Origin of the sequence: Microbulbifer aggregans (assembly GCF_020524005.1) — a bacterium.
GTDB lineage: Bacteria > Pseudomonadota > Gammaproteobacteria > Pseudomonadales > Cellvibrionaceae > Microbulbifer > Microbulbifer aggregans_A.
Window position 1 is genome coordinate 57,672 of the sequence record NZ_JAIVKK010000009.1, and the last position, 57,671, is coordinate 115,342.

Sequence of the window (57,671 nt, forward strand, 5' to 3'; positions counted from 1 at the left end):
GAGACCGGCCCTTGGTTGAACTCGTTCATGCTCGGATTACAGACCTTTCAGGACAACGGCTTCCGCGTTTTCTTCGGCGGTTTCAATGCTGCCGATGACGAAGGCATTCTCGCCAAAGCCATTCAGAACTTCGATGGCACGTTCGGCATCGGCACCTGGAACGCAGATCACCATGCCCACGCCGCAGTTGAAGGTGCGGTACATTTCGCGACCTTCAATGTTGCCGGCCTCTTGCAGCCAGCGGAATACCGGCGGCAGCTGCCAGCTGGTGGTATCAATGACCGCGCTTGCATTCTCCGGCAGTACGCGGGGCAGGTTTTCCAGCAGGCCGCCACCGGTAATGTGGCTCAGTGCGTTTACCTGTACAGATTTCATCAGCTCCAGCAGAGACTTGACGTAAATGCGGGTCGGGGCCATCAGTGATTCGGCCAGGGTTTTGCCTTCCAGGTCTTTCTGCAGGTCCGCGCCGCTGATTTCCAGTACCTTGCGGATCAGGGAGTAGCCGTTGGAATGGGGGCCGGAAGCTGCGAGGCCAATCAGGGCGTCGCCAGCCTGTACTTTGGAGCCGTCGATGATCTCGGATTTTTCCACCACGCCGACGCAGAAGCCAGCCAGATCGTAATCATCGCCTTCGTACATGCCGGGCATTTCAGCGGTTTCACCACCTACCAGGGCGCAGCCGGCCAGCTCACAGCCTTTGCCAATACCGGAGACCACGTCTGCGGCGATATCGACGTTCAGCTTGCCGGTGGCGTAGTAGTCGAGAAAGAACAGGGGCTCGGCGCCAGCGACCACCAGGTCGTTGACACACATGGCTACCAGATCAATACCGATGCTGTCGTGGATACCCAGATCCATTGCCAGGCGCAGCTTGGTGCCCACGCCGTCAGTACCGGAGACCAGTACGGGCTCTTTGTAGCCGCTCGGCAGCTGGCAGAGGGCACCGAAGCCACCGAGGCCGCCCATCACCTCCGGGCGCTGGGTGCGCTTGGCGACATGTTTGATACGCTCCACCAGAGCGTTACCCGCGTCGATGTCAACGCCGGCATCTTTGTAGCTGAGGGAAGGGGTGTTGGGCTTGGAGTCGCTCATTGATCAACCTTGCAGGGGCCTGAATTGAAGGGCGCGTATTCTAGTGGAAAATTCGTTAAATGTGCGAACTGAAGACTGGGCGAATCAGCCGACACTGATACAATAGCTGGAAATTGCACACTTGCGGGTATCGAAGTGCTGGGTCAAAGTGTGACTAAACAGTGGCCCTCGAGCAGTTTTATGGTCAAATACCGGGCCACTGAACTCCCGAAGATAAGAGAAGTTAGGGGAAGAATTCTGATGTCAACGCCGCTAAGCCCACGTTTGGCATGCTGTGTCATGGCGCTGTTGCTGGTATTTACCGCTGCTCTGCCTGCTCAGGCACGGGTGGTACCAGACCTGTATGAAATTATCGAAGCGGTTCCGAGCCGCGGCACGACGGACCGGGCTGACGCCAGCAGCCGCGGTCTTGAGCGGGTTTTTGTGCGTGTTACCGGCGATCAGGAGATTGGGAGCAATCCCAAACTGGCCCCGGTGCTGGAAAATGCGCAAAAGTACCTGCAGGTATACCGCTACGACAGCGAAGACAACCAGCTGTTCCTGCATCTCTCCTTTGATCCGCAGGCGGTCAATGACCTGGTTCACCAGTTGCAGCTGCCCCTGTGGCCGAACAACCGTCCCGGTACCCTGGTATGGATGGCGGTAGATACGCTGCAGGGGGGGCGCGATACCCTGCGTCAGGAAGATTACCCCGAGCTGTTTGGTCTTCTCGATGGGCTGGCCCAGGAGCGCGGGTTGCCCCTGGACTTCCCGGTAATGGATCTGAACGATCAGCGCAATATGCCGCTGGGTAACCTTTGGGCCCAGGATGAGGCGGCAGCCGAGCGTGCCAGCGTGCGCTATCACCCGGATGCTACGCTGATGGGACGGCTGCTGCAGACTTCCGGCCAGCGCTGGCAGGCCAACTGGCTGCTGATCCACAGTGGCCGCAGCTACGCGTTTGATGCCAGTGGCAGCACCATGGACGAGGTCGCGCTGCGCGGCATCAATGAAGCGGCCAATCTGTTGGCTGATCGCTATGCGGTACGCACAAGTGAAACCGGTGTTGCCAGCGCGGTAATGGTCGAAATCGCCGGTATTCGCAGTTTTGCAGAATATTCCCAGGCTACCAAGTACCTGCAGGGATTGGCGCAGGTCAGCGCGGCGGAGGTCCTGGCAGTGCGTGGTGACAGGGTTACGCTGTCCTTGACGACAAGTACCCAACTTGAAAGCCTGCGGGACGTTTTGGCGTTGAATCGCAATTTGCAGCTGCAACGGGATGATGGCTTGGTGGACCTGACTGGCTACCGGGCACCGTTGGGCAGTGCGCAGAACCCACTCCGCTACAACTGGCAGTAATACAAGTGGCAGGTAGTAATCAAACAGGCGGCGTACCACAGCAGTTATCGTTGGGCGTTTCTCTGCGGGATGACGCTACGTTCGCGAATTTTTATCAAGTGCCGGGCGATGCCAATCGCCAGGTGGTCACCCTATTGCGTTCGTTCGCCAGTGGTGAGAACCCTGAGCAGGTGATTTACCTGTGGGGGGAATCAGGCAGCGGGGTAACGCATTTATTGCAGGCGGTCTGCCAGGTGGCGGAATCCAGTGGCCGCAGCTTTCAGTATTTACCTCTTGCCGAGCTCAATGTGGCGGAGCCGGACGTGATTCTGGAGGGGCTCGATCTGCTCGACCTGGTATGTGTCGATGACCTGGAGCTGATAGACGGGCGGCGCGACTGGCAAACGGCACTGTTCCACTTGTACAACCGGCTCAAGGACACCGGGCGCCAGTTGCTACTGGGCGCTCGCAAGTCGCCGCGCGGTCTGAATCTGGAGCTGGCCGATCTGGCGTCGCGGCTGCAGTGGGCGCTGGTTTTCCAGCTGCACCCACTGAGCGATGCGGACAAGCTGGACGCGCTGCGCCAGCGAAGCCGCCTGCGGGGCTTCGACCTGCCCGAAGATGTGGCTCAGTACATCATTCACCGGGCTCCGCGGGATACCCGCGCCCTGTTCGCCATGCTCGAGCAGCTGGACCGGGCATCGCTGCAGGCCCAGCGCAAAATCACAATTCCCTTCGTCAAACAGGTGTTGAACATCTGATTTCAGCCGTATCCGGATAGATTGGTATTTCCTTCTAGACTGGTTAGTGATCCAGTGACTTTCGCCGTTTGGTGGCGAAAGAAGTACGGAGGAATGGACATGACTCGAGCCCGCCAAACTATCCGGATGGCTGCCGCCGTGGCCCTGTGGGGCTTTGCCCTGGGCGTCAGCGCGGAAACCGTCGTCAGTATCCTGAAGCTCGACGCCAAGGGCGTCGGCGGTATGCTGGGCACGGTAACCGTTACCGAATCCCCCTATGGACTGGTCTTTACTCCGCGACTCAAGGGGCTCCCCCATGGCCTGCACGGCTTCCACCTGCATGAGAATGGCAGCTGCGAGCCGGGGATGAAAGAGGGCGCGCTGGTACCGGGTCTGGCCGCAGGCGGGCACTACGACCCCAAGAAAACCGGGCGCCATGATATGCCATGGGGTAGCGGTCACCTGGGCGACCTGCCGGTTCTCATTGTCGATACCGACGGCAATGCCTTCGAGCCGGTACTGGCGCCGCGGCTTAAAATGAAAGATCTCAAGGGGCGTGCACTGATTATTCATGCAGGTGGTGACAATCATGCGGATCAACCCAAGCCGCTCGGCGGCGGTGGGGCGCGCATTGCCTGCGGCGTGATTCAGTAACTCGCCTGAGCTGCAAAACAGAGGCCAATAAAAAGCCGGGGGTGCTTGCGCGCCCCCGGCTTCGTTTCCACGGGTTGATCTCAGGCGATCAGTTAGCGGCTTTGGTGTTTTCCACCCACTGGTTTACCAGCTCTTCCAGCACGTCCAGCGGTACCGCGCCATTGGCGAGTACGACGTCGTGGAATTCGCGGATATCGAACTTGTCACCCAGCGCCTGCTTGGCACCTTCGCGGAGCTCTACGATTTTCATCATGCCGATTTTGTAGGCGGTGGCCTGTCCGGGCATGACGATATAGCGTTCGATGGCCTTGACCACGTCACCCTGGGGGTTGGGGCTGTTTTCTGCCAGCCAGTTGATGGCTTCTTCGCGGGTCCACTTCTTGCTGTGCATGCCGGTGTCGACCACCAGGCGGCAGGCGCGCCACAGTTCCATCGCCAGACGGCCGAAATCGGAGTAGGGATCCTGATAGAAGCCGATTTCCTTCGGTACCAGCTCGGAGTAGAGGCCCCAGCCTTCGGTGTAGGCGGTGTAGCCGCCAAACTTGCGGAACATGGGTACATTGTCGAGTTCCTGCATGATGGACAGCTGCATGTGGTGCCCCGGAATACCTTCATGGTAAGCGAGCGCTTCCATCTGGTAGGTGGGCATGCTGCTCATTTTGTACAGGTTGGCGTAGTAGATACCCGGGCGCGAGCCATCCGGTGCTGGGCGCTGGTAGAAGGCCTTGCCGGCAGATTTTTCCCGGAACGGCTCTACTGCTTTCACCATCAGGTCGGCTTTGGGCTTGGTGATGAACAGCTCGTCCAGGCGGCCTTTCATTGTGTCGATAATGGCCGTGGCTTCTTTCAGATAGCGCTGCTTGCCTTCTTCCGTTTCCGGATAGTAGAACTGACTGTCGGTGCGCATGAATTCGAAGAATTCCTGCAGGCTGCCTTCGAACTTCACCTGCTGCATGATTTCACGCATCTCGTCATGAATGCGTTTTACTTCATCCAGGCCCTTCTGGTGAATCTCATCGGCGGTCATGTCGGTGGTGGTGTAGACGTTCAGGCGATGCTGGTAGAACTCGTCGCCGTTTGGCAGTTTCCATGCGCCGTCGTCGGTGGTGGCCTGTTGTTCCAGTTCGCCCAGGTAGGCAATCAGGTTTTCATAGGCCGGCTTTACGCTCTCAAGCATCGCGGTTTTGGCCTGTTCAACCAGGGCTGCTTTTTCTTCGTCGCTGATAGTGAGCTTGTCGACCTTGCCCTTGAAGTCTGCGAACAGGGTGCTGTCTTTGCCGTCGTCAAACGGAGCACCGGTAATCAGGTTCTTGCCGTCGCTGATCACGTAGGGGAATACGAATTTCGGCACGATCACGCCGGCTTCCGCGCGCTCCTTGAGGTTGGCAGTCAGCTGTTCGAAGTGCGCTGGCAGGCCGTTCAGGCGCGAAATATAGGCTTCTGCATCGGGTGCGTCGTCAATGCGGTGCTGGTTGATCAGCAGTGATGCGACGCCGGTGTGTGTGGCGTACATCTGGTTGACCGGGTAGGTGTGCAGGCGCCATTTGTAGTCTTCGAGGTCCTGCTCCTGGTTGCGGATGGCGAGGTTCAGGGACAGGCGGGTGGCGTCGTCCAGCTTGGCTGGGTCGATCTTTTTCAGTTCTTCCAGCTGACGTTTGTTGATTTCATAGGTTTCTTTGGCAAACGCTGGCGAGAGGTCATCCCACTTGCCGTAATCTTCTTTCATGCCGAGAAAGGTCTTGAATTGAGGGCTGCGAGCCAAATGTTCCTGGAACTGCTTCTCGAACAGCGCGTTCGCTTCGGCGATGGCTGCGCTGTCGGCGCCGGTTGCAGTGTCGTTGGCGGCAGTCGATACGGCTACGCCGGCCTCGGTTGCAGACTGGGATGGTTTGTCTTCAACACTGTTTTGCTTCTGGCCGCAGCCTGCCATGGTCAGCGCGCTTATGGCGGCCGCCAGCAGGGTCACTTTCAATTTCATGATGGTTTCTCTTTGCTGAATGAAAGGTGGTTATTAGAAGTTGTCTGAAAAATAAGAGGGAACGTTGTAACCAGTTCGGCGCCGGGATGCAAATTGCGGAGGAGGGAATGTGGTTATCTGAATATGTCGAGGCGGTACCGCTACCGGGTACAGCATTGTGCGACACGCCGTATACCCATCCCTGGGGGCTCGGCTGCGGCCATCCAGGCCGCAGACGGTCTCACAAAGCTGTACCCGGTAGCGGCACCTTCGCTTCAACCTCTACTTAGCAGAGGAGCAATAGGGAGAAAGCCAGTTGTCAGGCAAAAAAATAGCGGGCCATTGGCCCGCTATTTTCATGGCTACCGGTTGGTAACTCAGGCGAAGTTCTGGTTCACGAAGTCCCAGTTCACCAGTGCCCAGAACGCTTCCAGGTACTTCGGACGTGCGTTACGGTAGTCGATGTAGTAGGCGTGTTCCCATACGTCGCAGGTCATCAGCGGGGTAACGCTGTCGTCGGTCAGCGGGGTTTCGGCGTTGGAGGTGTTCACGATGGCTACAGAGCCGTCGGCTTTCTTCACCAGCCAGGTCCAACCGGAACCGAAGTTGTTCACAGCGCTGTTGCTGAACTCTTCCTTGAACTTGTCGAAGGAGCCGAAAGCAGCGTTGATGGCATCAGCCACAGCGCCGGTTGCAGCGCCACCGCCGTTCGGGCTCAGGCAGTGCCAGTAGAAAGTGTGGTTCCAGATCTGGGCAGCGTTGTTGAATACACCACCAGAGGAAGTCTTGATTACTTCTTCCAGAGTCTTGTCCGCGTCTGCGGTACCATCCAGCAGGCCGTTCAGCTTGTCTACGTAAGTCTTGTGGTGTTTGCCGTAGTGGTATTCCAGGGTTTCCTGGGAGATGTGTGGCTGCAGGGCATCCATAGCGTAGGGAAGCTCGGGGAGAACATGTGCCATGTAATATTCCTTCCTTTTGTAGGACCCGCATCCGACCGGAACCGCGGACGCAGGTCAGTTATTGGTGAAGCGCATTCTACACGCGCTCGATGTCATTATTAAGCAGTTGGACTGGCCAAAAGGTTGCAAATGTAGATCAGTGGTGGATTTTTCGGCCTGCCATGTGGTCCGAGTCTAATCTCATACTGAGACCGATTACTTTTTCGTCAATTTTTGGTATAACTTGCCGCTGTTTTCTACACGAATTCATCTATCGGACTATATGTGTCCAATAGGTCACAGGCTGACAAGTCAAAACGCAGGCATTAACGCAGGAAAAATATCATGCAACGCAGAGAGCCCACTCTGGATGGCAGCAGCCCTTCACTGGACCCTCAGATCGCTAACGGCCCTATTGGTGGTAAGCGCTATCGCACCGAAGCACCGTCGCCATCGGCGGCTGCGGTGAGCGAGCCGGAACCCACCAGTCGTGGCGGTTCGTCGTTTCTGGCGATCGTAGCGCTGTTGCTGGGCCTGGCCGGCTTGGCTGCGGCAGGGTTTTTATATCAGCAGTGGCAGTTGACCCGAGCTCAACTGGTGGATGCGGATGCCCGTATCGTCCAGTTGGAGAAACGCTTCGAGATGTCCGGTGAAGAATCGGCAGCATCGGTGGAAGTACTGAACGCGAAGGTGAAGGAAAACAGCGCCGAAATCCGCAAGCTGTGGGGTGTTTCTTACGATACCAACCGTAAAGCCATCTCTGCCAACGAGGCAAAGGCAGCCTCCAACAAGAAAGAAATCGCTGCACTTTCCAAGAAAGTGGGCGGCCTGGATGCCAGCCTGAAGAAGGTTGCTGCGCTGGAGAGCGAGCTGGCCAAGCTGAAAGAGTCCACGGTCAGCGCGTCGCGCGATACCAAAGACACTGTTGCGAAACTGGAGCGTCAGCTGTCTTCCGTGCGCTCTGATCTGACCGCTCGGGTAGGCTCCAACGAGGAAGCGATCCAGTCGATCGATACCTATCGCCGCTCTGTGAACAAGGATCTGGTGCAGCTGCGCGATGCGATCCGCAGCCTGCAAAGCAGCTCCAGCACGGCTTCCGCTCCGTAACACTTATGCGCCGCGTCAGTGCTGACGCGGTTTGCATTCGCTGATACAGCGTTAGATTCGGTATTAGATACAAGCGTTAAAAAGCGCGCTCACTTTTCCGGTGAGCGCGCTTTTTTTGTGCGTAAGCGCAGTAATCGGTATTGCATGCCTGTCAGTTCCGAATTTGACTAGTGTGGGCAGGCGCCGGGCCCTAAACTGCCCCCTCACATCCAGACCCGGTCACCATTTGTGCAACTTGATCCCGAAATCTGTAACCGCGCCAGGCTTGCCCGCGACAAGCGGTTCGACGGACGTTTTTATACCGCGGTGAAGACCACCGGTATCTTTTGCCGGCCGGTGTGTCCGGCGCGGCCCCCGCTGGAGCGTAATGTCGAGTATTTTGCGACAGCTGCGGAAGCGGCTGCGGCGGGGTATCGCCCCTGCCTGCGCTGCCGGCCTGATGCGGCACCCGGCAGCCCCGCCTGGGGTCTGGTTTCAACGACGGTGCAGCGCGCATTGCACCTGATGCGTAGAGAACGTGAGCTGCAATCGATGGAGCTGCTCGCGGAGCGGCTGGGTATCAGCAGTCGCTATCTACGCAAGTTGTTTGCCGAAAACTTTGGTATCAGTCCGCTACAGGTTTGGCAGACGGAGCGGGCTCTGTTTGCGTTTAGTCTGTTGCGCGATACCGACCTGCCGATCGCCGAGATCGCGTTTGAAGCCGGTTTTAACAGTCTGCGGCGCTTCAATGGCGTGTTCAAAGAGATCTACCGGCGTACGCCTTCAGAGGTTCGGCGCGAGCCCGGCCCATCAGGTAACTCAGGTAATCCCGGTACCCGGCTGTACCTGAGTTACCGTCCACCCATGGACTGGGTGGGCATGCTGGAGTTTTTCGCGGCACGTGCACTGCCGGGTGTGGAGCAGGTCGCAATGGACCGGCAGGATCCGCAGCGCAGTATTTACCAGCGCAGCTTCACCCTGGAGGGACGGCGGGGCGTGTTGCGTGTACGCAATGACAGTGCCAGGAATCGCCTGGAGGTCCATGTACTTGCCGAGGGCAGTGGTGCGGTGTTGTTCCGGATTCGAGAGCAGTTGCGCCAATTGTTTGATCTGGATGCGGATACCGAAGCCATTGCGGCCCATCTCACGCGGGACCATTTGCTGTCACAAGTGCTGGCAAAGATGCCAGGGGTGCGCCTGCCGGGTGCCTGGGATCCTTTTGAGTATGCGCTGCGGGCGATTCTCGGCCAGCAGATATCCGTCGCTGCGGCGACCACCATTGCCGGGCGTGTGGTGGCCCGCCATGGGGAATCCTTCACCGGACCGGAAGGGGAGGAGTTGTACCTGTTCCCAACGCCGGAACAATTGGCAGAAGCGGATTTTTCGGATCTCGGTGTTACCCGCACAAGGGCACAGACGTTGCGCAATTTCGTGCAGGCGACATTGAATGGCCAGCTGGATTTCCGCGAGCCGGACCTGGAGTCCTGGTGCCGGCAAATGACGCAGTTGCCGGGGATTGGTGACTGGACTGCACACTATACGGCCATGCGAGGGTTATCCATGCCGGATGCCTTTCCGGCGTCGGACCTTGGGATCCTGATCGCACTGGGTGACGGCGACAACAAGGCCACCCCGAAGCAGGCGCTGGCACGGGCGGAGGTGTGGCGGCCCTGGCGGGCTTACGGGGCGCTCCTGCTCTGGCAATCTCTCAAATTCAGAGGCAATTCATGATCAGTTACAGCGTTTATCCGAGTACTTTTGGCCCGCTGGGCATTGCCGCGAGTGAGCGCGGGGTTGTGGCGATTGATCTCCAGTCAGGAAAGCGGCCGTTGCAGGCCAAGCCGGATTGGGTTGACGGTGCCACTACGCTGACGGATTTGGCCGCAGGGCAGTTGCGGGACTATTTCGATGGCCGGCGCGAGGCATTTGACCTCCCTTTGGATGCGGCCGGGACACCATTTCAACAGGGCGTGTGGCAGGCGCTCTGCGCTATTCCCTATGGCGAGACCCGCAGTTACCGGGAACTTGCCGAGGCGATTGGCAATCCGAAAGCGGTGCGCGCGGTTGCCCGGGCCAACGGCGCCAATCCGTTGTCCATTGTGGTGCCCTGTCATCGGGTGATCGGTGCCGACGGTACCTTGACGGGTTATGCCGGCGGGCTGGAGATGAAGGCGCGGCTGCTGGTCCTTGAGGGCGCCTTGATTGGCTGAAATGTCCCACGGGTCATTCTCTTCCCGGGGTGGTATTCGGCGGGCTTGGGCTGGATAATGGCCGGCTCGATTGAGGAGCCTGAATGGGGGGCCAGATGCTGTACAGACTGGGCGATAAACAGCCACAACTGGAAGGCGAGGGCCACTATATTGCGCCCGGAGCCAGGGTGATCGGCAATGTGCTATTGAAACCGCACAGTTCTGTGTGGTTCAACGCGGTGATTCGCGGGGACAATGAGCTGATTACGGTTGGCGAGCGCGCAAATATTCAGGACGGCTCGGTGTTGCATACGGATCCGGGTGTTCCGCTGATTGTGGGTACCGGTGTGACCGTTGGGCACAAGGTGACACTGCACGGTTGCCAGATTGGCGACTATTCCCTGGTGGGGATGAATGCGGTGGTGCTGAATGGAGCCAAAATCGGCAAATGCTGCATCATTGGTGCGAATGCGCTGGTGACAGAAAATGCTGAGATTCCCGATTACTCGCTGGTGCTGGGCAGTCCCGGCAAGGTGGTGAAGACGCTGGATGAGTCCACGTTTGAGCTGCTTAAGGCGAGCAGTGAAATTTATGTTGCCAATGGCAAGCGGTTTTCGGAAGAGCTGGTGCCTGTTGAGGTGTGAGCGATGGCGGAAAGCGATTGGAGCCGGGTGAAGGATAAAGAGCCTGAGCCGGCGGTTGAGTTCCCGGTTAAATCCCCTTGTGTGTCTGTGTGCGCGCTGAATCGCGAGGACATTTGCGAGGGCTGTTTTCGTTCCGGTACTGAGATCAGTCAGTGGGGGCGGATGAGCAATACCGAGAAAAAGCAGGTTTTGCAGAAGTGCCATGAGCGGGCGGTGCAAATGCGTCGTGTCTGGTGGTCTGAGTAGCGACGATACGATGTCGCAGTGAATTATGGCTCGGGACCTGTTCGAACCTTTTGGCGGCGGAGCACCGGGTACAGGTTTTCAGGACCGCTGTGAACCCATCCATGGGCGCTGCGGCGGCGACTTCCTGTCGCCGACGCTCCTGAAAACCTGCACCCGGTGCTCCGCCTTTGCGTCGGGCTTTTTGCTCCGTCAGACATTTTGAGTGCTAAGCCATTTTTGGTGGATTGCGCTTACGAAGAATTAAATTTTCAGAATTGCACAAAGCGCCGAGAGGAAAATCTTCCCGCCCGGCGCGACCCCGGGGCAGCGTGCCAAGCCAAAAGCGACCGGGGCCAGATCAAACAGAAAAAATATGACCCAACCCTTCGTACATTTAAGACTTCACTCCGAATATTCCCTCATCGATGGCCTGGTGCGCATCAAGCCTTTGATCAACCGCGTTACCGAGCTGGAAATGCCCGCGGTAGCACTGACGGATCAGACCAACTTTTACGCGCAGGTCAAATTTTACAAGGCCTGTTTCGGCGCTGGGATCAAGCCCATCACTGCCGCGGACTTCTGGCTGAAAGAGGGTGGTGAAGACCAGCCGACGCTGCTGACGCTTTATGCGATGAATAGCGATGGGTACCGGAATATTACCGAGCTGATTTCCCGTGCCTGGATGGAAGGGCAGTACCACGGGCACGCCTATATTGAGCGCAGCTGGCTGAAAGAGTACGCCGAAGGTGTGCTTATGCTGTCCGGTGCCAAGTACGGCGATGTCGGTCGTGCGCTGATTGCCGGGCGGACCGCGCAGGCGGAATCGCTGGCACAGGAGTGGGCGAATATATTCCCGGGGCGTTATTACCTGGAGCTTCAGCGTACCGGGCGTCCGGGCGACGAAGAGTACCTGCATGCGGCAGTCGGACTTGCCGGGCGTCTGAACCTGCCGGTGGTGGCCACGAACGATGTACGCTTCCTGGAAGACAGTGAGTTCGAAGCCCACGAAGTGCGGGTTTGTATTCGCGAGGGCCGCGCGCTCGACGACCCGCGCCGCGAGCGCCGCTATTCCCGCGAGCAGTACCTGCGTACGCCGGAAGAGATGCAGGAGCTATTCAAGGATATTCCCGAGGCGCTGGAAAATACGGTGGAAATTGCCCGCCGCTGTTCCGCGCCGATCCAGCTGGGCAAGTATTTCCTGCCGCAGTTCCCGATCCCGGAAGGGATGACCGAGAACGAGTTTTTCGAAAAAATCTCTTTCGACGGACTCTACGAGCGTCTCGAAGGCATTCTCGACAAGTCCGCCCCGGACTACGAAACGCGCAAGAAAGAGTACGAAGACCGCCTGCGCTTTGAACTGGATATCGTGATCCAGATGGGGTTCCCGGGCTACTTCCTGATCGTGATGGACTTTATCCAGTGGGCCAAGGATCACAATATCCCGGTAGGGCCGGGACGGGGTTCCGGTGCCGGCTCGCTGATTGCCTACTCACAGAAAATTACCGACCTGGACCCGCTCCAGTACGACCTGCTGTTCGAGCGATTCCTGAACCCGGAACGGGTTTCCATGCCCGACTTCGACGTCGACTTCTGCATGGAGAAGCGCGACCGCGTGATTAATTACGTGGCCGACAACTACGGCCGCAACGCGGTGAGCCAGATCATTACCTTCGGCACCATGGCCGCGAAGGCGGTGGTGCGCGATGTGGCGCGGGTGCAGGGCAAGTCTTACGGGCTGGCCGATAAACTGTCCAAGATGATCCCGCCCGATGTGGGTATGACCCTGCAGAAAGCCTACGACCAGGAAGATGTGCTGCGGGAGTTCCTGGAGAACGACGAAGAAGGTCAGGAAATCTGGGAAATGGCGCTGCAGCTTGAGGGCGTGGCGCGGAACGTGGGTAAGCATGCGGGTGGTGTGGTTATCGCCCCAACCAAGCTCACTGACTTTGCGCCACTCTATTGTGATGAGACCGGTGCCGGCCTGGTAACCCAGTTTGACAAGAACGACGTGGAAGACGCGGGTCTGGTGAAGTTCGACTTCCTCGGCCTGCGGACCCTGACCATCATCGACTGGGCCAAGGTGATGGTGGATGAGCAGCGCGCGCGCGAAGGCAAAGAACCGCTGGTTATCGAGACGCTGCCGCTGGACGATGTCGAGACTTTCAAACTGATCAAGCGCGCCGAAACCACCGCGGTATTCCAGCTGGAATCCCGCGGTATGAAGGACCTGATCAAGCGGCTGCAGCCGGACAACCTCGAAGACATGATCGCCCTGGTGGCACTGTTCCGCCCTGGCCCGCTACAGTCGGGCATGGTGGACGACTTCATCAACCGGAAGCACGGCCGTGCGCAGGTGGCCTATCCGGATGCCAAGTACCAGCACGAAAAACTGAAGCCGATTCTCGAGCCCACCTACGGCGTTATTGTTTACCAGGAACAGGTAATGCAGATCGCCCAGGAACTCGCGGGTTATACCCTCGGTGGCGCAGACATGCTGCGCCGGGCGATGGGTAAGAAAAAACCCGAAGAGATGGCCAAGCAGCGCAGTACCTTCGAAGACGGTGCCAAGTCCCAGGGCGTTGACCCTGAACTGGCAATGAAGATCTTCGACCTGGTGGAAAAGTTCGCTGGTTACGGCTTTAACAAATCCCACTCCGCTGCGTACGCACTGGTGTCGTACCAGACCGCCTGGCTCAAGGCTCACTACCCGGCGCAGTTTATGGCTGCGACCATGTCGTCGGATATGGACAAGACCGACAAGGTGGTGACGTTTATCGAAGAGTGTCGGGCCATGAAGCTGGACCTGGTGCCGCCGGATGTAAACCTGGGTAGCTACCAGTTCTCCGTTCCTGTCTCCGACAGTGGCGACAACCGCATCATCTACGGTCTCGGCGCGATCAAGGGCCTGGGTGAAGGTCCGATTGACAACATTATCGCCGAGCGCGAGAAGAACGGTCCGTTTACCGACCTGTTTGATTTCTGCTCCCGTATCGATCCGCGCAAGGTGAACAAGCGCGCGCTCGAGGCGCTGGTGCGTTCCGGTGCTTTGGACAGTATCGGCCCCGCCGCGGATGATGCCGAAGGGCTCAATTATTCCCGCGCAGTGATGTTCAATGCGCTCGACGAGGCCGTCAAAGCTGCTGATCAGCAGAGCAAGAATGACAGCGCGGGGATGATGGACCTGTTTGGCGAAGTGGTGCGTTCCGCCTCTGATGGTGATGTATATGAGGACTTCCGCCGTGCCCGCCCGTGGAGTATTCGCGAGCGTTTGGAAGGCGAGAAAAACACCCTGGGCCTGTACCTCACCGGTCACCCGATTGACGAATATGAAGACGAACTCAAGCATCTGGTCAAGGCTCGCATCGCTGACCTGAAGCCGGGCCGCGAAAATCAGAAGGTGGCGGGCTTGTGTGTCGGAATGCGCGTGATGAAGACCAAGCGTGGCGACTCCATGGCGATTGTCACCCTGGACGACCGCAGCGCCCGTATCGAGGCCGCGGTATTCAGCGAAGCGTTCGGTGAGCACCGGGAAAAACTGGTGAAGGATTCGTTGCTGGTTCTGGAAGGCTCCATTTCCCACGACGATTACAGCGGCGGGCTCAAAATGAGCGTCAACAGCGTATCCACGCTGGATGACCTGCGCAGTGGCAGTGTGATCGGTGTAACCCTGAAGCTCGCCAGTGCGGAAGCACTGCCGAATATGGGGCAGCGCCTCAGCGCCTGTCTGCGCCCTTATATCGGCGGTAGTTGCCCTGTGAAGGTGGAAGTTGAGCGCAGCGATGCGCGTGGACTTTTCCGTCTGTCGGATGAGTGGAAAGTGGAACCGAGCGATCAGTTGATCCAGTCGCTGCGGGAGATCATTGGTCGGGAGCGAGTGCAGCTCGACTACACTCAACGGCAGTGATTTGGCGGTGGCCGGTTTGTGATGAACCGGCGGCACTTCGCCAGTGCGCCATGGCAAATTGGACACGGGGGAGTGGGGTTCGTGCGGTGTGCACTCGACTGAGTGGTTCTATCCCGGTAAGCTAGCCGCCATTTTCAAGCAAAGGGCTGTTTTGCGACTAATCGACGATATTTGGTCGCATTTTCCGTCACTTAAGTTGGCCCTCAAGAGTTTCAAGGCACGAAATAATGAACTTCAGTTTTCTCGAGTTTGAGCAGCCAATTGCAGAGCTGGAAGGCAAAATCAAAGAATTGCAGCATGTGGGCGACGACAACGAGCTCAACATTGCCGAAGAGATCAGTCGCCTGCGCGACAAGAGCGAAAAGCTCACCGAGTCCATTTACTCCGACCTGTCACCCTGGCAGGTGGTTCAGGTGGCTCGCCACCCTCAGCGTCCTTATGCGAAAGACTATATCGAGCGCATTTTCACCGACTGGGATGAGCTGCACGGCGATCGCCACTTTGGCGACGACAAGGCGATTATTGCCGGTATCGCGCGTCTCGAAGGCCGCCCGGTGGCGGTGATCGGCGAGGAGAAGGGTCGCAGCGTTAACGAGAAGGTCAAACGCAACTTCGGCATGCCGAAGCCGGAAGGTTACCGCAAAGCCCTGCGTGTTATGGAAATGGCCGAGCGCTTCAACATGCCGGTGCTGACCCTGATCGACACACCCGGGGCCTACCCGGGTATTGATAGTGAAGAGCGCGGTATTTCCGAGGCAATTGCCAAGAACCTGGCGGTAATGTCCCGCCTGCGTACTCCGATCATCTGTACCGTAATCGGTGAGGGTTCCTCCGGTGGTGCACTGGCCATCGGTGTGGGCGACCAGCTGAATATGTTGCAGTATTCGACGTACTTCGTGATCTCGCCGGAAGGCTGCGCGAACATCATCTGGAAAACCGTGGAAAAAGCGCCGCTGGCCGCTGAAGCCATGGGCGTGACCTCGGGTGTTCTGGAAGAGCTGGGTATCGTCGATGAGACCATTGCCGAACCGCTGGGCGGCGCCCACCGCGATCCGGACCTGATGGCAGCGCGCCTGCGCGATCGCCTGTCCGAGCAGCTGGACAAGCTGAGTGCGGTGCCGCTGGATGAACTGCTGGAGAAGCGTTACCAGCGCCTGATGAGCTACGGCAACATCACCGGCTGATCTGGTTTCCGACTAGTTTCGATAAAAAACGGCAACTTCGGTTGCCGTTTTTTTTGCGAATTATTTAGTCCTATTATTCATCGCCGCCCCTATTCAAGCCGCAGGATTTCCCGGTAGCGGGCCACGCGTACCTTAAACGGGGTGTTGTCCTGTAAATACAGGCGCAGGCAGTCTGACGCATCCGGTTCACCGTGAACCAGCTGGATACTGGTGCCGTCTTTCAAGTCTGACTGTCGCAACCAGTCCCCCAATTCCACATAATCGGCATGGGCCGACAGCCCTTCCAGAACCTCTACCTGTGCCTTACAGGGGACATATTCGCCATGAATTTTCACGCTCTGGCTACCGGCCAGCATGCGTGCGCCGCGTGTGCCGCCGGCCTGATATCCCGCAAACAGAATGGTGGTGTGATGATCCGGTAACAGCCGTTTCATGTGGTGCAGGATGCGGCCGCCGGTGGCCATGCCGCTGCCGGCGATAATGATGTGGGGGTACTGGATATTTTCCAGTGCCTTGGATTGGTCGACACTGCGGGTGTACTGGATGCCGCGGCACATGAACGTGCAGTGTTCGCTGCTGAGGCGGTGCTGATCCGGATAGCGCGCGTAAATTTCGGAAGCGTCAATGGCCATGGGGCTGTCGAGGAAGATCGGCAGCTTGGGGATTTTCTCCTCCCGCATCAGGCCCAGTAGCAGATACTGCAACGTCTGCGCCCGACCCACGGCAAAGCTCGGGATCAGCAGCACCCCTCCGCGACTGACGGTGGCGTTTACGATTTCTGCGAGGCGGGCTTTGTGGTCGATTTGCGGGTGTCGGCGATCACCATAGGTGGATTCCAGTAGCAACAGATCCAGCTCTGGCAACGGACGCGGCGGGTGCATGATGATGTCGTCCGGGCGGCCCACATCCCCGGAAAAGCCCACCCGCTTGCCGTCCGCGCTGACGATCGCACTGCCCGCGCCGAGAATGTGCCCGGCAGGTTGCAGGTGAATAGTCGCGGACCCAATTTCAAAAGGCTGGTCAAAGCCCACGGTTTCGAACAATGTCAGACACTGCTCTGCGGTGTTTCCCGTGTACAGAGGCTGAGGATGGGCGTGCTTGCCGAGCTGGTGGCGCTGGTAATAGTGTGCGTCTTCTTCCTGGATATGGCCGGCATCCGGAAGCAAAATCGAGCAGAGATCGGCGGTGGCGGGGTGGCAGAATACCGGTCCGCGATAACCCAGCTGGTAGAGGCGTGGAATATAGCCGGAGTGATCCAGGTGGGCATGGGTCAGCACAATACCCTTGAGGCGGCGGTAGTCGTACAGCGGCGCTTCCCAGTTGCGCTCCCGCAGCCATTTGTAGCCCTGGTAGAGCCCGCAGTCGACCAGAAATTCCGTATTGCCGCCGTCGACGCTCACCAGGTATTTCGAACCGGTAACCGTGCCGGTGCCGCCGAGAAAGGTGATATTCATGGTTGCGAATCTCCCTGGGAAGAGGGCGAAGTGCATTGATCAATCAGACCTTCGATGGCCGGGGCCAGCAGTGAGGTAAGGTCAAAAGTGCAGTGCTCGCCGGGTATGCTGTTGCTGGTGGCAATCTGTTTTGCGCCGGCAAGCAATATTTTCCGGTCTGCGTGTTCGGCAAAGATTCCGTGAATAGCCGCGCACACGATAGGACGAGCGCCGGCTTTATTCAGTGCGTCGATGGTCTGCAGCACCGTATGGCCGCTGGAGATTACATCGTCGACGATCACTGCGGTATGGGATTGCAGGCGTGTATCGGCCGGTAGCGTGACACTGACATCCCGATCCCCGCGGCGAGTTTTTTCGCCGACAATGAAGGGATGCCTCGAAGCGCCGGCGAGCCTGGCTACCCACTGGCGGCTTTCCGCATCCGGCCCTACCAGGATTAATTGCTCCGGCTGTGTTTCGAGCCAGGATTGCATCGCCGGGATGCCCGAAAGTGCAATGGCGGGAATGGTGTAGATATCGTCGAGACTGCGGTAGCGGTGCAGGTGTGGATCGACCGTGAGCAACCAGTCCACAGTGGCGGATATCGACCTGGCAAAGACACGGGAGGTAATCGCCTCACCGGGCTGAAAAGCCTTGTCCTGACGCATGTAGCAAAGATAGGGTGCCACCAGTCCGACGCTGGCTGCACCCAGTGCGCGCAGTGTGTCGGCGAGAAATTGCAATGGCAGCAGTTTTTCGTCCGGTTGGCAAAGGTCTGCCAGTATCACACAGTGCTGCCCGTTCACTCTGGACAATACTCGCATGTAGCTTTCGCCATCGGGAAACCTTCTCCGCTCGATTTCACCGGCCACGGCTTTCAGTGCCTCTTGCAAGGGGGGCGCCAGCGGCAGGTTTTCCTCCAGGGAAAATAGCGTGATTCTATGCACGACCTAACCTCCGGATTCCGCTGTCTGCTCCGGATCGACGGCAAACAGATCCCGGTTCTGGTGGAAGTATTCGCGGGCATAGGCCAGTTCACCGGGCGTTTCCGCAAACAGCGTGGCGATGGGTTGCCCATCGTGTATTGGGTCTCCCACTTTCACGTGTAGCCGCAGGCCGGCGACGGGTGAGGAGGGGGCACCGGCTACCTTGGCCAAACGGGCCAGCCGGCGGTTGTCCATCGCGCGCAAAATACCCGTACGGTTACTGCGTAGCTCGATGTGGTGGTCGGCAATCGGCACTTCGCGCAAGCCGCCCTGGGCAACGCAGATTTTGAGAAACTGCTCCCATGCCTGTCCCGAATTCAGGATGCCCTGTGCCTGCAGGAGTGATTGTGTCTGGTCGGAGCCGTTGGCCATCGACAGCAGCTGGCTGGCGAGGAACAGTGAGCGCTCGCGCAGGTCGGCGGGCGCTTCGGGATCGTTGCGTAATACATTCAATACATCGCGGGCTTCTTCGGCTGGACCGATACCGGCGCCGATTGCCTGGGTGCCATCGGTCACCACGCAGCGAACCTTGATGCCGAGCCCGCTGGCGACACTCTCGAACAGGTCCTGCAATCGCTCTGCCTGCTTGATATCCCGCAGCTTGGCGGTGGGGCCCACGGGCATGTCGATCAGGATATGGGTGGAGCCTGCGGCCATTTTTTTCGACAGGACAGAGGCCACCAACTGCCCTTCACTATCGAGGTCCAGCGCACGCTCGATACGGATCAGCAGGTCATCGGTCGGGCTGAGACCCACTTCACCACCCGCCGCGAGGCAGGCGCCGGTGCGCGTGATCACCGCGCGCAACGTATCCAGTGGCAAATCGACATTGGTAAGAACCTCCATGGTGTCGGCCGTGCCTGCCGGCGAGGTGATGGCGCGGGAGGAAGTTTTGGGGATGATCAACCCGGCAGCACTGGCGATGGACACCACGATGGGGGTGGTGCGATTGCCGGGGAGACCGCCAATGCAGTGCTTGTCGAAAACCCGAGGGTATTCCGGCCACTGCAGGCAGTTCCCGTTTTTGACCATTGCCGCCGTCAGGGCCGTGGTTTCCATACTGGTAAGCCGGCCGCCGGCACAGGCGGTGAGGAATCCGGCAATTTCGATATCTGAATACAGGCGTTTGCCGATATCGCGAACGATGCAGGTAATCTCATCGGCGTCGAGTGTATGGCCGTATATTTTCTTGCGCAGCGCGCTCAGGGATTGCACCTGCGGGGGGTGGTGTACAGAGACCGGAAGCTGGTCCGTCAATTCCAGAAATTCCCAGGCGCTGTCGGAAAAACCGATTCTGCCTGGGGGCAGGATATCTTCGGCTACCGTATTCAGTGTGGCAATCAGCTCCCGCGCTCCGGCGCAAATTAGTAGCCGCGTGTTGGCCGTATAGCCTTCTGCGCGGCAGATGGGGCAATCCTTGCGCATATAGACGAGAGGTTCCTGGTGGGTATCGATTCCCATTCGGAACGCTTTCAATGACAGTGCCTTAGTCATACGTTTTAATGGTGCGCGCTGCTTGGCTTATCGTTTATGGTTACGCTCATCATAGATGGTCTCCGGTTTCGGCGAATTGCGCTGGATCAATCCATTGGCCGCTATGGCGTTGTGGATACGGGTACAGGTCTTGGCGAATTTACTGACTTCTCCCAGGGTGGGCATGTCATTTTCATCCAGGCGCCGCTCCCACGCTTCGATTTCCTGATCCAGATACTCCAGCAGCTTTTTCGCGCATCCCTGGCACGGGCCGGCACAGAGCTCAGCGGCCGGCATACTGAAGGGCAGGGTGGTGCGTACCTCTGCAATGATCTCGCGCATGGCGGTGCGGGTATCCGGTTTCATTGCCTGCCGGGAGTCCTCTTGGCGATCCGTCGGCCCAAGGGTAGTGTGGGCCGGAGGGGAAACCCTTTATGTCCTCAAATAACCTGTCTGGGGCCCGTGACTACTGGGTTTGAGACTGTCCCGCAGCTAGACTGACGCCCAATACAAGAAGAACCCTAGGGTTCCAAATCAATCAAATATTAAGACGAGAAGAAGAGGTCTGCCTTGGCGGAATTGGGGGAGTTTTCCAGTCTGACGCTGGGGCTGCTGTTGCTGGTTTGTGTGATCAGTGCGTTTATCTCAGCAGTGACCGGTGGGGCCGGGGGCATCCTGATGTTTGCCGCCCTGAACGTCGCCATTCCGCTGCGTATACTCGTCCCCATTCACGGCGCGGTGCAGCTCCTCAACAACCTGGCACGCGTGGCCTATGTCCGCGACCATATCCGCTGGGACATGTGTATTCCCTTCTTCATCGGGTGCACGCTCGGCTCTGTTGCCATGACCCTGGGGCTGTCGAAGCTCGACTGGCAACAACTGCCACTGGTATTGCTCGCGGGACTGATTTTCTACACCGTTTTCAGACCCAAACGACTGCCGGAAATCCGCCTGAAACCCCTCGGCTTTTTCTGGGTGGGTATTGCCACCGGTACCCTGGGGATTCTCGCTGGCGCCGTGGATCCATTGCTCGGGGCATTTTTTGTCCGCAAGGACCTGACCCCGAAAGAAATTGTGGCCAACAAATCCGTCATGCAGGCCTGGTGCCATGCACTCAAGGTCCCGGCATTCATCTATCTCGGGTTTGCGTTTTCCGATCACCTCGGGTTGATACTGCTGCTGACCGTGGCGGCAGTCATTGGTACCCGCATCGGCGTCACGTTATTACATCGCATCGATAGCGACATGTTTTTCAAATTAATGCGCGTTGCGCTGCTGGTAGCCGGTGCCCGTATCGTCTACCAGCTGTTTGCACAATAAAGAAATTATTACAGGTATTCCCATGGCCGATTATCAGATCATTAATCCCTACAACGGCGAACTGATCGAAGCCTACGACTTCAACACCCGTGACCAGGTGGAAAGCACCATTGCGCAACTGGTTGAAGGCCGCAAAGTCCAGCTCGCCACCCCGGCATTCGAGCGCTCCAACATTCTGCTGAAACTCGCCCAGTTGTTACTGGAGCGCAAGGAAGATCTCGCAAGCCTGATCACCGAAGAGACCGGAAAAACCATCAGCGACAGCCGCGTGGAAATTGACCGGGCTTACAACACCGCCATGGCCAGCGCCATGGAAGCACGCGCGATCAACGGCGAAGCCCTCGACTCCGACGCCTTCCCGCCGATGCGCGAAAAAATCGGCGTAGTACTGTGGAAGCCTCTGGGTACTGTACTGTGTATCACTCCCTTCAACTTCCCGATCAATATCGCAGTCCACAAAATCGGCCCCGCGTTTGCCGCCGGTAATACCATCCTGTTCAAGCCCGGCCCGCAGAACAAGCGTTCCGCGCAACTGCTGGTGGAACTGTGCTACGCCGCCGGTATGGACAAGTCTGTATTGCAGATGTTGATCCCGGATATCGACGGCACCAGCTACGCGGTCTCCCACCCACAGGTGCAGGCGATCAACTTCACCGGCGGCACCGCCGCGGCCAATGCCATCGCCGCCAATGCCGGCTACAAAAAAGTACTGTTCGAACTGGGCGGTAACGACCCGCTGATCGTCATGCCTGACGCCGATCTCGACGCCGCCGTGTCTGCGACCATCAACCAACGCTTCGCCACTGCCGGCCAGCGCTGCACAGCGGCCAAGCGTTTGTTCGTACACAGCGAAGTCTTTGACGCCTTTGCGGAAAAACTCGTCGTGGCTACAGAGAAACTCAAAGTCGGTAACCCGGCTGAGGACGACACCTTCGTCGGCCCGCTAATCCACAAGGCCGCTGCGGACGAAGTGGAAGGCCGCATCGAAGCCGCTGTAAGTGCCGGTGCACGGGTACTGTTTGGCCATCGTCGTGAAGGCAATATCCTGTGGCCGACCATCCTCGAATCCGTCTCGGATGACGCCGCACTGGTGGCCGAGGAAACCTTCGGTCCTGTAGTTCCGCTGCGCAAATTTGACGACGAAGGTGAACTGGTAGCACTGATCAATAACTCGCCTTTTGGCCTGCAGGCTGGCGTATTTACCCAGAACCTGGCACTGGCCAAGCGCCTTTACAACCAGCTCGACGTCGGCCTGCTCGCCGTCAACGACGGCCCCGGTTTCCGCGCCGAGCACTTCCCGTTTGGTGGTGTGAAAGAAAGTGGTGTGGGTAAGGAAGGCGTGCGTTATGCGATCCGTGAAATGAGTTACCAGAAAACGTTGGTCATTTGAGGCTGGCTGAAACACGGCACCCGACGAGAAGGGGCTGACACCGGGTATTGGTTCGCCAGACCTTCCGCGAGAGGGACCTCGCGGAAGAGCCCCCATGGATGGGTTAAGGGGGGGCGCCTAGCTCGTGTCTGGCGAACCAATACCCGGTGGCAGGCCCGCCACTGGATCACGTTTAGCCCCCCCGCGAAAACCAAATTTTGGCGATCCGAGTAAATATCCCCTATACTCCGCCCCAACTTGTCGGAGTGCCTTTGGGCTGAGATCGCTGTTGCGAGATCCGTTGAACCTGATCGGGGTAACCCCCGCGTAGGGAACAAGATCTGAATTCGCTACTATTTTCGTGCGCCGTTTTTTACTTTGTGCGCCCGAAAGCTGCTCACCTCACCTGCATCCCCGGCAATCCACTCATGGAATAAATGCAAGGGGTCAGCATGTCTCAGGTCGCCGAACCAACCAACAACACCAAAAAATCCAGCCGGGCTACTCAGCGAGAGAACGCCAAAGAATTTCTCGACAACCTCACTGCCCAGCAATTTCCCAACTCCCGCAAAGTCTACCTTGAAGGCGAAACCGTCGGGCTCAAAGTCGGCGTGCGTGAAATCTGCCTGGGCCAAAGCCTGGTTGGCGGCGATGAACAAAACCCCGTATTCGAACCCAATGAACCACTCAAGGTCTACGACACCGCAGGCCCATACTCCGACCCTGCGTATAAACCCAACGTGCGTGACGGCCTGCCAAAACTGCGCCAGGCCTGGATCGAAGCCCGCGACGACAGCGAAATTCTCGATACCCGCCAGGCCGCTTACAGCCAGAAGCGCATGGCCGACCAGGGGCTCGATCACATCCGCTTCGAAAACCTGCCCGCACCGCGCAAAGCCAAAGAAGGTAAAAACGTTACCCAGATGCACTACGCGCGCCAGGGCATCGTCACCCCCGAAATGGAATTTATCGCCATTCGCGAAAACATGGGGCGTGCAAAACTTGCAGCACAACTGACCGAAACCGATTATCAGAAAGCCCGCGAAGGCATCCATATTCCACAGGAAATTACCCCGGAATTTGTGCGTCGTGAAGTCGCTGAAGGCCGCGCCATTATTCCCGCAAACATCAATCACACCGAACTGGAACCGATGATCATCGGTCGCAACTTCCTGTGTAAAGTGAATGCCAATATCGGTAACTCCGCGGTGACTTCCTCCATCGAAGAAGAAGTGGAAAAACTGGTCTGGTCGATCAAATGGGGCGGCGACACCGTCATGGATCTCTCCACTGGCCAGAATATCCACGAAACCCGAGAATGGATCCTGCGCAACAGCCCCGTACCCATCGGCACCGTGCCCATCTACCAGGCCCTGGAAAAAGTTGACGGTATCGCCGAAAACCTCACCTGGGAAGTCTTCCGCGATACCTTGATCGAACAGGCCGAGCAGGGCGTCGATTACTTCACTATCCATGCTGGTGTACTGCTGCGCTATGTGCCCCTGACTGCCAAGCGCGTCACCGGTATTGTTTCCCGCGGCGGCTCCATCATGGCCAAGTGGTGCCTCGCCCATCACAAAGAAAATTTCCTCTACACCCACTTTGAGGAAATCTGTGAAATCATGAAAGCCTACGACGTCAGCTTCTCTCTCGGCGACGGCCTGCGCCCGGGCTGTATTGCCGACGCCAATGACGAAGCCCAGTTCGGCGAACTGCATACCCTCGGCGAACTGACGGAAATTGCCTGGAAGCACGACGTTCAGTGCATGATCGAAGGCCCCGGCCACGTCGCCATCCATAAAATCAAAGAAAACATGGATGAGCAGCTCAAGCACTGTCACGGCGCGCCTTTCTATACCCTCGGCCCGCTGACCACCGACATCGCCCCCGGTTACGACCACATCACCTCCGGCATCGGCGCCGCCATGATCGGCAGCATGGGCTGCGCCATGCTGTGCTACGTAACCCCGAAAGAGCACTTGGGCCTGCCCAACAAGGAAGACGTGAAAGAAGGCCTTATGGCCTACAAAATCGCCGCCCACGCCGCGGACCTGGCCAAGGGCCATCCGCGCGCGCAAATGCGTGATGATGCACTCTCCAAAGCACGATTCGAATTCCGCTGGGAAGACCAGTTCAACCTGGGCCTCGACCCCGAGCGCGCGCGCCAGTACCACGACGAAACCCTGCCGAAAGAATCCGGCAAAGTTGCTCATTTCTGTTCCATGTGTGGCCCGAAGTTCTGCTCCATGAAAATTACCCAGGATGTCAGGGAATATGCAGCAAAGCAGGAAGCGGAGCAGGGGATGGAAGAGATGTCGATCAAGTTCAAGGAGTTAGGTAGCGATATTTATCACAAGGCATAAATCCGCACCTGATCGAAGCTACAGGAGTTGGAAGGGAAGGTAGCGATGCGGGCAAGCCTTCGCCAGACCTTCTAAAACAGGGATGTTTTAGAAGAGCCCCCTGGGATGGGTTGACGGCGTGTCTGGCGAAGGCTTGCCCGTAGCGCTACCGCCCGAAACTTGTCGACAACAAACCTCGGAACAGCACGTTGACACGACCCGAATTAAATATCGCGATAGCAGGAGGAGGCCTGATGGGTCGACTCCTCGCCTGGCGCCTGTCTGGAAAAGGGCATGCGATAACCCTGTTTGAAGCCGGGAGTTTTGACATGCCCCCGGGTGCGTGTCACACCGCAGCAGGCATGATCGCCCCGCTGTCGGAACTGGTACATTGCCCGTTGCCCGTATACGAACTTGGTCTGCAGAGCCTGCGGGTGTGGCCACAGTGGGTAAAAGAACTGGAACTACAGACCGGGAGTCCGGTTGATTACCGGCAGTCGGGCAGTATCCTCATCGCCCATCCACAGGACCGAACGGAACTTTTGCAATTCCAGCAAGAACTCGCCGCCAAACTCGGCACCGAAAGCCAACAGCATTTTCAGTGGCTGGAACGAACCGGATTACAAAACCTGGAACCCAACCTCGAACGTTTCGACCAGGGTTTATATCTCGCCAGCGAAGCCGATATCGACAACCGCAGACTATTGCCCGTGCTGTTGACCCAAATCAAACGGCGCAACGCACAATTGCGCGAGTATACCCCCGCAGAATGCATGCCGGGACAGATCCGGCACGCCGATGGATTTGAACAATTCGATTGTGTTATCGATGCTCGTGGCCTCGGAGCAAAAAAAGCGGTGAAAGGCCTGCGTGGCGTGCGCGGTGAAGTCATGGTCGTGGAAACTCCCGAAGTCCGCTTCCAACGCCCGATCCGGCTCCTGCATCCACGCTATCAACTGTATGCCGTTCCGCGCGCCAACAACCAGGTCGTTATTGGTGCCACCGAAATTGAAAGTGATGACCTCTCTCCGATCTCCCTGCGCTCCAGCATGGAACTCTCGTCAGCACTCTATTCAATACACCCGGCATTTGCCGAAGCACGGATCCTTGAAACCCGGGTCAACTGCCGGCCCGCGACTATGGACAACTTGCCGGTAATTGAACATGAGCCGGGTCTGATCCGTGTCAATGGCCTCTATCGCCACGGCTTCCTGCTCGCACCCGCCATGGTGCAGCAGGTTGAATCAACACTTCAGCAACAGACTTTACAGGTGACCTGATGGAAATAACGGTCAATGGTGAACAAGTAACACTGGAAAAAAACAGCGGCACTGTCGCCGGGCTACTGCAAACCCTGGGCTATATCGGCGAGACCTTTGCCGTCGCCTTGAATGGTGATTTTGTCGCCCGCGCTACCTACGGAGAAACTCCGCTGAACGACGGCGACAGCCTGGATATCGTTGCACCGGTGGTGGGGGGATAACGATGGATCAACTAAAACTCTACGGGAAAGCATTCGACAGTCGCCTGCTTATCGGCACCGCGCTCTATCCGTCACCCGCCATCATGCGCGAATCCGTCGCCGCATCGGGAGCACAAATCATTACCCTGTCGCTGCGCCGCCAGAGCCCGGAGCAGCAGCAGGGGAAAATGATCTGGGACTACATTCAGGAATCCGGCTGCCAGCTCTTGCCCAATACGGCCGGCTGTAAAACCCCGAAAGAAGCGATCGCGCTGGCCGAAATGTCCCGCGAGATCTTTCATACAGACTGGCTCAAACTGGAAGTCATCGGCGACGATTACAACCTGCAACCGGACCCCTATGGACTGGTTGAATCTGCCCGTGAGCTGGTCAGGCGCGGATTTAAGGTCCTGCCATACTGTACCGATGACCTGCTGGTTTGCCGCAAACTACTGGATGTGGGTTGTGAGGTCCTGATGCCCTGGGGGGCGCCTATCGGCACTGGCCAGGGATTAATGAACAAGTACAACCTGCGCACGCTACGTGAACGGCTGCCGAACATACCACTCATCATCGACGCGGGCATCGGCGCACCGTCGCAGGCAACAGAAGCGATGGAAATGGGATTTGATGCGGTGCTATTGAACACCGCGGTGGCCAAAGCCCAGAACCCGGTGTTGATGGCAGAAGCCTTCAAACTCGCAGTAGCATCCGGTCGTGCGGCCCGTACCGCCGGCCTGATGCTGAAGCGGCAGACGGCAAGCCCCAGCACGCCCACGCTGGACATGCCATTCTGGCAGCAAGCTCCGGTTGCTGGTGCGGGAGAGGAATTATGAGTATGGAAACGTTCTCGCGACCGATTGTATGGATCATTGCCGGCAGTGATTCCGGCGGCGGCGCCGGCATTCAGGCGGATTTGCTCACCATGCACGATCTCGGCGTGCACGGGTGCTGTGCAATCACGGCCAATACCGCTCAGAACTCCCTCGGCGTTCCGGCTATCAATGCCGTCGACAGCAGCGTTTTGCAATCGCAGTTGGACGCACTGTTCACAGACATGAAACCGTCGGCGATAAAAATCGGATTGCTCGCCAATGCCTGCCAGGTAGCACTGGTGGCAAATTTCCTGCGTGCGATGAAAAGTAACGGCATGCATGTCCCGGTGGTCTACGACCCGGTGGCGGTAGCAACCAGTGGCGCGAAGTTGACGGAAGACAGTACCGGTGCCCTGGTACTGGAGGAGCTTCTTCCCCTGTGTGACCTGGTAACGCCCAACAGCCAGGAACTGGCCTGGCTTGCGGGTTATGAAAAGGAAGGCGTGTCGAGCGCGGAAGACATTCTCAATGCGGCAGGCAAAGTGCGCGGGCAGCACTCCACCGCGCTGCTGGTAACCGGCGGGCATTTTGAGATTGAGCCCGGTACCACCGCGGATCTTCTCTGTGCCGGTGAAGCGGGGGAGGGCGACTGGTTTGTCGGCGACCGCATCGCAACCGAAAATACCCATGGAACCGGTTGTACACTGTCTTCTGCGGTTGCGGCATTACTGGCAAAAGGGTATCCACTGAAAGACGCGTGTGTGGTGGCCAATGCCTATGTTCGTCGCGGCTTGCGCCTGGGCGAAGGCGATCACATCGGCGCGGGTGCGGGCCCTGTAGGCCACTATGGTTGGCCGACGGAATTGCGGGATTTCCCGCGAGTGTTGTTGTGTGCGAGTGAACAGGCAAAACCATACGGGGTATTTGATGCCGCTGCGGCCGGAAAATTTGCAGCTGAATTCGCCCGTCCGGACAGTGATCGCCTCGGTTTGTACCCCGTCGTTGACAGCGTTGACTGGCTGGAAAAGCTGGCTCAGGCGGGAGTGCGAACGCTACAGTTGCGGATCAAGAATCCGGATGGTGATGTGAGCGAGCAGATCAAACAGGCGGTTGCCATCGGACGCAAATACGATTTGCGCCTGTTTATCAATGACTACTGGCAGTGGGCCATCGAGTTTGGTGCTTACGGCGTGCATCTGGGGCAGGAAGACCTGCAAGCGGCGGATCTCAATGCTATCCAGGGTGCCGGATTGAAACTCGGTATCAGTACCCACGGCTTTTACGAATTGCTGTACGCTTACCAGTATCGCCCCAGCTATCTCGCGATTGGGGCAATATATGCTACCAATACCAAAGACATGCGCGGGCAATTGCAGGGGCCGGAAAAGCTTGCGCGCATGGTCGCTCTGTTGCCGGAGTATCCACTGGTGGCGATTGGCGGCATCGATCTCGAGCGGGCGCCCGCAGTGGCCGCGAGTGGGGTCGGCAGTATTGCGGTAGTGAGTGCGATTACCAAGGCCGCAGATTATCGCGATGCGGTCAGCGCGTTCCGTGCAATTTTAAAGGGCTGATTTTCAGACACATTCATCATGTTGAGTCGTAAACAACTTCAGCGCTACAGTCGCCAGATTATGTTGCCGCAAGTCGGTGAAGAAGGGCAGCAGAAATTGGCCGATGCCAGAGTAATGGTGATCGGTCTCGGCGGCCTCGGTAGCCCTGCGGCCCTCTACCTGGCGGCAGCAGGAGTCGGTGAGTTGCACCTTGTCGATGGCGACAGGGTGGAAATCTCCAATTTACAGCGGCAGGTACTGTACAAAACCAATCACCGGGAAAAGGACAAGGCGTTGGTTGCGGCACAGCAGCTGACCGCAGCCAATCCGGAAATCCGCGTGCAGGCGCATTGCCGGATGGCCGACGAAGACTGGTTGGCGGTGCAGTTGGCCGAACAGACTTTCGACCTGGTTGTGGATTGCACTGATAACCTGGCTATCCGCCATGTAATCAATCGTGTGTGCTACGAATCCTCAATACCAGTGGTGATGGCTTCTGTACGCGGCTTTTCCGGCCAGCTGATCAGCTTTGATTTCCGGGCAGGTGCGAGCCCCTGCTACGCGTGCCTGTTTCCGCGCGGCGATGAAGATACTCGGCCCGAAGCGGAGAATTGTTCGACGGTTGGTGTTATCGGTCCTGCGCTGGGTGTGGTCGGCAGTATGCAGGCGCTGGAGGCGCTGAAGTTACTGCTCGGTTTGCCGGTGTCCAGCCTGAATCGGCTACAACTGTTTGAAGCTGCCAGCCTTGAGTGGCGGTCCCTCACATTGCCAGGAAACAATGCTTGCCCTGTGTGCGCCAAGGCTTTACAAAAGACGGAGTGAGTTCCTGGCGAGAAAAATTGTCCGGAATACTCCACGTATAACAATCACAAGGAGATGGCCGTGCCTGCTTACTCGCGATATACCGGTGTGCAAAAAGTTTTACTCGTTACCGTTTTAGGCGGACTGATTGCAGCCTGTTCCGGTAAAGAGCCTGCACAACATTCTGATGAAACCATGACGAGCGCTGTACACGAGGCTGCTGTGGTGGAGGTGCAGACCGAGCCAGCGACGGAAATTGATACCGTACATATTTCGCCGGAACTGCTGGAGACCTACCGGCAAACCTGCGGTAGCTGTCACGAGCGCGGTGTTGTCGGTGCGCCGAAAACCGGTGATGCTGTCGCCTGGGGGCCGCGCATGGCCCAGGGAATGGATACGCTGGTGGCGCATGTGCGCGATGGTTTTAAGGCCATGCCTCCAACGGGATTGTGTTACAGCTGTTCGGATGAGGATTTCCAGTCGTTGATTCTGCATATGGCCACGGCCCAGCCCAGTCAGGAATAATCCTCCCCCCCGAACAGCGTGCAAAATCTTCACGTTGTGAGTGATGCCGCAAAAATATCACAGGCTGCTGTGGTTTATTGTTTGTATCTATAAGGTCGATACCTGCAATCAATTTTAATTGCCGACTATCGACCCTAAACTATTTTCCAACGGCGTTATGCTCCGGAAATGGCTGATCGCTACTGATGCCGGAAGTAATGTCGACAGTTGAAGTGCACGCCACTTGACCCATGTCATGCGCGTGCAGTGTTTGGTCAGGTACTGTTTCGCAATTCGAAATAGGTTGGATCGCGTGCATTCAGCTGGTAAACGGAATTGAAAACGACCAAGAGAGGTTGAGAATGAGCAACATCGATATCGGTATTGGTGCCAAAGATCGCGAAGAGATCGCGCAGGGTTTGAAGCGTTTGCTGGCGGACTCTTATACGCTCTACCTGCAAACTCACAATTTTCACTGGAATGTCACCGGTCGCTTGTTTCGTGAGTTGCACCTGATGTTCGAGGAGCAATACACCGAGCTGGCCACTGCGGTAGATGATATTGCCGAGCGTATCCGTACGCTGGATGTAGTGGCACCGGGCACCTACAAAGCCTTTGCCGAGCTGAGCTCTATCAAGGAAATCGACGAGGTGCCGGCCGCTGAAGAAATGGTGCGTATCCTGACCCAGGGGCATGAGCAGGTGATTAAAACCTGCCGTGAAGTGCTGAAAGCGGCTCAGGAAGGTGAGGACGAGTCTACTGTCGCACTGGTCTCTGACCGCATGCGCGTGCACGAGAAAACAGCCTGGATGCTGCGCGCCACCGCGCAATAATCTTTGTTGTGAGTGGGTAGAATCCGAAATTGGCCCGCCGAGTGCGGGCCAATTTTTTACGGGTTTACCGTCTGCTCCCCGCAGACTTCCTGAAGCATCCCGAGGAAGGCGCGGGCGGGGGCGGACAGGGCTCCGTGGCTGCGAAACACGACACCCAGTTGAGGGCTGACTACTGGAACAGTCAGGGGAATACTCACCAGTCCGTATTCGGCCATCTGCGGCACGCACAGCGCGGGCATGGCACTAACCCCCAACCCCTCTTTGACCAACTTTCCTATAGTGCTGAGCTGGTATGCCTCACAAAACAGGTGCGCAGGTTTGCCGCACTCGGTGAAAGCCTGTTCGGTCCAGCGGCGCACGGCCGAGCCGCGATTCATTGCGATAAACGGAAGGCTGGTCAGATCCGCCCAGCGCAGGTGTTTACGCCTGGCCAGCGGGTGGGCAGGCGGCAGCACCGCGTGGAACCCGCCTTCTTCCAGTGGTTCAAATACGAGCCCGGCAAGGTCGTCAGGGCGGAAAGTAATACCGAGCTCCGCCCGGCCATCCCGCACTGCCGCCAGTACCTGCTCCATCACGATATCTTCCAGTGCCAGGTCCACATCCGGGTACTGCCGGTGGAACCGCGCCAGCAAGGGCGGCAGCCGGTTCAGTGCGAAAGCTGGGATGGCGGCGATTGCCAGGCGCCCACGTTCCAGTGCAAATTGCCGCTGGATTTCCTCGATCGATTTGTCCCAGCTTTGCAGCAACTGTTCGGCGCGGGCAGCAAAGCGCTCTCCCTCCGGGGTCAGGCTTAATTGCCGGCTTTCGCGGTTGAACAGCGGCCCGCCTACACTGGTTTCCAGGTTCCTGATAGCGACGGATAGGGCCGGTTGGGAGATGTGCAGTCGGGCGCTGGCATCGGCCAGGCTACGGGTACTGGCGACGGCGGCGAAAGCGCGCAGCTGTTTGATTGTGGCACTCAATCCTCAGGCCCCCGGTGAATCATTCAGTTAAAGAAATGTTAATTAACCTTAACAAGTTTAAATTGGTTTTAAGTGTTAGACCAAGGCATGATTGTTCCTATCGCGTTCTGGCGAATAATAGTCGTTAGTCGAATTAGCCAATTGAACCAAGCCCAATAATGATTAGATCGAGAGAGCAGTCGAGATGAGTAACCAAGCCCAACCCCTGTGGCAGCCCACAGCCGAGGCTATAGCGGCCACCCAGATGGACGCGTTCCGCCGCCATATCAACGAAAAGTTTGCCCTGCAGCTGGCGGATTATGCCGATCTGTACCAGTGGTCCGTCGACGAGCGCGAGCACTTCTGGGCGGAGCTGTGGGACGTGGCGGGCGTGGTTGCCGAAACCCGTGGTGAGCGCGTACTGGGCGCTGATGTCATGCCGGGTGCCGAGTGGTTCCCGGGGGCGCGTTTGAATTTTGCCGAGAACCTGCTGCGCTACCGGGATGATAAAGTCGCGCTGGTAGAGCGTCTGGAAAACGGCAGCCGGCGCCAGCTGACCTATGCGGAGTTGTTTGCGCGCGTTGGTAATCTGGCGTCGGCACTTGAGTCCGCCGGTGTTGCCAGGGGCGACCGGGTTGCAGGCTTTATGCCGAACATTATCGACACGGTAGTGGCCATGCTGGCGACCACCAGTCTGGGCGCCATCTGGACATCGTGCTCCCCGGATTTCGGAATTAATGGTGTTCTGGACCGATTCGGTCAGGTACAGCCCAAGATCCTCTTTGCCTGCGAAGGGTATTTTTACAACGGTAAAACTATCGATTCCCTGCCGCGCCTGGAGGAGATCGTGGCGCAGATAGACTCGATCGAGAAGCTGGTCGTAGTGCCAGTCGCCCGCAGTGCGGCGGAAACCGCCGAAGCAATATCCGCCCTTGAGCGTGCAGTCGTGCTGGACGGTTTTCTCGAAACCGCGCCGGCCCGGGAGCTGACGTTCGTACAGACTGAGTTCAACCACCCGCTGTACATCATGTATTCCTCCGGTACCACCGGGGTACCCAAGTGCATCGTGCACGGGGTTGGCGGTACCTTGTTGCAGCATTTGAAAGAGCACCAGCTGCATACCGATATGCGCCGGGAAGATACGCTGTTTTACTTCACCACCTGTGGCTGGATGATGTGGAACTGGCTGGTAAGTGGCCTCGCGTGTGGCGCTACCCTGGTATTGTTTGACGGTTCGCCATTTTATCCGAAGGCCCAATCCCTGTGGGATATGGCGGATGAGGAGGGCATCAGTGTATTCGGCACCAGCGCCAAATATATCGCCGCGCTGGAAAAGGATGGCTGCAAGCCGCGAGAGAGCCACAAGCTCGACAAACTGCGTGCGGTGCTCTCAACCGGATCACCGCTCGCGCATGAGGGCTTCCGGTATGTGTACCGTGATATCAAGGAAGATGTCTGTCTGTCATCCATATCCGGTGGTACGGATATCATCTCTTGTTTCGCACTGGGAAATCCCACATTGCCGGTATATGCGGGAGAGCTGCAGTGTCGCGGCCTCGGGATGGCTGTAGAAGTGTGGAATGACGACGGCAAAGCGGTAACGCAGGAAAAAGGCGAGCTGGTCTGTGCGAAATCCTTCCCGTGTATGCCCATCAGCTTCTGGAACGATCCGGATGGCAGCAAGTATCACGGCGCTTACTTTGACAGCTGGCCAGGTGTATGGGCCCACGGGGATTACGCGGAAATCACCGGGCATGGCGGTGTGGTGATCTACGGTCGCTCCGACGCAGTATTGAATCCCGGCGGCGTGCGTATCGGCACGGCTGAGATCTACCGGCAGGTGGAAAAAGTGGAAGAGGTGCTGGACAGCATCTGTATCGGTCAGGAGTGGGGTGACGATGTGCGCGTGGTGCTGTTTGTGGTGCTGCGGGAAGGCCTGGCCCTTGACGATGAACTAACCCAGAAAATTCGCACAACCATTCGCGCCAATACTACGCCGCGCCATGTGCCGGCAAAAGTGATCCAGGTGGCGGATATCCCGCGTACCATTAGCGGTAAAATTGTGGAACTGGCGGTGCGGAATGTAGTGCACGGCAAACCGGTGAAAAATCAGGAAGCGCTGGCGAATCCGCAGGCCCTGGCGCTGTTTGAAAATCTGGAAGAATTGCAGTCCTGACGGGTGGGCAGTCAGGGCGAGGCAGGTTCGATGTCGGGCCTGCCTCGTTCAAACCATCAAACTTCAGGCGTGTTGATGCGTACCTTGATGCACGCGTTTCACCGCACCCAGCTTGTGCTCTTCTTCATCCATCTTCCTGAATGCGAGTCGAATAAAGTACGCCGCCATCAGGCATACAAAAGCAATGATTGCCAGGCTGAGCAATCCTGAAAAGCTGGTGAACAGGTCGATCAGGGCTTCCATGGTAGGCTCCTTCGGTTGGTGTTTTTGATGAGTCCAGTGTACGAAGCCGTTCGTCACGTCCCTTGATCCAGATCAAGGTTGCGCACTGGTCCCAGCATCGTTTCTTTCCTTTCCCACGGGCCGCCTGCTGTGGTATACCGCGCGCGGTATTCTGCGCTACCCTGTTGGGAGCCGATTCCCAATAACTGAATAACTCACGGAAGATCAGCATGATTACCTATTTGTACTGGGCCGCGGTCATCGGGCTGGCGGTGCTTTGCCTGTTTGCGGGCAGTCGCCTGGGGAGCCTGGGAAAGGGGGCCATTGTTGGCGCCATCGTGTTCCTGGCCGGGTGGCTGGCGTATTACTTTCACTACGAACAGGTGTTCGTTAAACGCTTCGGCGGTGTCATGCGTATCAGTGTCCCTGATGGGCAGCGCCACCTGGGGTCCACCTGGAAAGACGACAACCTCTGGGTGGAAAACTACGACCCGAGAACCAATGAGTGTATTTTCTCGGAGTACGCCAAAGGCAATCTGCTGGAGGGGCGAGTCGTGATCAAAAACTGTAACCCCCTGATTGAGAAAAAAGAGGCGCCCGGGGCCACCCCAGCGCGCTGACAGCTTTTGCACCGTGTATTGGATTGGCACCCGTTACCCGGTGCCGACCCGGCAACTTTTCACCTTGCCCGGCGTCGCAGTAGTGAATATTTGCAAACGGATTGTTGAATTGCGTCTCCCACGTCCTGTTACCTGCCCCAGTGCGCTGGCTCTGCTGTTGTTTTGCTGCCTGGCAACTTCTGTTGCGCAGCCGGCATTTGCATTGCCATTTCTCGACAGCCTGCCGAAATTCAAGATTCGTGTCTCGGAAGACCGGGCGCTGCAGGATTGGCTGCGGGAGCAGGTCAATGAGCAGCGCAAGTCCAGCAGTGTATTGAAAGCTTACGAAGACCCGCTGGATGTGGCTCGCTATGAACGGGGAACGCTGGAGAAACTGTTGCGTTCGCGCGGGTATTACGATGGCCGGGTTCGGCAGACGGTGACCGATGGCGAGATTCTCTACCGGGTAGTGCCCGGCCCTGTTTACCGGATCAAAACGCTTGAGGTGAAAATGCCACCGCGACTGCGTGCCGGTTTCCCGGGTGTTGGTCTCAAGCCGGGTGATCCCCTTGAAGCGGAAAAGGTCACCGAGGGTGTAGGCCTGATCGAGAAGTACCTTGGAGATCATGCCTGCCTGCTCGACGTGGACGTGAACTACAAAGCCACAGTGATCCACAGCGAACAGGCCGCGCGCCTGGAGTATCGGGTGGCTGAAAGCCCGGAAGTTCATATCGGCGAGGTGTGGCTCGAAGGGTTGAGTACTGTCAACGAGGAATACCTGCGTAAACGCCTGCAATTGAAGCCCGGTGCCTGCTTCAGTCGACGCAAGGTCGATGCCGCGCGGCTGCGCCTGTTGCGTACCAATCTCATCGCCGGCGTAAACAGTGAAGTGTCCGAGCCGGTCGACGGCGTTGTGAATATCACCTTCCGCTTGCTGGAACGCAACCACCGCACCGTTCGTCTCGGCGTCGGTTATACGTCCGATGAGGGTGCCGGTGTCTCGGCGGGTTGGGAGCACCGCAATGTGCTGGGGCGAGGGGAAAAGATCGAGGTGGAAACTCGTATCAATGAAGTGAAGCAGTCGCTGAAAAATGAGTTGCTGGTGCCGCGTTTCTTTCGCGACGACCAGGATTTTTCCGCGAAGGCAGAAGCGTCCAATGAAGAGCGGGATTCCTACCAGGCCAAGGCGCTCACCATTGGCGGAACCATTTCCAGACGCCATACCAAGCACCGTACCTTCAGTATCGGCAGTGAACTCAAGTTCAGTGAAGTGCAGGAAGAGGGCGAGGAGAGCGAGAATTACCGGCTACTGGCTTTCCCGGTGGCGATGAAAGTGGATACCACCGACAACCTGCTGGATGCCCATCGCGGTGCCACCGCAACTATGGAAGTAAAGCCTTATCTGGACCTCAAGGGCACCGGGACCCGCTTTGTAAAAAATACGCTGGTGATGACCGGCTACCTCACGGCGGAAGAGATGCGCTTTGATCCAACGCTCGCGTTGCGAATCAAGGCTGGCGTGATCAGCGGAATCGATAATCTGGATATCCCTGCCGATGAACGGTTCTATGCCGGGGGTGGCGGTTCGGTACGCGGCTACAGCTATCAGGCGCTGGGCCCGCGCCGTTTGATCGAATCTGAAGTGCCCGGCGAACCAGCGACGCTTTCCGATCCCATCGGTGGCCGCGCATTGAGTGAAATTTCACTGGAGGGACGCTTCCGTTTCACCGACACCTGGGGTGGGGTGCTGTTTCTCGACGGCGGCAATGCCTATGCGGACCCGCGCCCGCGCTTCGACTCCAGTCTGTACTGGGGCGTAGGCCTGGGGGTGCGATACATGACGTCTTTCGCTCCGCTGCGCTTTGATGTGGCCTTTCCCCTGGAGCGAAGGGAGGGGCTTGATGACAGTGCTTACCAGATCTATGTCAGCCTGGGGCAGGCATTCTGATGGCGAAGCGCGGATTTTTATCCCGGCGCCGTTGGCCGGTGCTGACCAGCCTGGCGATAGCGCCCCTGATATTGCTATTGCTGCTGGTATTGCTGCTGGGCTCTGAATCGGGCCGTGTGAGCCTGACGCGTAGCGGACTCTCTGCGGCCGACCGTTATCTGCCGGACCTGGCTATTGCCGTGGGTGACATCGGTAGTCGCGAGTTTGGGCACTGGTATTTTTCACACCTGAGTGTTCACTATCAGAATAAGCCCATTTTAGATGGGCGCGATCTTACCCTGCACCTGGATGCGCAGAAGCTATGGCGCAAGCAGATTCATATCGTCCAGTTGAGTGCGAAGTCGCTGTTGTTCGACAACACCGTGCTGGGGGAGTATCTGGGCACTCTGCCACCCAAAGAAACGGAAGAGGTCGCTGAGCAAGCGGAACCGCTTCTGCTGCCTGGAATACTGGTCGACAAACTGGCCGTCGACGCTCTCACCCTGGTTGACCGGCACCTCGACGATTTCCCTGTTGTAGCGGTAACCGGACACGGCAGTTATCGCTGGCCAGGGAAAGAATCCGGCGTGAAGTTGGCAATTGATGAGCACGATGGACAGCAGTTACAGGTTCGCCTCGACGGTACCTTGCAGGCAGATGAGCACTATCTGATTGAATTGTCCGCCAAGGAAAAAGCCGGTGGATTCCTGTCCCGGCAGTTGCAGTTGCCGAAAGGGCAGGACCTCGATGCCGAGGGGCGGATCGCGCTGCATCTGCGTGACGACAACCATCTGACCGCGACGGTGGAACAATTCTCTGTACCGCTGGTTGCGCACGAGTTTGGACTTGCGGGCACCGCGGATATCACCTTGAGTCCGTGGGCCGTAGCAACCGACGGTCTGAAACTGACGGTGGATGACTCCCGTCACCGCATTGCCGGAAAGGCGGATGCCGACAACATATCTCTCACAGTAAAATTCAACCGCCTGCCAATCGCCATATCCCAGCCGTGGCAGGATTACCTGCAGGGTGGCTGGCTCAGTGCCGATCTGAAACTGGAAGGGCCGCTGAAACTGCCGCAGGTCAATGGCAGCCTGGAGCTGAAAAGCGCATACCAGAAACAACGTGTACACCTGACTGGTGAAGTGGAGACCCGGGATAAGAACATTCGTATTGATACGGCGCGTCTGTTGTTTGCCGGTGCGCAATTGAATCTCGGCGGAGTGATCGATCTCGACAGTGAGTCCATCGATCTTGACGGCCTGGTGGAGCAGCTGCCACTAAAAAAAGTGCGGGAAATACTCGCAGCCCTGGAACAGACCCGGGCGATAGAAATTCCTGCGGATATCGATGCGGATATCGGACGCTTGTCGGTCAAGGCTTCTGGTCCCTGGGCCAACCCGCAGCTGGCCGTCGATCTGGATGGAGCGTTTACTTACCGGGATCTGGCCTCTGAAGTACATGGAGCCGCGAGCGGCGACCTCAAGAAATTTGCCATCAGTAATATTGAACTCGAGGGTGAGGGGGTGCGTGTCAGCGGAAGCGGTGAGGTGGACGTCACCAGGGAATCATTGCAATTCCAGCTGGACGTGGCCGCGCGGGATCTGAAACCGGTTGAGCAGCTCGGATTGCCGCTAAACCCGGGAACACTCGTCAATCTGGACGCTGTGGTGGCGCTGACCGGTCCCTGGGCAAACCCGCAGCTTTCTGCCCAGCTCACTTCGCAGGGGAAATACCAGAATTACCGCTACCAACTCGGCGGTGGCGTGGCCGGTGATGTCGAAAAATTAACCCTGGATCGGCTGCGGCTGGATCTTTTTACCGACGGCGAGACGGCCGTAGAACCGGATCATTCCCTGGTGGCCAGCGAGCCGACTGCGCCGTCGGAAGAATACCCCCTGCAGAAGCAAGGCACGCCTGAGGAAGCCGGGCAGAGTTCTGGCAGTATCGCCGGGTTGGTTGAGGATTCGAATCTGGCTGCCCGTCGAGGTCATGCCTGGCTGGAAGTCAGTGGGGTGATCGAGCCCAAGGCGCAACGGGCAAATGGCAGTATTGCCGGCCGCAGTATCCCCGTATCACTGCTTGAGCTGGCGGGGGTGGATCTGCCTCCCTCCCTGGTTGGCGAGTTGAGTATCGACGGGCAGTTTTCCGGCCCATTCTCCGCGCCCGAGGCCGGTATAAATCTCCTGGGCCTTGGCCGTTTTCGCGGTGAGCCCTGGCAGGTCCAGGGGGACTTGAGTTATATCGACAGCCACGTACAGCTGGCTGATGTGCGGTTGTTGTGGGCAGGCCGCAACCAGTTGGTGGCCAATGGCAACCTCGGTACCGACGCTCTGGAGCTGGACTTGCGCGCGCAGGCCACACTGGCGGACTTTGAAGACTGGATTGCGGCGGATATCAGCGACAGCGGCGAATTGAGTCTGTGGGCCACGGCCAAGGGCACGCCCAAGGCGCCGGAGCTCGCCGGCGAAATCAAAATTACCGGCCGCGCGCCCACGCTGCGTGACGACGCTCTGGTACAGGCTCCCCTCAGTCTGGTCGTCGCCTGGCAGACGGCAGATGGTGACCTCCGGGGGACACTCAACGCCAGTCATGGCAGCAAGCAGGCCGCGGAAGCGACGATGACTCTCGCCATCGCGCCCATTCTGGAGCAATTGTTTGCAGAGCGGAGCGAGGGTGAATCCCCGCCGCTACCGATCAAGGTGGAGGCGCGCGGGCAAGCGGACCTGGCGACTTTCGGTGCCTTCTTTGACCCGGAAATCCATACCATGCGCGGGCAGTTGGAGTATGCCTTTACCGCGGACGGCAACACCCTCGCACCGAATATGCGCGGCAATATTGATCTGCGCGATGGTTATTACGAGCACCGCCCCAGTAATACCCGCCTCCGGCAGCTGGTATTTGTGGCCGAGCTGACACCGGAGCAGTGGCGGATCGTTCAGGCCAGTGCGCGGGATCGGGATCAGGGGCGTATTGAGCTTGAGGGCGCGGTTACCTTCCGCGCCCCCGAGCATCCGGCGCTTGATTTTGTTTTGCGGGCTCGGGAAGCTCACCTGCTGAATATGCCAGCCGCCAAGGGGGCGTTTTCCGGCGAGATTAAACTCAGCGGTTCCACCCAGGATGCACTACTTGCCGGGCGTCTCAATTTACGGCCTCTGGCGTTACAGGTAGAGCACTTCCTCGGTAGCAGTGTGCCGGAAATTGAGGTCGTCGAGGTGGAAGTGGATGAAACCCGCGAGACAGCCGGGCCCCCCTTGCTCCAGAACATCGCGCTGGCACTGGAAATTGTTCTGGATCAACAGTCCTATGTGCGCGGACTGGGACTGGATTCGGAACTGAAGGGAAAGATCGGTATTACCGGTACGGCCGCGGATCCGCAGGCATCCGGTACCCTTAGCATTGTGCGCGGAAAGTTCGACTTGCTCGGCAAGAAGTTCGATCTGCAGGAAGGGCAGATCCAGTTCGAGAATAACGTGGCGGCGATATACATCAAGGGCGCCCACACCTACCCGGAAGGTGAAATCACTGCGGAAATTTCCGGGACAACCGATGACCTGAAGGTGGAGTTCAGTTCCAGCCCGGCCGCAGCCCAGGATGAAATTTTTGCCCAGTTGCTGTTTGGCAAGTCCCTCACGGATATTTCGCCGCTGCAGGCAGTGCGGCTGGTGACGATTGCGCGTACCTTGCAGAGCGGAGGTACCGGGTTTGACCCGGTGGCAAAAACCCGGGAGCTTATCGGTCTGGATACGCTCGACTTTGAGTCTGAGGAAACCGATGAAGGTGATCAGTACGCCCTCAGCCTCGGGAAGTACATTACAAGCCGAATCTATCTGGAGCTGCAACGGAGCACAGACCCGTTAAACCCCTGGCATGCGGAGATGCAGATCGAGTTGCGCAAGAACCTGCGCCTGGAAATAAAGTCATCGGATAGTAATGAAAGTAGCGCCGGCAGTGTCGAGTTGCAGTGGAAGAAGGATTACTGAGGGTCTATACAGAAGGAACGCCATTAATAAATGACAGGGAAGACGGTATGGAATATTCAATTATTGTGCTGGCCGCCGGATATTCCCATCGTTTTGGTAGTGACAAGAGGCTCGCCAATATTAATGGCGAGCCGATGTTGATTAAGACCCTGCAAAATATTCTCGCCGCAGTCGGAGATCAGGACAATATCGCTATTCAGGTGGTGATCCGGGCCAGTGATCCCATACTCGGCCAACACCTCGCAAAACTGCCCGTACAGGTGCTGCATGCGCCGGTCTGGCCGGTGAGCATCGGAACCAGCCTTTCGTCTGCGGTAGAGCAACTCTCCCGTCAGGGATGTATTCCGAAGGCGATGCTCGTGTGCCTCGGCGATATGCCGTTTGTGGAGCCGGAAACGATTCGTACCCTGATTGCTGAAGCGGACGAAAACAGTATCTGTGTTCCGGTTTGTGCCGGTACCCGGGGCTACCCGATTGCCATTGGCCGTCGCTTTCACTCTGCGCTTTCACGTCTGCGGCGCAACGGGCTTGAGAAGGTCTTGCGTCTGTATTACGAGTCCGTCCGGGATGTAGAGGTCCATGATCCGGCCATCAATTGCGACATCAACCGCCCCGATGACTACTACGCAGTAGTGCGGCAGGATCTGTGCGGAAAAATTTTTGCAGCTCCCGATACAGCACAGGGTGCGCCGCTTCCATCTGCTCAGGAATAATGAAATAGGCTTCGGTGGCCACAGCGAAGAATTCCGCAGGGGACTGGGCTCCGTAGGTGTCCAGAACCGATGGTCGTCGCTCGCTACCGGCGTTAACAGTGGTACCGGGGTTCAGTTCAGGGTTACTTTCTTCGTGCAGTGTGTGCAATCGCTCGCGCAATTCAAAAAATGCCTCCCGCATAACCGGAGCCCAGTTCTTGCCGTCTTCGCTGTTGGCGAAGGGCGGGCGTCCATCCACATAACCGTCCTCTTCATCCAGTTTGTGCGCAAACTCATGGATGGCCACATTGTGGCCCCGCTGCGGGTTGGCTATACCTGCTCGCAGGTCGCCCCAGGAAATAACAACAGGCCCCCGGTAATGTGCTTCACCAGCGCGGGCACTCTGCCGGCTCGATTCAACGTAGCCTTCCCGGTGTATTTCTTCCGCAATATAGGCATCCGGATACATTAGTATCGTGCGGAGCTCCGGATAGCAGTTGTTGTCCCGCTGCAACAAGAGCAAGCAGGCATGGCTGGCTACAGCAATCCGCATCTCGTCGGTTACGGACAAGCCATCGCAACCGACAAACTCCTTGTCACGTAAAAATAAGCTGACATTTTGCTGCAGCTCGCGTTGCTGTGCAGGTGGGAGGTGGCGGTAGAGCGCGAGCTCTTGCGCCAGGAGTGATATCTGTTTTTGAGGCAGCTCCCGGCTGCGCAAATAGCGAAGCCGGCCCCGCTGCCACAGGAACGGGACGACCCAGAGCAACACAGCAAAAATAATGACGGCAAAGAAGGTCAGCAAGCTCTGCTCCCCGGTTGTATCGAAATGGTGCCCCAAAAACAGTCAGGTCGATTGCGCGTCAGCTTTTGGCGTCCGTCCGAGTTTATTTCCCAGCCAGATTTGCAACTGTTTCAGCTTGTTTGATAGTCGTCCGCGCTTGGCCTTGCGGTCTTTGTCTTTCGCACTCACCAGCCAGGCAATCTGTATAACCCGGCGCTCACCCTCGAAGGGCAGGTGGCCGTGGAAAGAATTGTCTGCGCGCTTGAATGCCGCCAGGGTACCGTAAACCGGGGGGATTTCAGGGATCACGGTATCCTCGAAATCACTGATACTGTTCAGGAATCGCAAGCACCCATTGCCCGTTGGTGCCCAGTCACCATTCAGGTAGAGCAGGGCGGTAGCAATCTTGGATTTGCCATCGGTATGAATGTTGCCGTGGCGTTTCTTGAGCTGGCGTGAAATGGATACGTAGGTGGGATATTGGGACAGGCGCTCAATGCCGAGTCGGTCCCCGAGCGCGTCAGCAAATTCCGGCTCTACCATGCGCGCGATCAGTGCATTGACGGCATCACCGCACTCTTCGCTTTCATAGGGGAGATAGCCGGCACCTTTCAATTTCGGGAAGTCTGCCAGTAAGGACGGCATAGCATCTCGGGGCAGCACGCCTTTGGAAACCATGAAATTGAATGGTTCAGTTTTAACCAGGGTTTCTTTGTGAGCGAGCGCAGAGGTTTGCAGCCAGCTGCGGGCATCTGTGGTGAGGGTGGTCATTATTGTTTGTCCTCTTTATGTGCAATTTGCGCAACAGCCAATCGAGCTAAACATAACAGAGGGACAATTTGTAGCCAATCCTGGGAGTCAGGCGCGGCGTTGGGCGTTGCCAACAGCGTAAACGGAGGAGGCAGAGAGAAGCAATAGGGCAGAAAGACGCGGAGAAATGGCGCCCCCGGGTGGACTCGAACCACCAGTCCGGACTTAGGAGGTCCGTGGTTTATCCTGTTAACCGACGGGGGCGAAGGGCGGCCATTCTAACCATTAGGACTCTTCATGTCATGGTTGTGTGAAGTTCTTTGTTCCGGGAATGCGTCCTCGGTGTGCGGCAGTTCTCAGTTGGTACCGGGGTTCGGTTCTGTCACCTAAGGTAACGCAGGCAGGCGTCAGGTAACCTGTGTGCCCCCAAATTGCCCATCAGTTTTAAATGAGAAAAACCGCCTGAATCTTGTCGCTATTTGGTCACAATTTGTCGGTATTTTGGCGCCGCCTGAGGAGAAACGGGTCGTAGTCGGATGTTGTCTTTCCGGCTTCAAAATCACCCGATGTAACCTTCGGGAAAATCTCTTCGTTGTGGCTTAAAAGTTGCTTGACCGAAAAAGCTTACGCTGGCTAATCTGCGAGAGCACAACAAACAACAACAGACAAAGTGTTTCTGCCTTGGCAGATCGAGATTGTGGAGTTTTCTATGAACGGTAACGTTGACGAAAATGACATCGATTTTGATGAAGCTGATTCTTCTCTGGGAGAGGAACTGCTGTATACCCCTCAAAGCCCCCGCGATGCGCGCCGGATGGTCGAAGACAGGCTGGAAGAAATGCGATTGCGAAGGGAGTTGATGGATTATCAGCTAGACCTCTGATTTATCCAGAAAGCGGCCAGGAACCGGAGCCACAAGCTCCGGTTCTTTGTTTTTGGGCCTTCTCAGGCACCTGCCAGAGCGCGAAAAATTCAGCGGTAGTTCAGAAGCACTGCGGCATCTTTATTTGCCCTTTTGTTTCCCCTGCAGCCAGCATTGGAAGTGTAAAGGTGGTGGGCCCCGGTTTGCAGGTCCACTGGTGGGGTGTATATTGGCTGTCAGCTTACTCTTCTTCACCCCGGGCACCGTCCCGTTATTGTAGTGGTGACATACGGGGATCTTGGCAGGGTTTACAAGAAAGAAGGAACTTCAGATGGTAGTTTCCGACAGGTTTGAAAACCGCGTGTATTCGGAAGTTTCCGAGTCTGGTGATGCGCTGATCATACGAGTGGCTGGCCACTTTGATTTTAATTTGCACCGGGAATTTCAGCGGGCATACCGCAACGTAATACCCGCACCAGAAAAGTTCGTGGTCGACCTTTCCGAGACCGAACACCTGGATAGTGCGGCCCTGGGCATGTTGCTGCTGCTTCGTGATTACTGTGTCGAGGCAGGGCGTGAGGGCGCTGAGCCAGAAGTGGAACTGGTCAATCCCAATGCGCATGTTTCGCACATTCTTACTGTTTCCAATTTTGATCGGATTTTCAGCATCCGCTGATTCTCCGCACACCACTGTTGCCCAGCATGTCTGATTTCCGAATTCTGATCGTTGACCCAGACGCGCGGGAAATCGCGACGCTCCAGACGCTCATTCAGGACTGGGAATATACCAGCGATCAGGGTGGAGCCAGACCTGCACTGGTTTGCGCGGTCGAAGGCGTCGAGCAGGCGATCTCAATATACGAAGAATTTCATCCCGAGCTGATTGTTTTGGGGCCATCGGCGGCTGTGACCGCGAGTGCTCCCGAGCTGCGCAGGTTGCGCCAGCAAAGCGGGATTGAGCCGGTACCGATATTGTTTGTGCAGGAAGTGAAGGATAGCGGTGCCGCGCCCGAGCCGCTCGGCGGTTGTGACGATATTCTGATCAAGCCCTATAGCCCGGCGCTTGTGCAGTTGAAACTGGCTTCCATCCGCCGTTTCTGTGAGTTCAATCGCTCGCTGATCGCCCAGCGCGACAGGCTGCGTCGCCACCACGCGGACTTCCTGCAGGAGCAGGCGAATGCCCGGCAAATTTTCAGTAACCTCGGCAACGAGAGTTGTCTGGATGTGACGCCCGGCATTCGCTATCACCTTTCGCCGAGGGCAGTCCTGAATGGCGATTTGCTGGCGGCTACCCACTCCCCTGATGGCAAGCTGGTTCTGATGCTGGGCGACTTCGCAGGCCACGGCCTGGCGGCTGCGGTTGGCGCTGTGCCCCTGACCTCCATTTTCTACTCCATGGTGCCGCGGGGATTTTCATTCAACCGCGTGCTGCGGGAAATTAATCGCAAACTGCACGATATTTTGCCGAGGCAGATGTTTTGCTGCCTGGTCATGCTCGAACTGGATCCGCGGCGAAACCATCTGCGCCTATTGAATGCGGGTATGCCCAGCCCGTGCCTCAAAAGCGCCAACGGTGAACTGAGGATGCTGGAATCCCGGCACCTGCCTCTCGGTGTGCTCGCCGCCGATCAGATCGAGCGTTCCGTGGTAAACCTGCGCGTGCGCCCGGGCGACAGGCTGTACCTGTGGAGCGACGGTATTCACGAGGCGCGAAACGGAGAAGGGGAGCACTTTGGTGAGGCCCGCTTGCTGGAGCTGTTGGGTAACGACGGAGGTGCGATAGACGAATCCGCATTCGAGCGCATATTGGTGGCGGTCAATGCGCATGCATCTCAGCAGCACGATGACCTTTCTCTGGTTGAGCTGGACTTGACCGATGAGTCCTTGATGCAGAGTACATGTGCAGAGCAGGAGTGCAGCGGCGAGCGTCGGGGCGGTCGAATCGGCGAGTGGTCTATAAAGTTACGGCTGGCCGAAACGGAGCTTCGCAATGCCGACCCGCTGCCGCACCTGCTCAGTATCCTGGCGCAAATGCCCGGCGCGGCCCGCTTTCAGGAAGAGCTGGCTATCGCGCTCAGTGAACTGTTCCGAAATGCCCTCGAGCACGGTGTACTCGGGCTCGATTCCTCCCTGAAATGTACGGATGAGGGATTTGTACATTATTACGACCTGATGGCGGAGCGGCGCAGCCAATTGGACTCCGGCTGGATCAGTATCAGCCTGCGGTGTCGCGATTGGGGCGGCGGTGGAGAACTGTTCCTCGAGGTGGAAGACAGTGGAGCCGGTTTTCCTCACGTGAGTGAGGCAAAAGGGATCTATTCCGGCCGTGGGCTGGGCCTTCTGCAAACGGTCTGTCGCCAGGTAGACTCCCGACCGGGTAGCAGCCATGTGCTTGCGGTGATTGAATGGGGCGAGCCGGTCAGCGAGGAGGCTACTCCGCCGTAGTTCGAGGCGAAATCCGCACAAAGCGGGGTTGGATCGGTATAATGCCGTCCAATTTCGTCAATGTCGGTGTGTCATGACTTCGAACCTCCCGGGATCGCTGGAAGTGCGGGACCTCTCCTGTGAAAGAGATGGTCGCCCGTTGTTTTCCGGCCTCAGCTTTTCTCTTGAGCCCGGCAGTGCAGTACAGGTTCTCGGCGCCAATGGTGCCGGTAAAAGTACCCTGATTCGCACCTTGATCGGCAGCGCCGATGACTTCAGCGGTGACATCTATTGGTGTGGCACCCCTTATCCTTCGGCGCTGCCCCGGATGCGCCAGTCCCTGCTATATATCGGCCATAAGGCGGGTGTCCGCCGTGGCCTGACCCCACTGGAAAATCTCGCGTGGTATGGTGCCACCCGTAGCGACGCGCTGCGGGCGCTGGAGGCTGTCGGCCTCTACGGATACGAGGACGTGCTCTGCCAGCAGTTGTCTGCGGGCCAGGGTCGGCGAGTGGCATTGGCACGATTGTTTCTGCCTTCTGCACCGGCGTTGTGGATTCTTGATGAACCCCTGGCTGCACTCGACGTTGGTGGTGTGGCGAGTCTGGAAGCGCGCATGTCCGGGCACCTTGCAGCCGGGGGCATGGTTCTGCTGACCTCGCATCAACCGGTGAACCTCGAGTCGCTGTTACAGGTGGATCTTGCCAATTACCAGGTTCCCTGGGTATCGGGTGCGGATCACCTCCTGGATTTGCAGGAGGTGCATAGTGGCGACTGAAACAATGGCTACCGGCAATGAGGGCGGGGCGGGAGACAACGAGAGATTGGAAGCTGCCAACGGATCCGGTTTTTTCACCCTGTTGCGAACCGAGCTGCTGCTGGCCCTGCGTAGCCGGGCAGATATCGTAAATCCGCTGCTGTTTTTTGTAACCGTTCTGGCGATGATGCCGCTGGGGATCGGGCCCGACCCGGATATGCTCGCGCGCATGGCGCCGGGGTTGATCTGGGTGATGGCCCTGCTGGCAACACTGCTGTCCCAGGAAGCCTTGTTTCGCGGGGATTTCGAGGATGGCTCCCTGGAGCAGCTGTCCCTGCAGCCGCAGCCTCTCTATTTTGCCGTGTTGGCAAAAGTCGCTGTGCACTGGCTGGTCACCGGCTTGCCCCTCGCGGTGCTGTCGCCGATGCTGGGGATGATGCTGAACCTGCCCAGCGCAGGCTATCTGCCACTGGTGATTTCACTCCTGCTGGGCACCGCAAGTCTTAGCCTGATCGGCGCGGTCGGAGCCGCACTTACGGTCGCCTTGCGCCGACCGGGACTGCTGCTGGCTTTGATAATTATGCCGCTCTATGTCCCCGTGTTAATCTTTGGCACCGGAACGGTGCAGGCAGCACTGGATGGGTACAGTTACAGTGCTCAATTGGCGGTGCTGGCGGCAATTCTCGCCGCCGCCTCGGCGCTGGCCCCCCTCGCGGCGGCCGGTGCCATCCGTATCAGCCTGGATCACTAAACCGGGATATTTTTAGGTAATTTTCCCATTACCCCGTTTGCCGCAGCGGTTCGCGGCCCAACAGGAGTCATGACATTGGCCTGGCAATGGTTTCACAGACTGGGATCACCGCGCTGGTTTTATCAAAAATCCAGTGCCTGGCTTCCGTGGTTGGGGGGGGCGGGCCTGATACTGTTGCTGGTCGGCTGCGTGTGGGGATTGGGGTTTGCCCCCGAAGATGCCAAACAGGGTAACAGCTATCGGATCATGTATATCCATGTACCCGCGGCCTTCCTGGCCCTCGCCGGGTATTACATCATGGCGATCTGCGGTGCGATCGGTCTGATTTGGAAGATGAAATTGTCTTTCGTGGTCATGCGTGCTGCTGCACCAATTGGCGCAGCCCTGACATTTATCTCGCTGTTCACTGGCGCCGTGTGGGGCAAGCCTACCTGGGGGACTTACTGGGTCTGGGATGCTCGCATTACCTCGATGTTGATCCTGTTTTTCCTTTATCTGGGTGTTATGGCGCTCTCCGGTGCGTTCAGTCGCGAGCAGTCTGCTGACAAGGCGAGTGCACTGCTGGCCCTGGTAGGAACGGTCAATATTCCGATCATCTACAAGTCGGTGGATTGGTGGTTTACTCTGCACCAGCCAGCGACATTGAAGCTGACCGAAGCCAGCACCATAGATCCCAGCATGTTTTACCCCCTGATCACGATGATCGCGGGTTTTTACCTGTTTTATGCCTGGGTGCTCACCCTGCACACGCGCAGTCTGATCTTGCAGAGAGAGTGGCGCACACAGTGGGTTCGGGAGCTGCTGGGGCAGTCTTCTGTGGCCACTGGCAGCACCCGTTGAGCGAGGGAATAATCATGCAGTTTCAGTTTGACAGTCTCGCCGCGTTTCTCGCCATGAATGGCCATGGCCCCTATGTGTGGGCCGCGTACCTTGTTGCCGTGGCGGTTCTGGTAGCTCTGGCGGTGACGCCTGCGATGCGCCAGCGCCGGATGGTCAGGGAGTTCTCGCGTCAGGTGCGGTTGGAAGAGGCCCGCCGTCGCGCTGCGAAACCGGCCGCTGCTCAACCGCTTGGTGAGGTGGAAGCGGTTAAGTAACCGCACGCCGGCCGTGTAGTGCCTGCGTACCTGTATCCAAGTTCAGAACATTCATTTAATAGATCCTATCAACATGCACCCAGCCCGAAAACAACGCCTTATCCTGGTGACCCTGCTGGTGGCGCTTTCCAGCGCTGCAGCGGGTTTTGTGACTTACGCCATGCGCTCGAACATGGACTATTTTTATGCACCCAGCGCCTTCGTCGCGGGTGAAGTCCCATTTGAGAAACGCATTCGCGCTGGTGGCTGTGTGGTTCCCGGCAGCGTGGTACGGGATCAGGACTCTCTGGATGTGCGCTTTGCGCTCACCGACGGCAATGCAGAGCTGGAAGTGGTGTTCGACAAGATCCTGCCTGACCTGTTTGCCGAGGGCGAAGCCGCGGTGGTAACCGGAAAGCTGCAAAAGGATGGGTATGTGCGTGCGGACCAGGTGCTGGCGAAGCACGATGAGTCCTACACTCCGCCGGAGGTGGCAGAGACCATGCAAAACAAGGCCAGTTGCGGTGGAGATGCCAAGATATGAGTCCTGAACTGGGCCACTTTGCCCTGATTGTTGGTTTACTGCTGTCCGTGGTGCTGTCCGTCGTGCCGCTGCTCGGTACCTATACCAGCCGGGTCCTCTGGATGGATACGGGGCGCCCGCTGGCGCTGGGCGTTCTCGCGTTTACCGTGTTGGCGTATATCTGCCTGACGGTAGCGTTCGTCAACAGCGACTTTACTGTGGCCTACGTGGCGCAGAACTCGAATAGCATTCTGCCGATGATTTACAAGGTCACGGCGGTTTGGGGTGGCCACGAAGGCTCGATCCTGTTGTGGCTGCTGATGCTGGCAGGCTGGGCTGCGGCGGTGGCGCTATTCAGTCGCCAGTTGCCGGATGTTCTCGTGGCGCGGGTACTCTCCGTGCTTGGGATGCTGATGGTCGGCTTCTTCCTGTTTATCCTTGTGACCTCCAATCCGTTTGACCGTATTTTGCCTTTCCCGCCCAATGACGGGGGCGACCTGAATCCGCTGTTGCAGGATCCGGGCATGATCATCCACCCGCCGCTGCTGTATATGGGGTATGTGGGCTTCTCTGTGGCGTTTGCTTTCGCTATCGCCGCGCTGCTGGAAGGTCGCCTGGATAGCACCTGGGCCCGCTGGGCGCGCCCCTGGACGGCGGTGGCCTGGTCTTTCCTGACCCTCGGTATCGCGCTTGGCAGCTGGTGGGCCTACTACGAGCTCGGCTGGGGCGGCTGGTGGTTCTGGGATCCGGTCGAGAATGCTTCCTTTATGCCGTGGCTGGTGGGCACTGCGCTGCTGCACTCCCTGGCGGTGACCGAAAAGCGTGGGCTGTTCCGCAGCTGGACCATTCTGCTTTCCATCTTTGCTTTCAGCCTGAGTCTCCTGGGGACCTTCCTGGTACGTTCCGGTGTACTCACTTCGGTGCATGCGTTCGCCACTGATCCATTGCGTGGCGGGTTTATTCTCGCGTTCCTGGCTGTGGTGGTTGGCGCTTCCCTGCTGCTGTTTGCGTTGCGCGCGCCAGCGGTCAGCGCCGGCAGCGTATTTTCATTCCGCTCCCGGGAAACCTTCCTGCTTGGCAACAACGTGGTGTTGGTGCTGATTATGGCGGTAGTGCTTACCGGCACGCTGTACCCGCTACTGGCGGATGCGCTTAGCTGGGGCAAGATCAGCGTGGGTCCGCCGTTCTTCAATATGTTCTTTGTACCCCTGATGCTGGTGCTCTGCGTATTGCTCGGACTCGGTATTCATGCCAACTGGAAAGACAGCAAGGTGCAGAAGCTGGTAAGGGCATGGGGGGCGCCGGCCGTGGTTGCGGTGATTGGTGCACCGGTGGTGACTCTGCTGGCGGGGGATTTCCACTGGGGAGCGATGCTGGGTGTGTTTGCCGGGCTGTGGGTGGTGGCGGCCAGTGTCGCGGATATCCTCGCCAAGTCCCGTAACGCGGAAACCCTGTTCGCAGGGCTCAAGCGGCAGCGGGCGAGCTTTTACGGCATGCATCTGGGGCATATTGGCCTTGCATTGTCCGTGCTCGGCGTTGCCTTGACCACCGTATACAGTGTTGAAAAAGACCTGCGTATGTCGCCGGGCCAGAGTGCCGAGATGGGCGGATACGAGTTTACTTTTGAAGGGGTGCGCCAGGTGAGCGGCCCGAACTATCGGGCTTCCGAGGGTGTGTTGCTGGTGCGCGAAGGCGGGCAGGTTATTGCGGAGTTGCATCCGCAAAAGCGCAATTATCTTTCCGGTGGCAACACCATGACCGAGGCTGCGATCGACAGCAACTTGTTCCGGGACCTGTATGTGGCCCTGGGTGAGCCGATGGATAAAAGCAATCTGTCTGGCGACTGGGCTGTGCGCCTCCAATACAAGGCGTTTGTGGTGTGGATCTGGCTCGGTGCTGCATTTATGGCCCTTGGGGGCGGGATTGCCGTGGCCGACAAGCGCTACCGCAAGGTAGCCGCGGCGCGTACCGGTCGTTCAGCGGGTTCAGTTTGTGGCGATAGCGCGCCGGCGACGGTCTGAGTGTCCGTGACAAGGAAATAAGGAAACCCATGGCTCGACTGAAACTTTTCTTGCCCCTGATCATCTTTGCTGCGCTGGCGCTGCTGTTCTGGCGTGGTCTGTCGCTGAATCCGCAGGATATGCCATCTGCGCTGCTCAACAAGCCGGTTCCAGAGTTCGCACTGCTCGATGTGGAAGCCAACCGCGAGTTACAGAAGTCTGACTTGCCCAAAAAGCCGTTGCTGCTGAATGTATGGGCAACCTGGTGCGTATCCTGTCGTGTCGAGCATCCATATCTCAACAAACTGGCGGAAGAGGGCGTACCGATCATCGGTATCAACCTTAAGGACGATAACGATGCTGCGCAGAAGTGGCTGGAAAAATTCCATGACCCCTATGTGTTTTCGGTGGCGGATGTAGAAGGGCGCCTGGCTCTCGATCTCGGCGTATTCGGCGCTCCGGAAACCTTCCTGGTGGACGCGGGAGGCACCATTCGATGCAAGCATGTCGGCGTCGTCGATGACCGCATATGGCAAACCAAATTACAGCCGCTCTACGAGCGCCTACAAACTCAGTCATGGGACGAATTTTCTGGTGAGCTATCAGATTCCCTGCTCGCCCGTTGTCACTGAAACGGAAGAAAAAAAGAGCCGCTTTATCTGCTGGCTGGGGCCGGTAACCGATAAGGCGGCTTTTTTGCATCAGCTGGAAGCTGCGCGTGCGCAGTACCCGGATGCGTCCCATCATTGCACGGCACTGGTGATCGGCAACCCCGCCAATCCGGATGTGATGCAGGCCGATGATGATGGCGAGCCGGGCGGTAGCGCCGGCCGGCCTATGCTCGAACTGCTTTTGAAGCAGGAAATCGGCAACGTAGGAGCGATTGTTACCCGGTATTTCGGCGGTACCAAGTTAGGGGTTGGCGGGTTGATGCGCGCCTATCGTGGCGCTGTTGGTGCGGCACTGCAACAGTCCGAATTGCGCCGCCATGTGCCCCTGTTTCGCTGTCGTATTGCCTGTGATTTTGCCGGTGAATCGCGCCTGCGCTTTCTCGTGAATCAGCACCACGGAATTTGCGGTGCGGTGGACTATAGCGACAGAGTGCATATTGATATCGAGCTGCCGGAAAATGAATGGACTGAGCTCCATTCCAAACTTCTCCCTGAAGGATTTGAGGTCTACCCGCAATAGGGTGGGCGCTGAAATTCTCATCCTGTCACTTAATTGCAACTCAGCCGACATTTTCCCGGTTCCCTGGCGCTAGAGCCTACAGTCAGTTTGACAACGTTGTCACTGCCCAACTAGCTTGACAGCGCTGTCGGCCAAAAGTCGTTCGGCAACCAAATCCAAATCTGCCTCTAAAAGGGGTGGTGTCGATTCGCGGTGCCGGGCCCCCGTGGCCCGCGTACTCACTACTGACAGCCGCAACACGCGGCAGGGTGTATTTTCCGCCAGCGAGTTTCCCTGCTTCATTCTCATGGCGGTCGCCTGGCAGCTTCCTGTTTTTCGCTGTCGAGGTCTAGGAGGTGCCCGGCTCAAGCCTGTGCGCTGAATCTGTTCACCTGGTACGGCTGAAACCCTGTTGGCCGTGTGTCGTCCCGTTTCTCCGTTTATTGCGCCCGTTGTGCGGTTGTAGATGTGCCCTCAAAACAGGTCCAGCACCTGTTCCCAAACTTCCGAATCTTCGACTGGGAGAAGAAGACCCTATGAAAAGAAAAATAAAAATTGTGTCTATATTGTTCGGTTTGCTCGGCAGCGCTGGCGTTGCCGCATATGACTGCAGCAATGTCGCGGAATATGAAAATGGCGCCAGTTATGGCTCTGGTGCCACAGTGCAGAGTGGCGGCAACGCCTATCGCTGTGATGTGGGTGGGTGGTGCTCGCAGGGCGGGCCTTATGCGCCAGGCAGCGGCTGGGCCTGGTCCAGTGCGTGGAGTGATCTCGGCGCTTGTGAAGTGTCCAGCTCCAGCAGCAGCTCTAGTGGCGGTTCGACTAGTAGTAGTTCAAGCGGTAGTTCGGGCGGTGGCAGTACCAGCAGCTCGGGGTCTGGCGGGAGCGGTAGTTCCAGTAGCTCGGGTGGTTCTTCCGGTGGTGATAATTGCCCCGCTTATGTAGCTGGATCCAGTTACAGCGCGGGCGAGATCGTAATTAATGCCAGTGGCTATTACGCCTGTTCTGTGGCGGGCTGGTGTTCTTCGGGTAACAGCGCATATGAGCCGGGCGTTGGCTGGGCTTGGGAGCACGCGTGGACGGCAAGCACAGCGGAAGCCTGTGCCGGTGGCAGCAGTAGTGGTGGCAGCAGCGGCGGCGGCACCGTGCCAGACGAGTTCTTCTGTGCTTCCGAATGGGTGACGGGCAAGCTCTATACCGCAGGCACCATTGTGGCGTATCAGGGGATCGCTTATCGCGCTCTGGTGGATACACACTCCATTGCCCCGGATAACACTGCGTATCCCGGTCAGTGGGAAGTGGCCGGCTATCCCGACGACGCACTCTGCCCGGTGCCAATTCCGAATGATATCGACTACGGCGAAGCACAGCCGGTGGATGGCAACCTCAATGCGGGAGTGGTGAATCCGACGGGCACGGTTGGCGCTGCACGCATTGCGGATACGCAATCGGCGCTAAGTGGCACCAGGGGTGGTGTGGATCCCGCAACTGACAACGGCGGCGATCACGGTGGCCTGGATGTAGACAACGGTGCCCGTGGTTCCAAGCTGGTTCCCGGAAGTCTGACGCTGCAGCACAACACCTATGACGTCACCGCAGGCACCGAAATCGTGACGTATATTGGAGACTGGGCTATTTACGGTCGCCAATACGATTTCACCAAGCTGGCGGCATCCAACCTCAACCGCATTGTGTACGGCTTCGCGGGCATTTGTTACCCGGACGCGAAAAACGAGCAGGATGGTGGTTTCCCCACCACGGCACCGGCGGCTGTCATGCGCACCTGTAACCAGAGCAGTTTGCCGGATGGTGCCATGGCAGTTGCGGATTTTGAGGCGGCTTTCCTGCGGGACGTAGGTGTTGCGCCGAATGGCGTGGTCGGCACCGAGAGCATGTATGAGCTGGATAAAGACAAGGTTGGTGGTGTATTCGGTGTCTTGTATCAGTTGCGCCAACAAAACCCGCAGCTGAAGCTCGATTTGTCCATTGGTGGCTGGACGCTGTCGGAAGGTTTCCCATGGATGGCGCACGATGTGGAGCGTCGCAAAGCGTTTGTGGATTCCGTTGTGCACTTCCTCGAGCGCTTCGATTTCGACGGTGTCGATATCGATTGGGAGTACCCGGGTAGCGATGGCGCCGTTGCCGGCATGGCACGGGAGGATGACGGCGAAAATTACGCGCTGTTGATTCAGGAGCTGCGTGCCGGTCTGGACTGGCTCACGGTAAAAACCGGTAAGCCTTACCGCCTGTCGTCGGCGATTCCAGCGGGGCTTGGTCGCCTTGAGCGTATCGATTGGTCTCTGGTGCATCCGTATATGGATCGCCTCTATGCCATGACCTACGACCTCACTGGTGCATGGGAGCGTGAGATTTCCCATCACACGCCGCTGTACACCAACCCCAATGCCGTGGGCTCTTCCGCGGGCACTTCCGCAGACTGGACGCTGACCTATCTGCAAAGTCTTGGCGTGCCTGCTAACAAGCTGATGATTGGTGCTGCCAATTATCACCGCTCCAAGGCAACGGGTACTGACGACATCCTTGAATATACCTATGGGCTTACGGGGTCCACCACTTACGGCGATAGCAGCTGGAGCGGTGCCAACCTGATCCTGGGTATTGCCGGGCTCGGTTCCTGGGAGGCGGGCGTTATTGAAGGTTACGATCTCTACCAGAATTATCTCGATCGCAATATCAATCCGCGCAATGGCTACTGGCTGTATACCGATAAAGAGGCCAATGCGGATTATCTCTTCAATGACAGTATCGGCGCGTTCATTTCCGTGGAAACGCCGCGGACCGTAGCCCTAAAGACGCAGTATGCAAAAGATCATGGTCTTGCCGGCATCTTCTTCTGGATGGCGGAGCAGGACAACGGTTACAACCTGAATACGGTTAACCACGTACTGGGCAACAGTCTGGTAAGTGGCAGCTCCGACGGTGACCCGGCAAGCCAGATTCCGGTATGTGGACGGAATATCACGGCAGCGGAGTGTGAGATGTTGATCGCTCCCCTGAAGTAATCCTGTACTGCTAAATCAATGTAAGCCAGCCAGCTGCGCAATTGGTGCTGCGCGGCTGGCTTGGTCTGGCTCTAATTATCTATCCATCTACCAATAAAAATAATGGAGTTGCTATGCAAATAGATTTCTCGCCGACCGTATCGCGGTGGGCTACCTGTGCTCTACTGATGCTAGGGGCTGCAACAGCCTCTGCCTACGACTGTACTAGTCTTTTCGAATGGGAAAGTGCCGCCGCATATCACGGCGGCGCCCAAGTGCAATCCGAGGGCTTGGCCTACCAGGCAAACTGGTGGAATCAGGGAAAAAATCCGGCGCAGTTTTCCGGTCAGTGGCAGGAGTGGACGGCACTGGGCCAGTGTGACGGCAGCAGTTCCTCGGGCGGATCTTCCTCGAGTTCTTCTTCAGGGGCATCTTCAAGTTCCTCCTCTGGTGCGTCGTCCAGCTCTTCAGGTTCTTCATCCGGCTCTACCTCGTCTTCATCCTCTTCGGGGGGATCCTCCGGGGGCTCTTCCGGTGGTGGTGACTGTACCTCGCCAGAATTTGTGGCAGGTACGGCTTATGCAGCAGGAGAGCTGGTGCAAAACGTCGGCTATGAATATCGCTGTGATATCGCCGGCTGGTGTTCATCGGCTTCCGCTTGGGCATACGAGCCGGGTGTCGGCTCGTATTGGGATCACGCCTGGAGCGAATTGCGCAGCTGTGACAGTTCTTCAAGTTCCTCGGGTGGTTCTTCTTCCGGCAGCGGTAGTTCCGGCGGCTCCAGTAGTTCTTCCAGCGGTGGCTCAAGTGGCAGCAACAGTAGCCGGATAATTTCCGGGTACTGGCACAACTTTGACAACGGCTCTGGCGTCATTCCTATTGCCGATGTATCCGACGCGTTTGATGCGATCAATGTATCGTTTGCCGAGCCCACAGGTGCAGTCGCCGGTGAAATTGGTTTTGTGCTTGATCCGTTGTTTAACGAGCAGGACTTTATCGATGGCATTCAGGCCAAGCAGGCGGCGGGTAAAAAAATAATCATCAGCATTGGTGGTGCCAACGGTCAGGTGCGGCTTGAAAGCACCCAGGCTCGCGATAATTTTGTCAGTTCCATGATCGAAATTATCGACCGCTATGGCTTTGATGGTCTGGATGTGGATTTTGAGGGGCACTCGCTGGAGCTGAATGCGGGGGATGTGGACTTCCGTAACCCGACCACACCGGTCATCGTAAACCTGATTGATGCTCTGAAAGCGCTCAAAGCCCATTATGGCGAAAGCTTCATGCTTACCATGGCTCCCGAGACGTTCTTTGTGCAACTGGGTTACAGCTTTTACGGTGGCTCCTGTTCCGGTTGCGATCGTCGCGCAGGTGCCTACCTGCCGGTAATTCACGCGATGCGTGAAGACCTGGACTGGTTGCAGGTGCAGCACTACAACTCCGGTGCCATTATCGGTCTCGACGATCAGTATCACACCATGGGCGTAGCGGATTTCCACATCGCCATGGCTGATATGGTGTTGACCGGTTTTAACGTCGGTGGCAATCCTGATTACTACTTCCCACCGTTGCGGCAGGATCAGGTGTTGATTGGTTTACCGGCGAATGTGAATGCGGGTGGTGGTTTTACCTCGGTGGGTGAAGTGCATGCAGCGTTGAATTGTTTGGTGAAGCTGCAGGGTTGTACGACGTATACGCCGCATACGGAAACCGGGTGGACCGGGTTGGGGGGATTGATGACCTGGTCTATTAACTGGGACAAATTCAATAATTTTGAATTTTCTACGGAGCACCGGGTGTTTTTGGATGAGTTGTGATGGTGGTTGAGGTTTGATTTGTAGTGCCGATACCGGGGGTGGTTTTTGTTGAGGCTGTATCCGGTGTCGGTGCCGTCGGTGAGTGAGCGGCACTTCTATCGAGCGTGAATAGAATAGCGCGCACTTCGTGCGGCTTTTGGTTTTCGGACGGGACTGATTCGCGGCTCTGCCGCTCACCCTTCGGGCGCCTGGCGGCGTCTTAAATTGCTGGCGCAATTTGATCGAACTAGGGTTCTTGCACGCCGATCGGCCACATACGAAAAAGGCCCACACTTTCGTGTGAGCCTTTTTCGTATGTGGCGGACCGGACGGGACTCGAACCCGCGACCTCCGGCGTGACAGGCCGGCATTCTAACCAACTGAACTACCGGTCCGCATTCCTGATCACCCTTTGAGAAAT

General features: G+C 57.6%; 50 protein-coding genes, 2 tRNA genes and 1 riboswitch (1 of these 53 only partly in view). Of the genes, 38 read left to right on the forward strand and 14 right to left on the reverse strand.

The annotated features are described in order from the left end of the window. Positions 1-29 carry the start of a phosphoribosylglycinamide formyltransferase gene (purN, locus tag LC093_RS15795; RefSeq protein WP_226667071.1) on the reverse strand. It extends 667 nt beyond the left edge of the window, so the window shows 29 of its 696 coding nt (coding positions 1-29); its start codon is at positions 27-29; its stop codon lies beyond the left edge, outside the window. A gap of 7 nt (positions 30-36) precedes the next feature. After that, the gene (purM, locus tag LC093_RS15800; RefSeq protein ID WP_226667076.1) at positions 37-1,092 is read right to left on the reverse strand and encodes a phosphoribosylformylglycinamidine cyclo-ligase; all 1,056 of its coding nucleotides are present in this window, start codon (positions 1,090-1,092) and stop codon (positions 37-39) included. A 240-nt stretch (positions 1,093-1,332) separates the two neighbouring features. Between purM and LC093_RS15805 the strand changes: the two genes are divergently transcribed. From LC093_RS15805 to sodC, 3 genes are all read left to right on the forward strand, one after another. After that, positions 1,333-2,430: a DUF2066 domain-containing protein gene (locus LC093_RS15805; RefSeq protein WP_226667079.1), complete on the forward strand. Its 1,098-nt coding sequence runs from the start codon at positions 1,333-1,335 to the stop codon at positions 2,428-2,430. A gap of 5 nt (positions 2,431-2,435) precedes the next feature. Further along, entirely contained in the window at positions 2,436-3,170 is a 735-nt protein-coding gene (hda, locus tag LC093_RS15810) for a DnaA regulatory inactivator Hda (protein WP_226667084.1), read from the forward strand. A gap of 99 nt (positions 3,171-3,269) precedes the next feature. Beyond that, the gene (gene sodC / locus LC093_RS15815) at positions 3,270-3,803 is read left to right on the forward strand and encodes a superoxide dismutase family protein (protein WP_226667089.1); all 534 of its coding nucleotides are present in this window, start codon (positions 3,270-3,272) and stop codon (positions 3,801-3,803) included. An 88-nt stretch (positions 3,804-3,891) separates the two neighbouring features. Here sodC and LC093_RS15820 read toward each other — a convergent pair whose 3' ends face one another. Together LC093_RS15820 and LC093_RS15825 are read right to left on the reverse strand one after the other, a co-directional pair. After that, positions 3,892-5,781, reverse strand: a complete 1,890-nt coding sequence (locus LC093_RS15820; RefSeq protein WP_226667093.1) for a DUF885 domain-containing protein — start codon at positions 5,779-5,781, stop codon at positions 3,892-3,894. A gap of 356 nt (positions 5,782-6,137) precedes the next feature. Further along, a complete protein-coding gene (locus LC093_RS15825) occupies positions 6,138-6,719 on the reverse strand; it encodes a superoxide dismutase (RefSeq protein WP_226667099.1) in 582 nt (193 codons plus the stop codon). A gap of 324 nt (positions 6,720-7,043) precedes the next feature. Here LC093_RS15825 and LC093_RS15830 point away from each other — a divergent pair, with 324 nt between their 5' ends. From LC093_RS15830 to LC093_RS15860, 7 genes are all read left to right on the forward strand, one after another. Further along, a complete protein-coding gene (locus LC093_RS15830; RefSeq protein ID WP_226667104.1) occupies positions 7,044-7,805 on the forward strand; it encodes a hypothetical protein in 762 nt (253 codons plus the stop codon). 228 nt (positions 7,806-8,033) lie between these two features. Beyond that, entirely contained in the window at positions 8,034-9,515 is a 1,482-nt protein-coding gene (locus tag LC093_RS15835) for an AlkA N-terminal domain-containing protein (protein ID WP_226667108.1), read from the forward strand. Continuing rightward, positions 9,512-9,994: a methylated-DNA--[protein]-cysteine S-methyltransferase gene (locus LC093_RS15840; protein WP_226667111.1), complete on the forward strand. Its 483-nt coding sequence runs from the start codon at positions 9,512-9,514 to the stop codon at positions 9,992-9,994. The genes LC093_RS15835 and LC093_RS15840 overlap by 4 nt, the downstream gene beginning before the upstream one ends. 95 nt (positions 9,995-10,089) lie before the next feature. Continuing rightward, a complete protein-coding gene (locus LC093_RS15845; RefSeq protein ID WP_226667116.1) occupies positions 10,090-10,617 on the forward strand; it encodes a gamma carbonic anhydrase family protein in 528 nt (175 codons plus the stop codon). A gap of 3 nt (positions 10,618-10,620) precedes the next feature. Continuing rightward, complete coding sequence (locus LC093_RS15850) at positions 10,621-10,863, forward strand: DUF1289 domain-containing protein (RefSeq protein WP_226667117.1); 243 nt, start codon at positions 10,621-10,623, stop codon at positions 10,861-10,863. 352 nt (positions 10,864-11,215) lie between these two features. After that, a complete protein-coding gene (gene dnaE, locus LC093_RS15855; RefSeq protein ID WP_226667118.1) occupies positions 11,216-14,746 on the forward strand; it encodes a DNA polymerase III subunit alpha in 3,531 nt (1,176 codons plus the stop codon). Positions 14,747-14,973: 227 nt separating this feature from the next. After that, positions 14,974-15,930, forward strand: coding sequence for an acetyl-CoA carboxylase carboxyltransferase subunit alpha (locus LC093_RS15860; RefSeq protein ID WP_226667119.1), 957 nt, complete (start codon positions 14,974-14,976; stop codon positions 15,928-15,930). Positions 15,931-16,019: 89 nt separating this feature from the next. Here the strand turns inward: LC093_RS15860 and LC093_RS15865 are convergent, their stop codons facing one another. The 4 genes from LC093_RS15865 to LC093_RS15880 are packed head-to-tail and all read right to left on the reverse strand — an operon-like array spanning position 16,020 to position 20,188. Beyond that, a complete protein-coding gene (locus LC093_RS15865; RefSeq protein WP_226667120.1) occupies positions 16,020-17,384 on the reverse strand; it encodes an MBL fold metallo-hydrolase RNA specificity domain-containing protein in 1,365 nt (454 codons plus the stop codon). Then, positions 17,381-18,310, reverse strand: coding sequence for a ribose-phosphate diphosphokinase (locus LC093_RS15870; RefSeq protein ID WP_226667121.1), 930 nt, complete (start codon positions 18,308-18,310; stop codon positions 17,381-17,383). Before LC093_RS15870 ends, LC093_RS15865 begins: the two co-directional genes overlap by 4 nt. Before the next feature lie 3 nt (positions 18,311-18,313). Further along, entirely contained in the window at positions 18,314-19,843 is a 1,530-nt protein-coding gene (locus LC093_RS15875) for a thymidine phosphorylase family protein (protein ID WP_226667124.1), read from the reverse strand. A 27-nt stretch (positions 19,844-19,870) separates the two neighbouring features. After that, positions 19,871-20,188, reverse strand: coding sequence for a hypothetical protein (locus LC093_RS15880; protein ID WP_226667126.1), 318 nt, complete (start codon positions 20,186-20,188; stop codon positions 19,871-19,873). Between the two features lie 204 nt (positions 20,189-20,392). Between LC093_RS15880 and LC093_RS15885 the strand changes: the two genes are divergently transcribed. The 10 genes from LC093_RS15885 to LC093_RS15930 all read left to right on the forward strand — a co-directional run bounded on the left by LC093_RS15885 (position 20,393) and on the right by LC093_RS15930 (position 30,818). Beyond that, positions 20,393-21,142, forward strand: coding sequence for a sulfite exporter TauE/SafE family protein (locus LC093_RS15885; protein WP_226667128.1), 750 nt, complete (start codon positions 20,393-20,395; stop codon positions 21,140-21,142). A gap of 22 nt (positions 21,143-21,164) precedes the next feature. After that, positions 21,165-22,532 (forward strand): sulfoacetaldehyde dehydrogenase SafD, encoded by a 1,368-nt coding sequence (gene safD, locus LC093_RS15890; RefSeq protein ID WP_226667129.1) that lies wholly within the window; start codon positions 21,165-21,167, stop codon positions 22,530-22,532. Between the two features lie 231 nt (positions 22,533-22,763). After that, positions 22,764-22,862, forward strand: a riboswitch (TPP riboswitch). Positions 22,863-22,963: 101 nt separating this feature from the next. Continuing rightward, entirely contained in the window at positions 22,964-24,874 is a 1,911-nt protein-coding gene (gene thiC, locus LC093_RS15895; protein ID WP_226667132.1) for a phosphomethylpyrimidine synthase ThiC, read from the forward strand. A gap of 188 nt (positions 24,875-25,062) precedes the next feature. Continuing rightward, positions 25,063-26,133, forward strand: a complete 1,071-nt coding sequence (gene thiO / locus LC093_RS15900) for a glycine oxidase ThiO (protein ID WP_226667134.1) — start codon at positions 25,063-25,065, stop codon at positions 26,131-26,133. Next, positions 26,133-26,336 (forward strand): sulfur carrier protein ThiS, encoded by a 204-nt coding sequence (gene thiS / locus LC093_RS15905; RefSeq protein ID WP_226667137.1) that lies wholly within the window; start codon positions 26,133-26,135, stop codon positions 26,334-26,336. The genes thiO and thiS overlap by 1 nt, the downstream gene beginning before the upstream one ends. A gap of 2 nt (positions 26,337-26,338) precedes the next feature. Then, on the forward strand, positions 26,339-27,151 hold the full coding sequence (locus tag LC093_RS15910) for a thiazole synthase (RefSeq protein WP_226667139.1): 813 nt from the start codon (positions 26,339-26,341) through the stop codon (positions 27,149-27,151). Continuing rightward, positions 27,148-28,701, forward strand: a complete 1,554-nt coding sequence (gene thiE, locus LC093_RS15915) for a thiamine phosphate synthase (protein WP_226667142.1) — start codon at positions 27,148-27,150, stop codon at positions 28,699-28,701. The genes LC093_RS15910 and thiE overlap by 4 nt, the downstream gene beginning before the upstream one ends. A gap of 18 nt (positions 28,702-28,719) precedes the next feature. Further along, positions 28,720-29,502, forward strand: a complete 783-nt coding sequence (locus tag LC093_RS15920) for a HesA/MoeB/ThiF family protein (protein WP_226667144.1) — start codon at positions 28,720-28,722, stop codon at positions 29,500-29,502. A gap of 60 nt (positions 29,503-29,562) precedes the next feature. Then, positions 29,563-30,006: a c-type cytochrome gene (locus LC093_RS15925; protein WP_226667145.1), complete on the forward strand. Its 444-nt coding sequence runs from the start codon at positions 29,563-29,565 to the stop codon at positions 30,004-30,006. 341 nt (positions 30,007-30,347) lie between these two features. After that, positions 30,348-30,818: a Dps family protein gene (locus LC093_RS15930; protein WP_226667146.1), complete on the forward strand. Its 471-nt coding sequence runs from the start codon at positions 30,348-30,350 to the stop codon at positions 30,816-30,818. A gap of 56 nt (positions 30,819-30,874) precedes the next feature. On the opposite strand, the gene LC093_RS15935 is transcribed toward LC093_RS15930, so the two are convergent. Continuing rightward, positions 30,875-31,780 (reverse strand): LysR family transcriptional regulator, encoded by a 906-nt coding sequence (locus LC093_RS15935; protein WP_226667149.1) that lies wholly within the window; start codon positions 31,778-31,780, stop codon positions 30,875-30,877. 184 nt (positions 31,781-31,964) lie between these two features. Between LC093_RS15935 and LC093_RS15940 the strand changes: the two genes are divergently transcribed. After that, positions 31,965-33,935 (forward strand): acetoacetate--CoA ligase, encoded by a 1,971-nt coding sequence (locus LC093_RS15940; protein WP_226667153.1) that lies wholly within the window; start codon positions 31,965-31,967, stop codon positions 33,933-33,935. 63 nt (positions 33,936-33,998) lie between these two features. Here LC093_RS15940 and LC093_RS15945 read toward each other — a convergent pair whose 3' ends face one another. Continuing rightward, on the reverse strand, positions 33,999-34,178 hold the full coding sequence (locus tag LC093_RS15945) for a DUF3149 domain-containing protein (protein ID WP_226667154.1): 180 nt from the start codon (positions 34,176-34,178) through the stop codon (positions 33,999-34,001). Between the two features lie 209 nt (positions 34,179-34,387). Here LC093_RS15945 and LC093_RS15950 point away from each other — a divergent pair, with 209 nt between their 5' ends. From LC093_RS15950 to LC093_RS15965, 4 genes are all read left to right on the forward strand, one after another. Next, the gene (locus LC093_RS15950; protein WP_226667161.1) at positions 34,388-34,777 is read left to right on the forward strand and encodes a hypothetical protein; all 390 of its coding nucleotides are present in this window, start codon (positions 34,388-34,390) and stop codon (positions 34,775-34,777) included. 82 nt (positions 34,778-34,859) lie between these two features. Beyond that, positions 34,860-36,704, forward strand: coding sequence for an autotransporter assembly complex protein TamA (locus LC093_RS15955; protein WP_226667166.1), 1,845 nt, complete (start codon positions 34,860-34,862; stop codon positions 36,702-36,704). Further along, positions 36,704-40,666: a translocation/assembly module TamB domain-containing protein gene (locus tag LC093_RS15960; RefSeq protein WP_226667171.1), complete on the forward strand. Its 3,963-nt coding sequence runs from the start codon at positions 36,704-36,706 to the stop codon at positions 40,664-40,666. The genes LC093_RS15955 and LC093_RS15960 overlap by 1 nt, the downstream gene beginning before the upstream one ends. A 47-nt stretch (positions 40,667-40,713) precedes the next feature. Continuing rightward, positions 40,714-41,379, forward strand: coding sequence for an NTP transferase domain-containing protein (locus tag LC093_RS15965; RefSeq protein WP_226667173.1), 666 nt, complete (start codon positions 40,714-40,716; stop codon positions 41,377-41,379). On the opposite strand, the gene LC093_RS15970 is transcribed toward LC093_RS15965, so the two are convergent. The 3 genes from LC093_RS15970 to LC093_RS15980 form a co-directional block, all read right to left on the reverse strand. Next, positions 41,270-42,163: a zinc-dependent peptidase gene (locus LC093_RS15970; protein ID WP_226667174.1), complete on the reverse strand. Its 894-nt coding sequence runs from the start codon at positions 42,161-42,163 to the stop codon at positions 41,270-41,272. The two genes, LC093_RS15965 and LC093_RS15970, sit on opposite strands and share 110 nt — an antisense overlap. 42 nt (positions 42,164-42,205) lie before the next feature. After that, a complete protein-coding gene (locus LC093_RS15975) occupies positions 42,206-42,913 on the reverse strand; it encodes a 2OG-Fe(II) oxygenase family protein (protein WP_226667177.1) in 708 nt (235 codons plus the stop codon). A gap of 167 nt (positions 42,914-43,080) precedes the next feature. Further along, positions 43,081-43,156: transfer RNA gene (locus LC093_RS15980), tRNA-Arg, on the reverse strand. 445 nt (positions 43,157-43,601) lie between these two features. Between LC093_RS15980 and LC093_RS15985 the strand changes: the two genes are divergently transcribed. The 13 genes from LC093_RS15985 to LC093_RS16045 all read left to right on the forward strand — a co-directional run bounded on the left by LC093_RS15985 (position 43,602) and on the right by LC093_RS16045 (position 57,271). Continuing rightward, a complete protein-coding gene (locus LC093_RS15985) occupies positions 43,602-43,775 on the forward strand; it encodes a PA3496 family putative envelope integrity protein (protein WP_226667179.1) in 174 nt (57 codons plus the stop codon). Positions 43,776-44,085: 310 nt separating this feature from the next. Beyond that, positions 44,086-44,430 carry an STAS domain-containing protein gene (locus LC093_RS15990; protein ID WP_226667184.1) on the forward strand — a complete coding sequence of 115 codons (345 nt, stop codon included), beginning with the start codon at positions 44,086-44,088 and terminating at the stop codon, positions 44,428-44,430. A gap of 26 nt (positions 44,431-44,456) precedes the next feature. Continuing rightward, a complete protein-coding gene (locus tag LC093_RS15995) occupies positions 44,457-46,199 on the forward strand; it encodes a SpoIIE family protein phosphatase (protein WP_226667188.1) in 1,743 nt (580 codons plus the stop codon). Between the two features lie 73 nt (positions 46,200-46,272). Further along, complete coding sequence (gene ccmA / locus LC093_RS16000) at positions 46,273-46,956, forward strand: cytochrome c biogenesis heme-transporting ATPase CcmA (RefSeq protein WP_226667193.1); 684 nt, start codon at positions 46,273-46,275, stop codon at positions 46,954-46,956. A gap of 4 nt (positions 46,957-46,960) precedes the next feature. Beyond that, entirely contained in the window at positions 46,961-47,686 is a 726-nt protein-coding gene (ccmB, locus tag LC093_RS16005; RefSeq protein ID WP_264193151.1) for a heme exporter protein CcmB, read from the forward strand. Between the two features lie 75 nt (positions 47,687-47,761). Continuing rightward, positions 47,762-48,526: a heme ABC transporter permease gene (locus LC093_RS16010; RefSeq protein ID WP_319004940.1), complete on the forward strand. Its 765-nt coding sequence runs from the start codon at positions 47,762-47,764 to the stop codon at positions 48,524-48,526. A 14-nt stretch (positions 48,527-48,540) separates the two neighbouring features. Continuing rightward, on the forward strand, positions 48,541-48,780 hold the full coding sequence (gene ccmD / locus LC093_RS16015) for a heme exporter protein CcmD (RefSeq protein WP_226667198.1): 240 nt from the start codon (positions 48,541-48,543) through the stop codon (positions 48,778-48,780). Positions 48,781-48,853: 73 nt separating this feature from the next. Next, entirely contained in the window at positions 48,854-49,303 is a 450-nt protein-coding gene (gene ccmE / locus LC093_RS16020) for a cytochrome c maturation protein CcmE (protein ID WP_226667200.1), read from the forward strand. After that, positions 49,300-51,303, forward strand: coding sequence for a heme lyase CcmF/NrfE family subunit (locus LC093_RS16025; RefSeq protein WP_226667203.1), 2,004 nt, complete (start codon positions 49,300-49,302; stop codon positions 51,301-51,303). The genes ccmE and LC093_RS16025 overlap by 4 nt, the downstream gene beginning before the upstream one ends. A gap of 29 nt (positions 51,304-51,332) precedes the next feature. Beyond that, positions 51,333-51,914 (forward strand): DsbE family thiol:disulfide interchange protein, encoded by a 582-nt coding sequence (locus LC093_RS16030; RefSeq protein ID WP_226667208.1) that lies wholly within the window; start codon positions 51,333-51,335, stop codon positions 51,912-51,914. Next, positions 51,877-52,473, forward strand: a complete 597-nt coding sequence (locus LC093_RS16035; RefSeq protein WP_226667214.1) for an IMPACT family protein — start codon at positions 51,877-51,879, stop codon at positions 52,471-52,473. Before LC093_RS16030 ends, LC093_RS16035 begins: the two co-directional genes overlap by 38 nt. A gap of 515 nt (positions 52,474-52,988) precedes the next feature. Beyond that, positions 52,989-55,475, forward strand: coding sequence for a glycosyl hydrolase family 18 protein (locus LC093_RS16040; RefSeq protein WP_226667218.1), 2,487 nt, complete (start codon positions 52,989-52,991; stop codon positions 55,473-55,475). A gap of 254 nt (positions 55,476-55,729) precedes the next feature. After that, positions 55,730-57,271: a glycosyl hydrolase family 18 protein gene (locus LC093_RS16045; RefSeq protein ID WP_226667223.1), complete on the forward strand. Its 1,542-nt coding sequence runs from the start codon at positions 55,730-55,732 to the stop codon at positions 57,269-57,271. A gap of 297 nt (positions 57,272-57,568) precedes the next feature. Here LC093_RS16045 and LC093_RS16050 read toward each other — a convergent pair. Next, positions 57,569-57,645 (reverse strand) — tRNA-Asp (locus LC093_RS16050). Positions 57,646-57,671: the final 26 nt, after the last annotated feature.

Excerpts from the sequence above, each read along its gene's own strand:
- LC093_RS15825 (WP_226667099.1), bottom strand. The coding sequence starts at position 6,719 with ATGGCACATGTTCTCCCCGAGCTTCCCTACGCTATGGATGCCCTGCAG.
- ccmA (WP_226667193.1), top strand. The coding sequence starts at position 46,273 with ATGACTTCGAACCTCCCGGGATCGCTGGAAGTGCGGGACCTCTCCTGT.
- LC093_RS15960 (WP_226667171.1), top strand. The coding sequence starts at position 36,704 with ATGGCGAAGCGCGGATTTTTATCCCGGCGCCGTTGGCCGGTGCTGACC.
- LC093_RS15830 (WP_226667104.1), top strand. The coding sequence starts at position 7,044 with ATGCAACGCAGAGAGCCCACTCTGGATGGCAGCAGCCCTTCACTGGAC.
- LC093_RS15850 (WP_226667117.1), top strand. The coding sequence starts at position 10,621 with ATGGCGGAAAGCGATTGGAGCCGGGTGAAGGATAAAGAGCCTGAGCCG.
- LC093_RS15840 (WP_226667111.1), top strand. The coding sequence starts at position 9,512 with ATGATCAGTTACAGCGTTTATCCGAGTACTTTTGGCCCGCTGGGCATT.
- LC093_RS15990 (WP_226667184.1), top strand. The coding sequence starts at position 44,086 with ATGGTAGTTTCCGACAGGTTTGAAAACCGCGTGTATTCGGAAGTTTCC.
- ccmD (WP_226667198.1), top strand. The coding sequence starts at position 48,541 with ATGCAGTTTCAGTTTGACAGTCTCGCCGCGTTTCTCGCCATGAATGGC.
- LC093_RS15805 (WP_226667079.1), top strand. The coding sequence starts at position 1,333 with ATGTCAACGCCGCTAAGCCCACGTTTGGCATGCTGTGTCATGGCGCTG.
- LC093_RS15820 (WP_226667093.1), bottom strand. The coding sequence starts at position 5,781 with ATGAAATTGAAAGTGACCCTGCTGGCGGCCGCCATAAGCGCGCTGACC.
- purM (WP_226667076.1), bottom strand. The coding sequence starts at position 1,092 with ATGAGCGACTCCAAGCCCAACACCCCTTCCCTCAGCTACAAAGATGCC.
- LC093_RS15910 (WP_226667139.1), top strand. The coding sequence starts at position 26,339 with ATGGATCAACTAAAACTCTACGGGAAAGCATTCGACAGTCGCCTGCTT.
- LC093_RS15880 (WP_226667126.1), bottom strand. The coding sequence starts at position 20,188 with ATGAAACCGGATACCCGCACCGCCATGCGCGAGATCATTGCAGAGGTA.
- LC093_RS15975 (WP_226667177.1), bottom strand. The coding sequence starts at position 42,913 with ATGACCACCCTCACCACAGATGCCCGCAGCTGGCTGCAAACCTCTGCG.
- LC093_RS16030 (WP_226667208.1), top strand. The coding sequence starts at position 51,333 with ATGGCTCGACTGAAACTTTTCTTGCCCCTGATCATCTTTGCTGCGCTG.
- ccmB (WP_264193151.1), top strand. The coding sequence starts at position 46,961 with ATGGCTACCGGCAATGAGGGCGGGGCGGGAGACAACGAGAGATTGGAA.
- safD (WP_226667129.1), top strand. The coding sequence starts at position 21,165 with ATGGCCGATTATCAGATCATTAATCCCTACAACGGCGAACTGATCGAA.
- LC093_RS15940 (WP_226667153.1), top strand. The coding sequence starts at position 31,965 with ATGAGTAACCAAGCCCAACCCCTGTGGCAGCCCACAGCCGAGGCTATA.
- LC093_RS16025 (WP_226667203.1), top strand. The coding sequence starts at position 49,300 with ATGAGTCCTGAACTGGGCCACTTTGCCCTGATTGTTGGTTTACTGCTG.
- thiS (WP_226667137.1), top strand. The coding sequence starts at position 26,133 with ATGGAAATAACGGTCAATGGTGAACAAGTAACACTGGAAAAAAACAGC.
- LC093_RS15995 (WP_226667188.1), top strand. The coding sequence starts at position 44,457 with ATGTCTGATTTCCGAATTCTGATCGTTGACCCAGACGCGCGGGAAATC.
- LC093_RS15965 (WP_226667173.1), top strand. The coding sequence starts at position 40,714 with ATGGAATATTCAATTATTGTGCTGGCCGCCGGATATTCCCATCGTTTT.
- LC093_RS15860 (WP_226667119.1), top strand. The coding sequence starts at position 14,974 with ATGAACTTCAGTTTTCTCGAGTTTGAGCAGCCAATTGCAGAGCTGGAA.
- thiC (WP_226667132.1), top strand. The coding sequence starts at position 22,964 with ATGTCTCAGGTCGCCGAACCAACCAACAACACCAAAAAATCCAGCCGG.
- sodC (WP_226667089.1), top strand. The coding sequence starts at position 3,270 with ATGACTCGAGCCCGCCAAACTATCCGGATGGCTGCCGCCGTGGCCCTG.
- LC093_RS15845 (WP_226667116.1), top strand. The coding sequence starts at position 10,090 with ATGCTGTACAGACTGGGCGATAAACAGCCACAACTGGAAGGCGAGGGC.
- LC093_RS15865 (WP_226667120.1), bottom strand. The coding sequence starts at position 17,384 with ATGAATATCACCTTTCTCGGCGGCACCGGCACGGTTACCGGTTCGAAA.
- LC093_RS15930 (WP_226667146.1), top strand. The coding sequence starts at position 30,348 with ATGAGCAACATCGATATCGGTATTGGTGCCAAAGATCGCGAAGAGATC.
- ccmE (WP_226667200.1), top strand. The coding sequence starts at position 48,854 with ATGCACCCAGCCCGAAAACAACGCCTTATCCTGGTGACCCTGCTGGTG.
- LC093_RS15920 (WP_226667144.1), top strand. The coding sequence starts at position 28,720 with ATGTTGAGTCGTAAACAACTTCAGCGCTACAGTCGCCAGATTATGTTG.
- LC093_RS15950 (WP_226667161.1), top strand. The coding sequence starts at position 34,388 with ATGATTACCTATTTGTACTGGGCCGCGGTCATCGGGCTGGCGGTGCTT.
- LC093_RS15875 (WP_226667124.1), bottom strand. The coding sequence starts at position 19,843 with ATGACTAAGGCACTGTCATTGAAAGCGTTCCGAATGGGAATCGATACC.
- dnaE (WP_226667118.1), top strand. The coding sequence starts at position 11,216 with ATGACCCAACCCTTCGTACATTTAAGACTTCACTCCGAATATTCCCTC.
- LC093_RS15985 (WP_226667179.1), top strand. The coding sequence starts at position 43,602 with ATGAACGGTAACGTTGACGAAAATGACATCGATTTTGATGAAGCTGAT.
- LC093_RS15945 (WP_226667154.1), bottom strand. The coding sequence starts at position 34,178 with ATGGAAGCCCTGATCGACCTGTTCACCAGCTTTTCAGGATTGCTCAGC.
- thiE (WP_226667142.1), top strand. The coding sequence starts at position 27,148 with ATGAGTATGGAAACGTTCTCGCGACCGATTGTATGGATCATTGCCGGC.
- LC093_RS16040 (WP_226667218.1), top strand. The coding sequence starts at position 52,989 with ATGAAAAGAAAAATAAAAATTGTGTCTATATTGTTCGGTTTGCTCGGC.